This window comes from Microcoleus sp. CAWBG27 (genome assembly GCF_020883145.1).
Lineage (GTDB): Bacteria > Cyanobacteriota > Cyanobacteriia > Cyanobacteriales > Microcoleaceae > Microcoleus.
In genome coordinates this window covers 1-40,698 of record NZ_JAHREU010000067.1, presented here as the reverse complement: position 1 = coordinate 40,698, position 40,698 = coordinate 1, and the positions used below count along the sequence as shown (strand labels likewise).

Here is a 40,698-nt window from a genome sequence, read left to right as displayed (position 1 = left end):
AACAGATTTAATTGCTTCAATTAAATTCATGGTTAATTCATTTCAGAAGGGATAGTCTACCCGGACAGGGCAGACTTGATTACCTGTTCTATCATACATTCCCCCCTGACAATTAATCCACCCTGCTTCTTAAGGGGGGTTAGGGGGGATCAAAGCCTTGAAAATCCACCCGAAATCTCTCACTTACCTCCAAATCTAGATCCCCCTAAATCCTCGACTACCTCCTGGGCTCCTACCCCCCCCAACCCCCCCCTTGCTAAGGGGGGGGCTAAAGAGAATACTCCAGTTTCTCCCTCACAAACCGAGACTTTGAACACTCCTGTCCCCCCCTTAGCAAGGGGGGTTAGGGGGGTTCTTTCCATCCTCAGCATCGAAAATCCCCACAGCGTAATTACCGATAAAAACGGCCAACCAAAAAGACTCGCCCCTCTTCCCGCCGCCGAAATCGAATCGGAAATTATTTGCCGAATGTTCGACAATTCCACCCGACTCGAAGAAGACGCAGCCACTCTCGAAGAAGTCGAAAGATTGTTGCAACAACCGCACAATATTTTTCACTTCACAGGCCACGGCAGCTATAATTTTGATACGCCCCTAGAATCGACTTTATACTTAAGCAACATCCACCGATTAACAGTCAGAGAAATTATCAAACATGACCTCAGCAACTACCAATTAATCTGCCTTCCCGCCTGCGAAACCGCATTGACAGACAAACAAACAATTATCGCCGAATATGTAGGATTAACTAGCGGTTTTATGCGCGCGGGAGTTGGCTGTGTCGTCAGTACCCTGTGGCCCATAGAATCCGGTGCGAGTACGTTATTAATGATTTATTTTTACCAACGGTGGCGAGAAGCCGGCGATTCTCTACCCGTCGCTTTAGCAAATGCTCAAAAATGGCTGCGAGAAGCCACCCGCGAGGATTTAGCCGTCTGGTATCAAGGGGAAATTGACAAGATTTCCGAAAACAGCGCCGAACTTTCTGAAGATGAATTTATGCTAAGCCGATTCTTTAAGAGGAATCGCCAAGCATTAGCTACAATGGAATTAGACCCACCCTATCAGCATCCCTATTACTGGGCTGCTTTCACCATCACCGGATTATGAAAGACTCGCAAGACGAAATTTTCAAAGCTTTTATTGTCGCCCTAGTCCAACAGACTGAACCTTTGCCCGCAGCCGTCCAATCAGAGTTCAATAAAATAGGTGAAACTCTAACAATTAGAGACATCGAGAGACTTGCTGAATTGCATCCACCTCTGCTAGTAGCATATGAAGAAGCTGACACTTGGTTAGCGAATCATAGTGGCCAACGCAACAAAGGATTAGATGTTCTACCGAATGCTGAATCTGAAATAAACAACACTACTAATATTGAAACTGATAACAGCGCTAGCGACATCAGCGATTTGACAAATTTACCAGAAATTATCGATCGCATCGAGGCAAAAGTCCAGCCGCGCGGCTTTAAAGCATTCCTCGGAAAAATTTTGCAAGCTGCGGACTCCGTGCAAGCAAGTCGAGATACAATCTTATTGTCGATCGCAGATGGTTTAGTTCATGAGTAACGAGAATTGGCTAATCTACCCGACTGTCGATTTGTTTGTCTACGATTTAGCAGACGGCATCGGGCAAAATGAGGACAAGATTAGCCAAAATCGCGCACAGTTTGGCAAAAAGATTCATGGCGACAAAATCTCTACGTCACAATTAGAAAGTCTCAAGCAAGCTGAAACAGAAACTGCTGAGTATATCGAATTACTGGGCGACAAAAAATTCGCAGCCTTTGAATCTCCCCTCGATGGCTACGCTTATCCCGTGAAAATCGGCGATACCTATGCGGCACAATTTGACTTGTCTGGAAAAATAGAACCCGACGCAGACAAGAAATTTGCACCGAAAGAAATCGACTGTTTGGAATGGCTGCAAAAACAGGTAATTTCCCGTGTCAATCCACCTGCGACAATTGGTCAAAGTTGGCTGGTTTGGGGACAATTAACTGCTGATGACCAAGATGCTTTAACAACTGCTAAAAATTGCTATACTAAATTGAATTTATTCCCCAATCCTAAATGGGAAAGAGACTTAAAAGCCGAGGGTAAATTTTTAGATGCAAATTTTTATGAGTTGTGGCTACCACCGGGAGACAGAGGTAATATTAGCCAAAATTATCATGTCTTAATTTGCTTGTTTCCTTACAATAACGGTCAAGCAATTGCCGAGATTAGCAAGACTATCGCTAAACTTTATGTAAATTTAATGCGATTGTTTGCCTACCGCAATAAGGTAATCTGGGCTTATACTCAAAGCCGCCAACTTAAGGCTGATTTGAAAGATGCTGCGCGGACGATTCAACAAATTGTTACTCAACTCCCGAATCAGGTGAATGCGCCGAAAGTTGATTTGAAGGAATTGCAGCAAAGTCTGGTTAATTCCTTGACAATTTTCTCGGTTTATGCTAATTATATCAGCAGATTGGAAGAGCAAGAAAATACAATCAAAACTAATCTGAAAAATTATCAGCGACGGTTGGAAACTATCGGTAAGGACATGGGAAATGATGCCGAAGCTTTTAAGTTTCTGTCCAGTTTCAGCGATTTTGCTGAGGAGAAGTATGTTTGGCAAGTGGAAGCTGATAATCGGAGTTTGAGTGCGGGTTTGAGGTTGTTGGAAAATGCCATTGAGACGATTGAAGGGATTATTGAGATTGAGAGGGCGAAGATCGATCGCACTTTGAATCTTACCATCGGCACTGTAGGCGTAGGAATTGCGACTAGCGGCGTAGCAGCCAGCGTCTATGCAGGCCAAATTAAACCTCCGCAAAATCCGATGGATGCGAATGCGGTTTTTGGGTTGAGTCTTGGTTTGGGAGTTGTAGCAGGTGCGTTGGGTGCGATCGCCCTAATCGCGATCGGCAAGAAACGGCGTTAAAATAGTTGTAGGATTTACGCATTTCTAATCAGGGAACCGATCCCCCCTAACCCCCCTTAGTAAGGGGGGGACAAGAGTTGTTCAAAGTCCCCCTTATTAAGGGGGATTTAGGGGGATCGAGACTTGGCTAGAAGCGATTGGAAACGGCGATTGAAATCGCTTCTACACAAACGAAGTCCGCCTGCGCGGACTGAAGAGAGAAGGGAGGGAATAAAATGACAACAGTTACTTTAAACTTAGATACTGTCGAATTAAGCGACGAACAGTTTTACCGTTTGTGCCAGATGAATCGAGATTGGCAATTTGAACGGACTGCTAAAGGAGAAATTATCATTATGTCACCAGTAGGCGGAGTCAGCGGCAATCGAGAAGCGGATTTAATTACAGATTTGGGATTGTGGAACCGTCAAACGCAGTTAGGGAGAGTCTTTAGTTCCTCAACAATTTTTCGACTGCCAAATAGTGGAGATAGATCTCCCGATGCTGCTTGGGTTAGTCTGGAAAGATGGGCTGCTTTAACTGATGAACAAAGAGAGAAGTTTCCGCCGATTTGTCCAGATTTTGTCATAGAATTGCGATCGCGAACAGACCCGCTAAAGCCGATTCAGGAGAAAATGCAGGAATATCTCAACAGCGGTTTGCGTTTGGGTTGGTTGATTAATCCTCAAGACGAACAAGTGGAAATTTATCGCGCTAATCGCGAGGTGGAGATTGTAGAATTTCCGGTTAGTTTGTCTGGCGAAGATGTGTTACCGGGATTTGTGTTGAATTGGCCGATGATTTGAATGAAAATTAGAAGAATCAGCGATTGGAGTCGGCGATTTCAATCGCCGACGCATCTTCAACCCACGGAGGTGGGTTTTGTCTGTGTAGCCGCGGTTTCCAACCGCCGGGGCTGTGTCGCCGCAATTTGTAACCGCCCAGGCGGTTTAAGCGCAATTTGCAACCGCCCAGGCTTCTGAAATTACCGAACTTAAGTCGTATACTCCGCATTAATCTTCACGTAGTCATAACTCAAATCGCATCCCCAAGCCTTCGCAAAACCGCTGCCATTCCCGACAGCAACCTGAATTAAAACCGTGTCTTCTTTTAGATATTCACCAGCAGCAGCAGCCTTCATATAATTACTCGCAGCAGATTTATCGAACTCCTTCGGCTGTCCGTTTTCCATCATCAAAAAATCTCCCAATTGAATCCGCAAATTCTCTTGTTCAAAAGCAACGCCCGCACGCCCCGCCGCCGCCGCAATTCTTCCCCAATTCGGATCGCGTCCAAAAATAGCAGCTTTCACCAAAGAAGAACCGACAATTGTTTTGGCAATTTTACTCGCAGAAACTTCGTCGGCGGCGCCGCTAACTTGCACTTCCACCAAACAAGTTGCACCTTCGCCGTCACGGGCGATCGCCTTTGCCAAATGCACGCATACTTCTGTTAGCATCGCTTCTAATTTTTCAGCATCCGCGCCCTTTTCTGTAATCGCCGGCGTGCGGGATTGGCCGTTAGTCAAAGCAATTAACGAATCGTTGGTACTGGTATCGCCGTCAACAGTAATTTGATTGAAACTTCTGTTTGCCGCCCGAGTCAGCATTTCTTGCCACAAATGTGACGACACTGCTGCATCACAAGTTACAAATGCGAGCATTGTTGCCATATTCGGGTGAATCATTCCCGAACCTTTGCAAATGCCGCCGATACGCACGGGACGATCGCCAAACATGGTTTCCAGGGCGATCGTTTTCGGCACTAAATCAGTCGTACAAATCGCCTTAGCAGCCGCATCAGAACCAGTTTCCGAGGCTTCAGCAACCAATCGCGGAATTCCCGCCCTCAGCGGTTCCATTTTAATCCGCTGCCCGATGACGCCAGTGGATGCCAAAAGAATGGATTCTGAAGGAATATTCAGCGCTTCGCCCAACAATTTCGCGCTTTCGAGGGCATCTGCTAAACCTAATTCGCCAGTAGCAGCATTTGCTTGTCCCGCATTGCACAAAATAGCTTTGGCGCTGGGTTTAGCTTGCAAGCGCTGGCGGCAGTAGTCCACGCAAGCAGCCCTGACTGTCGATGTAGTGAAGACTCCGGCGGCGATCGCATCCACCTCTGACAAAATTAAACTTAAATCCGGCAAGCCAGAAGGCTTCAAACCTGCTGTAATTCCCGAGGCTCGATATCCTCTCGGTGCTGTAACTCCGCCGCCAATTTCCTTCCAGTCCGACATGATGACCTCCCTAGAGCGTTCTATTCTATTGAGAGGGGATTATATCATTTTAGATTTTAGATTTTAAATTTTAGATTTTAGATTGCCAACAAATGACGAATCAATGAGTGTTTTTTTTCTTTTCATCATGCTCTGCCCGATGCGCGATCTCAAATTCCGTAGCATTATAATTATTAATCTCTATCTTCTCTCTCTGTGTCCTCTGTGGCCTCTGTGGTTAAATCATTCCGATTCAAAGAGAATGGGCTGAAACCTTAATTTATTGTCTCAGCTAAGCCCAATCAGAAGGGCTAAATTATACCTTCCCGGACTTTTAAAATATCCTCTAAGAGGGCTAAAGCCCAACAACGTACCCGATCTTTCTGAGAAAGCCTATATTTCAGTGTTTCTGTTTAATTAATTCCGTAAAATTAATCGCGACTTATTCTGTAGATATCTAACTCAAGAACAAGTCGCGACGGTTTTGTAACTGTCATTATTAATTTTTAGCTGGCAAACAACAGACTCGATTCAACTGTCTCGCTGTTGAAAAAACGAGTTATTTGCGCTCGACACTCGCCGCAGAACCAATATCTAAACCAACTTCAGCAGCCGCGCGGCTCAGCATAGATTCCTGACGGTTTTTGATGAGGTGTTGGTGGCGCATCATCAGGCTGCGCGCTTGTTGTTGAGTAGACATAACTGGTTTTCTCCAAATGTAGGAAATAGGTTTGCGGGCAATTGGGGAAATTGAGCTTTGCCTTAGCTCATGGTGGCGTTGCTGCGATCGTAACTGGCTTGAAGGCTGGGCTGCGGTTTGCCTTGAATGTGGCCCCAGTAGTGAGTATTTTCCATTCCGACTTCGCTGGCGCTGCGGTTGAGCATGGATTGCTGCCGGTTTTTCACCATTTGGTGGTGGCGCATCATCAGAGAGCGGGCTTGATTTTCGGTAGACATATCGGGTTCCTCCGTTTTGCTCGATCGATCTTGGGTTGTTTTTCTGTTCTTATTTATAACTATATCAGATAATTCTGTATCTAAAGCTACAAAATCAAGATTGTAATAAAACTTTACAATAAGGCGATAAGTGCGATCGAGAATGCGGGGAGTGCAGGAAAGCCGCGAAGTGCGATCGGCGCAGCTATCTCCTACAATCGACTGCTTGCAAAATAGGACGCTGCTCAAAGCCATCCCACAATTGTTTTTCTTGTGGGATGGCTTTGAGCAGCGTCCCAAAATTTGATTAAAAAGATTGAGCCAAGAAGTCTAATTGATGGCTGATATGGTGTCCGCTGATTAACTGCACTACGAACTGTTCGTAGTGCGGACTTCAGTCCGCAGCATTTTACGGACTGAAGTCCGCACTACAAACAATTTTTGTTATGGTAATCGACCGGACATGATATGACTACCCGCGAGGCTTAAAAAATATTAGAAAGTAACTTATAAAGTAAGCGAAAAATAGCTGTTGCCGCGATCGCCCCCAAAGCAGCCAACCATCCCACAAACAACACGCCCGTGATCGGAGAATTCGGATAAATCGTAACAGCGGCGCGCAAAGCCGGGAACAACCACAGTACAGCCAGAGTACCTGTGCTAATAATCAGCATCTCTGTTTGTTCGATCGCCCTGCGGTACTGGCCGAAAATTAGCCCCCCCACAATCATCCCCAACAATCCGATACTCACGCCTGGATTCGGTAGCAAACTCGTCAGGGCGATCGCCAGCAACCCCCCTTCAAAACCCGTAAACGCAGCCCCACCCAAAATATCCCAAATCGAAAAAGCCCTTCGCGGCGCCGATTGCAGGTTTCCCGGAGGAGTCGCCACCACAGGAGGCACAGGAGGCTGCTGAGTTGGTGGTAGCGGCTGAGTTGGTTGTTGGGGGGTCGGAGTGGGTAGGGGAGGCGGCTGCACGACCATCGTAGGCTGTTGAGAATTGTATTTCAGAGCAGCTTCCACCTCGATCGCCGATTGATAGCGCTGGCTGGGAGCGGGTAATAACATTCGATCGAGAACTTCAGCCAAACGCGGGCTTACCTGTACGTGCGATCGCCAATTCCACTCATTTTCATAACTATCAAACAATTCCGTCGGCTGCAAACCGCTGAGCAAAGTAATGCAAGTCACAGCCAAAGCATAAAAATCCGTTGCGGGATAAACCTCTTGTCCGTTCATCTGTTCGGGCGGAGCATAACCCAAAGAATAAATACCAGTCGAAGCCTTAGAAGCACCCGCAGTTTGCGTCACCTGTTTGACAGCCCCAAAATCTAATAAATAAAGCCGACCACTTTTAGCCCGCATAATATTAGCAGGCTTAATATCCCGGTGAATCGAACCGCGCGAGTGTACAAAATCGAGAACCTTCAAAATTTCCCGCAGCACCTCCATCGTTTCCGCTTCCGAAAACTTGCCTTTAACAACAAGTTCTTCCTCCAAATTGTGACCGTCAATAAATTCTTGAACCAGATAGAAAAACTGATCGTTTTTCCCAGGCTGCAAACTCGGAACAGTCAGCTCAAAAAACGCCAGCAAACTCGGAATTTGCGAATGTTCGTTTCCCAGTTCTTCCAGCACCGCCGCTTCCCGTTCAAACAGAGTTTGAGCGATTTTTAGCTGTGCCGGACTCAGATTTACCGACGGCTGCAAAAGTTTAGCAACGCACTGCCGCATCGCCGGAGTATAGCGGTCTCTGGCCAAAAATGCCGCCCCAAAACCGCCTTGACCTAACAACCTGACTGGCAAATAGCGACCGCTCAAAATTAGGGGCATTCCACAGGCCTTGCAATACCTTTGCTGCACCGTTTTCAGCAGGGAACTGTCATCGAGGTCGGAAAAATTGTTTTGAGGGCGCGGGCAGCCCGGGCGGGTGCAGTAAACTTCCATTTTGGTTTGCTAATTGGTCATAGGGCATCGGGCATTGGTCATTGGGCATTGGGCATTGGGCATTGGGCATTGGGCATTGGTAATTGGAAATTGGGCATTGGTCATCGGGCATTGGGAATTAGGAATTTGTCATCGGGTATTGGTAATTGGTTTAATTCCTAATTCTAGGTCGTTAAACTTTTTAATACTAATCCCAGTTTATTTTCCCCACTTTATCTAGTTTTGCTATTAGGTTTTGGTATCAAAAAAGCCAGTTACCGATTTGCGATTTCCGCTTCCCGATTCTCGATTCCCAATTTATCAATTTTACCAGGGATTATCAAACCAGATTTTAATCTCTCAACTAATCGCAAACTGGTAACTACCAGCGGCCTAAGAAATCAACTTCCCCCTGAGTTGGGAGTTCCTATTTCTATCAGTCCCAAATCCATGGTCGGAGGTTCTTTCTTTTCCTGGGTAGTCGAATAAGTAGCAAAAGAAGGCAAAATTTCATTGCTGAAAGCCTCTGCTGCTTTAGAACGGTAGCGGTTGGGGTTGTAAATCAGCGACAAAATTCGAGTTACCAAAACTTCATCCATTTTAGATTTGTGCAAGACGCCCATCATCAACTCTTTTTCGATCGCCGAAACCGACACAAAAGCAGCGCCCAACCCGGACTGAACAGCATTTTTAATGGCTTCGATGGAGTTTAGCTCCATCTCGATTTTCAGGCGGCGCGTGTCAATGCCGCAGCGAGTCAGTACCTGATCGATGACTTTGCGAATAGTAGACTGCGAATCGAGGGAAATAAACTGCAATTTATAAAGGTCTTCTTTTTGGATGCTTTCTTGTTGTACCATCGGGTGAGATGGAGGGAGAATTAGAGCCAGTTCGTCCTCAGCGTAAGGAACAATTTCTAAAGCTTCTACAAGTTCGGTAGGGATTTCTCCGCCCACAATTGCCAAATCGATTTGCCCGTTGGCGACACTCCACGCCGTGCGGCGGGTCGAATGCACGTGAAGCTGTACCGCTACATCGGGGTACTTTTGCCGAAACATCCCAATCATTCGGGGTAGCAAGTATGTACCCGTGGTTTGAGAAGCGCCGACAATCAAAGTACCGCCTTGGAGATTTTGCAAGTCTTCGAGAGCTCGACAAGTTTCTTGACAAAGCGATAAAATTTTCTCGCCGTAACTCAGCAGCAGGTGTCCGGCTTCGGTCAGTTGAGCCCGCCGCCCTCCCCTGTCAAACAGTGGCACGTCCAACTGTCTCTCTAGGTTCTGCACTTGCAAGCTAACTGCTGGCTGGGATACGTAGAGGCTGTCGGCGGCGCGTTTGAAGCTTCCTTCAGAGGCGATCGCCTTGAGAATGCGTAACTGGTCTAAAGTGAAAGGAAGGTCAGACATATATCTAAATTGTCAGTTGTCATTTGTCAGTTAACTGTTGACGGTTGACGGTTGACGGTTGACGGCAAACAGCAAACAGCGATCGATCGGCAAACAGTGAACAGTCAACAGCGAACAGCGAACAGTCAACAGTCAACAGCGAACAGCGAACAGCGAACAGTTAACTGACTGATAACCGCTGAATGCTCCTATAGATACTTTGTGACACAATTTGGCCACGAATCAATAACTTTTCTTAATATTTGCAATGACGATCGACTTAGCGCTTGACTCCCACTTAGTTATTCTCGGACTTTTATTTGGTTTTGCGATCGCCCACAGCGGTTTAGCAGCCCTGCGCCCGAAAGGTGAAAAGCTGATCGGGCCGAGACTTTACCGCGTTTTGTTTGCCCTTGTCAGTTTGCCGCTGGCGGTGATTTTGGTTGTCTACTTTTTCAACCACCGCTACGACGGCGTGCAGCTTTGGCAAGTACAGGGCGTGCCCGGAGTTAAACCAGTGGTTTGGATACTGTCGGCAATTTCCTTTCTGTTTCTGTACCCAGCAACCTTCAACCTTCTAGAAATTGCCGCCATCCAAAAGCCGGAAGTTCACCTCTACCAAGCCGGGATCATCCGCGTCACCCGTCACCCGCAAATGGTGGGACAGGTGATTTGGTGCGTGGCCCACACCCTCTGGATTGGCACTAGCTTTACCCTCGTCACTTCCATCGGTTTGATACTTCACCACCTATTCGGAGTGTGGCACGGCGACAGCCGGCTGCGGGCTCGTTTTGGCGAATCCTTTGAAACCATCAAATCTCAAACCTCAATTATTCCATTTTTGGCAATCCTGCAAAAGCGTCAAACCCTTGATTTGCTTGAGTTCCTGCGCCCTTCCTACCTAGGCGTAGTCATTTTTACAGGCCTGCTGTGGAAAATTCATCCTTTTCTGATGCGTGTCACTGCGAACATATACTGGTAGCATGATCCCTAGGATAGAAAAAAAATTATTAAATTTTGAGGGATCATGGTGTTGTCGGTTAGCGAACGCACTTTTGCACAAGAGGTATTTCAAGCCTCTACCCCCGTTTTAGTTCACTTTTGGGCGCCTTGGTGCGGTTTGTGCCGTGCGATCGACCCCACGCTTACAAGTTTTGAGACACAGTGGGCAGGAAAAGTCAAGCTCCTAGGGGTGAATGCCGATCAAAGTTTCAAATTGGCAAATACTTATCGGCTGACCAGTCTGCCCACACTGATTTTGTTTGAGGGCGATCGAGTTCTATTTAGATTTGAAAATTATCAAGGTCGCGAGGAACTGCGACGCACTCTGGATTCCTGGATGCTCGCCACTCAGAATGCTCCCCAAAGTCAACGCCTGCAACCGCAGCAAGTAGCCAACCGGTAACGGTTAAAAGGCATTCGGTTCCTATCTATCGAGAATTGGGGAATTACCCATTCGATCGGCAACCAGACATTTAAAGGTCGGCAAAAACCGGGTTTTTTTACGAAAATACCGCATCGAGCGCGAGGGTATTGTGTGGAAAAACCCGGTTTATTTATTCCTGGCCTGCCCCCAAAAATTGGAAATTTGTCAATCTATCTTTTGGCATAGATTTAAGGCGAACTAGATCGATCGCCAACACCAGCAGCAATTCTTAAGGATTGTCGATCGGCAATACTTAAGAATTGTAGAGAGTCTTTCTGCCCAGTCGCGCAAGCGTGTGTCACAATTATTAACAGTTTTGGCAATATCTAGTAGAAACTTTAAACTACCTATCAGTCATGGAACCGCTTTATCAATACGCCTGGCTGATTCCAGTCCTGCCACTGGCAGGCGCAATGCTAGTAGGTTTAGGCTTAATCACCTTTAACCAGGCAACCAACAAACTCCGACAAGCGAATGCGATTTTAATCCTTTCCACCCTCGGAGGGTCAGCGGTAATGTCTTTTGCATTGCTGTGGAGTCAACTACAGGGCCACGCACCCTACACCCGAACCATTCAGTGGGCCTCTGCTGGGGACTTCTCGCTGAACATGGGCTATATCATTGACCCCCTCACGTCGGTAATGCTGGCGATCGTCACCACGGTCGCCTTTTTGGTGATGATTTACACCGACGGCTACATGGCACACGATGACGGGTACGTGCGATTTTACGCCTACCTGAGCATCTTCAGCGCCTCAATGCTAGGTCTAGTAGTCAGCCCGAACATCGTTCAGATTTACATTTTCTGGGAACTGGTAGGTATGTGTTCGTACCTGCTAGTCGGATTTTGGTACGATCGCAAACCAGCAGCAGACGCCTGCCAAAAAGCCTTCGTCACCAACCGCGTCGGCGACTTCGGCTTGCTGCTGGGCATCCTCGGCATTTACTGGGCCACCGGCAGCTTTGAATTTGACGTGATGGGCGAACGGCTGCACTCCCTAGTCGAATCCGGTGCTTTGAGCGCAACTCTCGCAACCATCTTCGGAGTCCTGATATTTTTGGGCCCAGCAGCCAAATCAGCTCAATTCCCCCTCCACGTCTGGCTTCCAGACGCAATGGAAGGCCCGACACCAATTTCGGCCCTCATCCACGCCGCGACGATGGTAGCAGCCGGCGTCTTCCTGATCGCTCGGATGTACCCAGTATTTGAAGGACTGCCCGCAGTCATGAATTTGATCGCCTGCACCGGCTGTTTTACAGCATTCATGGGTGCCTCGATCGCAATTACCCAAAATGACATCAAAAAAGGCTTAGCCTACTCCACAATCTCCCAATTGGGCTACATGGTGATGGCAATGGGAGTCGGCGCATACAGTGCCGGACTCTTCCACCTAATGACCCACGCTTACTTCAAAGCAATGCTGTTCCTGTGCTCGGGTTCAGTCATTCACGGCATGGAAGATGTTGTCGGGCACAACCCCGCCCTCGCTCAAGACATGAGAGTCATGGGCGGCTTGCGGAAATATATGCCGATTACCGCTACTTGCTTTTTAATCGGAAACTTAGCAATCTGTGGCATTCCGCCCTTTGCTGGTTTTTGGTCAAAAGACGAAATCCTCGCCCAAGCTTTCCATGCAAATCCCGCTCTGTGGGCTGTGAGTTGGGTGACTGCCGGGATGACCGCGTTTTATATGTTTCGGATGTATTTCAGCACCTTTGAGGGCGAATTCCGGGGCAATGACAGCGCCATCAAGCAACAACTCCTGCAACCAGGGTTGGTCTTCGGCCCTGGAGCGATGAATATTAAGGAATTGGCCACTACTGGCGAAAGTCACGACGAGCATGACCATTTTCCTCACGAGTCTCCTCTGACAATGGCTCTGCCGTTAGTGTTGTTGGCTGTACCTTCTGTGTTTATCGGTTTTCTCGGTACGCCGTTTGCCAATTATTTCGAGCAGTTTGTGCGCGCTCCTGGCGAGTCTCTCGAAGAAGTTTTGGCACACGCCGCGAAGTTCGATTTGACGGAATTTCTAATCATGGGCGGCAGTTCTGTAGGTATTGCTTTGCTGGGCATTACTTTGGCTTCTCTGATGTATTTGAGCCGGAAAATCGACCCAAGTGCGATCGCCCAAAAAATCAAACCACTTTACGAGTTCTCCCTCAACAAGTGGTATCTCGACGATATCAACGAAGTTCTCTTCGTCAAAGGCAGCCGTCGTTTAGCGCGGCAAGTCATGGAAGTCGATTTGCGAGTTGTCGATGGTATCGTCAACTTGACAGGGTTTCTCACCCTAGTTAGCGGCGAAGGTTTGAAATACTTTGAAAACGGTCGCGCTCAATTTTATGCCCTGATTGTGTTTGTTGCAGTTCTGGGTTTTGCGATCGTTTCTGGAGTTGGTTAGATATGTAGGGAAACGGTATTGCCTGTTAGTTTCAACTTAAGGCAAAACCTACCGTATCTTTTGTTTGCCTCGAAGTCTAGATCCCCCCTAGCCCCCCTTAATAAGGGGGGAACAAGAGTACAGGGAAACGGTATTGCCTGTTAGTTTCAACTTAAGACAAAACCTACCGTATCTTTTGTTTGCCTCGAAGTCTAGATCCCCCCTAGCCCCCCTTAATAAGGGGGGAACAAGAGTATTCTGTCAAAGTCCCCCTTCTTAAGGGGGATTTAGGGGGATCGGATCTCGGCGATAAACAATAGATCCAAAGGTTTTTAGGGTTAATTTGATACGATGAAAGGCGTTGTCATGTCCCACTAGAAGATATTTTAAGGATTGCTCTTAGCTCAATAACTCAAAATTGACAATTAGCAAATAGAAATAAATCTTTAATTAAACTCAACTTTTGCGATCGCACAAATCGTCGCAAACATTACAAAAAGAATTGTTTCGTATAAAGAAAGTATAAAGTTTAGACCAAAATCGCCAAAATGTGTTTAAACCTAATAATTGATGGATAATTTTAAAACGCAATGGATACAGCTAACTTTCCCTGGTTAACAACAACAATTCTGTTTCCCATTGCTGCGTCCCTGCTAATTCCTTTGATTCCCGATAAGGATGGCAAGACGGTGCGGTGGTATGCACTAATTGTGGGTTTGATCGATTTTGCCCTACTTGTTTACGCTTTTTGCACTCAGTACGACTTCAGCAATCCCAACTTGCAACTCGTAGAAAGTTATGCTTGGTTGCCCCAACTCGATTTAAATTGGTCGGTGGGTGCTGACGGTTTGTCAATGCCGTTGATTTTGCTGACAGGTTTTATTACTACCCTGGCTACTTTAGCAGCTTGGCCAGTCACACTTAAACCAAAGCTATTTTACTTTTTGATGCTGACAATGTACGGCGGCCAAATCGCAGTTTTTGCCGTACAGGATATGTTGCTGTTTTTCCTGGTTTGGGAACTGGAATTAGTTCCGATTTACCTGATTTTGTCCATCTGGGGCGGCAAAAAGCGCCTCTACGCAGCAACTAAGTTTATCCTGTACACCGCAGGCGGTTCGCTGTTTATTTTGGTGGGCGCGCTGACGATGGCGTTTTACGGCGATACGGTGACTTTCGATATGCGGGCGATCGCAGCCAAAGAATTCGCCCCCAATGTAGAATTGCTCCTGTACACAGGATTTTTAATAGCCTACGGCGTCAAACTGCCAATTTTTCCCCTGCACACTTGGCTCCCCGACGCCCACGGCGAAGCAACCGCACCCGCCCATATGTTGCTAGCAGGAATTCTGCTAAAAATGGGCGGCTACGCCTTGCTGCGGATGAATGCCGGAATGCTCCCGGATGCTCACGCTGTATTCGCACCCATCTTAGTAATTTTGGGTGTAGTTAACATTGTTTACGCCGCCTTAACCTCCTTTGCTCAGCGCAATTTGAAGCGCAAAATTGCTTATTCTTCAATTTCCCACATGGGGTTTGTGCTGATTGGGATAGCTTCGTTTACCGATTTGGGAACGAGCGGCGCCATGCTGCAAATGGTTTCCCACGGTTTGATCGGGGCGAGTTTGTTCTTCATGGTAGGCTGCACTTACGATCGCACTCACACCCTCATGCTCGACGAAATGGGCGGAGTCGGCAAGAAAATGCGGAAAGTTTTCGCCATGTGGACAGCTTGTTCTATGGCTTCTTTGGCTTTGCCGGGAATGAGCGGTTTTGTAGCAGAATTGATGGTGTTTGTAGGTTTTGCAACCAGCGACGCTTACAATCCGGTGTTTAAGGTTTGCGTGGTATTTTTAGCGGCTGTCGGCGTAATTTTAACTCCGATTTATCTGCTGTCAATGCTGCGCGAAATCTTCTACGGCCCGGAAAACAAGGAATTGGCGGAACATGAAGAGTTGGTGGATGCGGAACCGCGAGAAGTGTTTATTATTGCGGCTTTGTTAGTGCCGATTATTGGCATTGGTTTGTATCCGAAGATGCTGACTCAGGTTTACGATGCGACTACTGCACAGTTGACTGCAAAGTTGCGGGATTCTGTGCCATCGCTAGTGGCTAAGGCTGCTGCGGATAAAACGGTGTCTTTGCGCGCACCTGCGATCGAGCCTAGCAAGTTGTGATTTAAACTGGATTTAGGAAGAAAACCCCCAAACCATATTTTTAAGAGGGTTTGGGGGTTTTCTATTTTGCTTTGGGCGATCGAGCTTATAGGATTTTTATGAGGGCTATAGTTAGGTGTACAATTATATGAAACTTGAAAGCCTAAAATGCTAAGATTAATCTCTTATAATAGGAGACAACTTTATGACTGAGGCAGTTAATGGATCAGAGCAATTTGTGTACAATATATGCACAAAGTCTTTCTTGTCACTATGGAGTTACATTAACCCCCAAGGAAAAAATTCAAGTAAGGAGTTGTGTGATGTATTAGTAATATGTGACCCTCATGTAATTGTAATAAGTGTTAAAGATATTCAACTTAAGAGTACAGAGAATCCAAGCGTTCATTGGAAGCGCTGGGAACGAAAAGCTATTGAAGAATCGATCAAGCAGATTAAGGGCGCTATCAAATGGCTTGATGGCTCAGAGTATGTTGTTAAGAAAGATGGCTCTCAAGGTTTAAAACTTCCGGCAAAATCTGAAAGGATTTACTACCGTGTAGCAGTGGCTTTTGGGGGTAAAAGAGAAGTTCCTATCACTTCTTCTGATGATAGCGATGATGAATTTTACCACGTCTTAGACGAACAATCATTCTTCTTACTTCTTCGTCACTTAGATACCATAAGTGACTTCGTTGATTATTTGAGTGAGAAAGAAAAATTCTTATCGAACACATCAGTTATTATCAATGGTGGCGAGGAAAACTTACTTGCAATTTACTTGCATAACGATCGCCAGTTTCCCTATGAAGTAGACGCGATCTTCCTTGAAGATGATCTCTGGGAGGGGGTGAGCAATCAACCTGAGTTCAAAGCAAAATTGCAAAAAGATGCGGAAAGCTATGTCTGGGATAAATTAATCGAAGTCTGGTGTGATGGCGGATTGGATAGGAAGAATTGGTTGGGACCAGATATGTCTGAGTCCGAACTCGAACTAGCCATTCGTGTCCTTGTTCGGGAAAACCGATTTTCAAGGAGGATTCTTGGTAGTGCTTTCAAAGATTTTCTTGAACTTAGTAAGGCGGGGCGTCTAGCCTCTCGATGTGTTCAATCATCATTAAGTAGGGTAGTATATGTCTTTTTTGCTTATGACAGTGACAGTACACTTGAAGATCGCAGAAATGAACTTCTCGGCAGATGTTGGGCTTCGCTTTGTCGATTTATCGAAAATTCTACGGTGATTGGTATCGGTTTAAATGTTCCAGGGGAGATACCTAGAAATGGGTATTCAAGCGATATAGTAATGTTGCAGCCACTAAACAATGAATGGTCGGAGGAAGATATGAAATGGGCACATTACTGTAGAGATGAACTAGGCTTTTTTAAGAGTTTTAATGAAATGCACATTCATGAAGCTGAGTATCCTACATCGGAGTAGTTTAAGCAGAAGCTTTGTAAGCCATTCTTGCATTATGTAATGCTTATCTTGCATCTACGCGTGATACCTAACAATTCAAATGCAGCAGACGATTGTAATCCCCTTGTGCTGAGTTTGATGTTGTCTGCCGCCGCTCATTTGAGGCGTTAGCTCGCGATCCCGATCGCAAAACCCAATACTTCAAAATTACCATTTGGTCGATCGTCCTCTTAGTTTCTAGCGTTTTCTGCGGAGAGTGCGATCTTTGGAAAGGGCGATCGAAGCGAATAAGTTGTCATTAGTCTTTACCCTTAATTATTCTTCCTTCTATACTTGCTAGAATAGAAGCGAATACTAACCGGACTGCAACTCATGCTAAAAACCATCGAAGGCATTTATCAGAATGGGCAGATTCAGCTAGCGGAGCTACCGCAAGATGTTAGCGATCGCTCTCAAGTTCTCGTCACCTTTCTCGATCCAAACAAAATAGATCCAATTAAACTGCGCCAACTGATCGATCAATTGGAAACAATTGCAGGTATTCAGCAAGGTTTCGAGGAACTCAACGCCGGACTTACTCGCCCCATCGAAAATTTTCTCCAAGAAATGCAGCATAAATATGACATTTAAGGTTAAAATTACCCCGATCGCCCTTCAATTCAATTTCATGAGAACATTCACTTGCCAAACAATCCCATGATAGTTCATCATGAGATTGATGATTGTTTCATTCTGATAACTCAGCTAATATGCGATCGCTCTTCTTGACTCTAGCTCTCATGTGTTTGGCCACCCCCGCTGTTGCCGCAACCTGCGAGGAAAGCTTTCAAAAAAAGGGAGACTTTCTCAATGGTGCCGCCTTTTCGGCGCGCGTTCAGGTTGAGGGGTTATCGGTAGAGAAAGCATTTTCCCAATTGCGACCCATTTTGGCGCGCGAGAGCATCAGAACTATCAGCACCGATGTCAGTACAGGTGTCATGAAAGCCGAAAATCCCGCAACAGCATTTCAGCGTGCTTTGCCGATCGATGTTTTTGCATCAGCCGACGGAAATCTATTAACTGTCGAGATGATTTTTACTCTTCCCAGTGGCGTGACTGCAAGTAGGGACACCGTGAAGGGATACTTGTGTGGTGCGCTAAATCAATTGTTACCAAAAAATAAGTAATTTCTAGTCCGATCGTGATTTTTGTGCAGCCCCAAGAAATTGTTCGCATCTTAGAAAATCTTGGGGTTTTAGAGGTTCGTCTTTGATACTCAAATCCCACAATCTCAAACCCACGGATCGAGCTTAAATTCTGCCTCTAAAAAATCAATAAAACAAGTTATTTTTCCCGGATAAAAACGGCTGCGACGATATACCCCATTAATTGGCAACGGAGTCGGCTGATAATCCTCCAACACCACCTTGAGATCGCCCCGGTAAATCTCATCACCAAACATCCAGACTGGCGCGACAGCAATGCCCAAACCCGATAACACTGCTGCTCGAATCGCCACAGAACTATTAGTTTGAAAACAACCCCCAACTTGCACCTTGATAGTGCCATCTGTTCCTTGAAAATGCCATTCATTGCCTGTTGACAGATGCGTATAGACAATACAATCACGATCCACTAAATCATCCGGTGTTTGAGGTTCTCCTGCTTGCTCAAAATAGCCTCTTGTTGCTACTGTGACGCGGCGAGTCGTGCCGATGTGATGGCTAATCAGGGAACTATCGGGACGATTACCAATGCGGATCAACAGGTCTAATCCATTCTCTACAATATCCACAAAACTATCGGCCATCATCAGATCGATCTTGACATCGGGATAGCGTTTCATAAAGGCTTTTAAACGGGGGACAATCTGCATTTCCCCAAACAGCACGGGACAGCCCAATCGCAAAATACCTGTTGCTCGTTCTTTTCCTGTTAAACTGGCCTCCGCTTCGGCGACGGTTTCCAAAATTTGCTGACAGTATTGATAGTATCTTTTCCCCTCCTCAGTCAAACTCAAATTGGTAGTTGAACGAGTGATTAGTTGTACCCCCAGATATTTTTCCAGAGCGGCGATTTGCTTGCTAATTGTCGGTTGCGTCGTCTTTTGTTCCCGCGCTACGGCAGAAAAACTGTTCATTTCGATCGCCCGAACGAAAGTCTGCATACAGGCAATTCGATCCATACAGTACCTATTCCAAAATGGCATATAACATATTCTATTATGCCTCCTTCTCAAAAAAATCGAAATAGATGATGATATTCGCATCAACCATTCTCACCAAAAAACGAAAATGTTAAAACTCAAATCCCTCAGTCCTCTGTTCGCCACCCTTGCTATTGCTAGCGCTATCAGTGCGGGAGATATAGCTGTAAATAGCTTTTTGCCAAAATTCCAAAATACGGCAATAGCAGCCCCGGAAATAACGGTTCAGGAAAAGATCCAGATTATTACTAAAAGTAAAGGACAAGTTGGTAGTGGCGACCAATTGCGACGATTTTTCTATGGTGATTTATTACCATTAGGAGTACAACCCGGTGGAGCAGGCATGGTGGTCAATCTCTACAACAAGGCCAACAATGTTACCTTCTCTTACTGTGCAACCTATGATGTCGTTGTCGCTGTGAAACAAGGGAGAGTAGCGAGTTTTCCTGCCGCTGAAGTGAAGTAATTTGCCTGTTCCCTTGCTGAGTGTAAGTAAGGGAAAATTCCCGATATATATAATTGAATGGATATTTAACATGGAACTTCAAGACTTCTTTGCATTGTTACATCCGGCGATCGCCATTATTGTGGTTTTTCCCTTAATCGGCATTGTGGTGAATCGCGCCCTACTCACCCGCCAACGTCGCCTGCAAGTTGTCGGTGGCGAAAAAAGTAAAATTCCGCCAGTAGTAGGTTCCGAGCACGTAGCAATCGGTAGTTGGTTGAGCGGCTCAGTTGTAGGGGTTGCCCTACTGGGAATGGCCTATCCCATTTTTTCAAAAATGCTCAGTAACGACACCCTGAACAAAGAACCCTTTCGAGTCTTTTTTGTCATCGCCATTTTCCTGTTAAGCATTGCTTCTTTCACGCTACTATTTAAGGCAAAAGTTAAACTATGGCGAGGTATTTTTGCCACTTTAACTGGCATGGGATTGATTGTTTTAGGATTTCAACCCGAAATTTATCGTCGGGATAATGAATGGTTTATTTCCCATTATTATTACGGTATGACAGCGGCTTTATTGATGATTTTTTCAGTGGCTATCGTCCAAGATATTTATCAGGACAAACAAAATCGCTGGCGCACCGTTCATATCATTCTCAATTGTTTTGCTCTACTGCTTTTTATCGGTCAGGGAATGACTGGTGCAAGGGATTTACTAGAGATTCCCCTCCATTGGCAAGAACACTATATTTATCAATGTGATTTTACCAATAAAACCTGTCCTCAACCCAAATAAAACGGTGATTTGAAAATGATGAAATCAAGAGTTTTCCCCCTGGAAGCTGATGTGCGTTTCTCCGATGAATCTGCTATGGTGACTGAAATTATTAAGACTAAAAATGCTAGTATCGCTATTTGGGGAGTCAAGCCTGGGCAAATGGTAGAAGCTCATTGTCACCCGGATGGACAAGATACCTGGGTGATGCTACGGGGCACTTTGACGTATTATTTAGGCAATGGTCAAAGCCAAAGCTTGAATGCTGGTGAAGTTGCCATCGCAGAAAAAAATCAGATTCATGGGGCAGTGAATGACAATAGTGAAGATGCTGTGTTTATCTCCATTTATTCTGCTCCCCAAATTGGCTATGAAAAGGCATCACCTTAAACTAATTTAATGTAAAGTTGTATACTGTTTAAATGAGTCGTGAAACTCTCTTGTCTTTCGGTTCTTCGCGTTCTACCCTACGGGAACGGCTTCGCCGAACGCGTCTTCGCGGTTCGTTTAAAACTTTTGAATTATTGCCTGAATTCATGTTATAAAATCAACATCAATAAAGAGCATGAAAGTTGCCAACAAAGTGCATCTAATTTTAATGAGAGTTCCTGCCCCGATGTATCTTGGCATAGCTGTTTTGATTTTTGCAACTTCTAATTCTGTTACTAAAAGAATAGTTGAGATTGGTCAAAATCATGCGATCGATGGCAGAAATCCCATCTCACTGTGCAATGTTTTATTTGTGGGTAATATCTGTGCTTTGGGGTTAATGACTCTAATTTTTCATCAAGATTGGCAACCGCAGACTCTAAAAGCTCTGACTCGTAAAGATTGGATTAGTTTAACCATTACAGGTATTTTATCGGGGGCGATCGCTCCAGCGTTAATTTTTCAAGCCCTGGGACAGACAAATATTACTAATATCGTGTTAATTGGGCGTATCGAACCAATTTTAACCCTGGTGTTGGGTGTTTGGTTGTTGGGTTCGCGGGTCAATTCGTGGTCAATTGCAGGGTCTCTGATTTCCTTGGCTGGGGTGATAGTGACTGCTTTTTTAGGTACTTCAGGGCCGATGATGACGATGGCTGGATTTCAAATTGGCACCGGAGAATTTTTTGTGGCGATCGCCGCGATCATTGGTTCCATTGCTACCGTCGTTGGTAAACTGCAATTACAATCGATTCCCTTGGGAATTTTTACGATTTATCGCAATATTCTGGGGACGGTGATTTTTTTCCTATTGGCTAATCTTCTTTACGGGCCAAACCACTTTGCCGAAGTGTTATCTCCTTTTCTGTGGCAATGGATGATAGTTTATGCGGCAGTTATTGTCGTCATGGGTCAATTATGTTGGTTGGCGGGTTTAAAAAATGCGACTTCCACGGAACTGAATTTAGCCAGTTTATTGAACCCAATTGCAGCTATAATTATGGGATATTTAGTTTTAGGGGAAGCTCCTACTTTAGCTCAATATGTAGGGGGAAGTTTGTTGTTTGTGGGGATTGTCTTGGGTTTTGTTGGCAACCTATATGAGGCTCAAATAAATCGAGAATTAGTTAACCTCAATCCTCGCGATGCTATGGAAACTGCGATCGGTTTCCGGGGAGTTTAATGTTTTAAGGAAGAAGATTTTTATGAAACGCCGCTATTTCAACTTTGCTAGTATTACCTTTGTGTCAACAATTGCGATCGGCTGCATCAAAACCGCTGGCGATCGAACTGCTATTGCGTCATCCGGTACTTCTGAAACAATGCCAACGCCTGTGGCAGCTTCCCCTCCAACTGGGCCAGCGACATCACCCACAACGGCTAAAGCGACAAAAGTTCTAACTTCTGGCACTTTTGTCGATGGCGAACACCCCACCAAAGGCACTGCCCGCATTGTCCAGAAAGGGGATGAGCGCATTCTGGAACTCGATCGAGCATTTCAAACCTCAACGTCTGGTCCTGATTTGGTCGTGATTTTGCACAAATCGCCCGATGTCATTGGCTCGACAGTTCCCCCAGCCTATCCCATCAAGAAAGGGGACTATGTGTTCATCGCGCCACTCAAGTCATACAGCGGTGCTCAAAGCTATGTGATTCCTGCCAGCATCAACTCAGAAGATTTTGCTTCGGCGGCAATTTGGTGCCGTAAGTTCAATGCCACCTTTGGTGCTGCAAGACTTCAGCGATCGAGTTCCGCAAGGCTCTGACGGCTGTCGGGAAATAAGCCTAGGTATTGTAGTTTCCAAAACTCGATCGCAATACCCAATATTTCAAAATTACCATCCCACGGAGTTTGATATGATTCGCCCGATCGCGCCCGATGACACAACTGCATTAATCGCCTTAGCTGAGGCAACTGGACTGTTCGGGCCGCACGAAACCGAAGAACTCGCGCTAATGCTGGCAGACCACTTTGGCGGCGAAAATAGCCAAGACATCTGGCTCACCGACGATGACGGCGGGCTGGTGGGGGTCGCCTATGTTGCGCCGGAACGAATGACCGATGGGACGTGGAATCTATATCTGATCGCCGTCCACCCCGATCGTCAGCGGCAAGGACGCGGTGCAGCATTGCTAGCCCACGTCGAACAGATGTTATCGCAGCGTGGCGATCGCGTGCTACTTGTGGAAACGTCGGGACTGGAGAGCTTCGAGTACGTTCGAGCCTTCTATCGCAAGAGCGGTTACGACGAGGAAGCACGAATCCGCGAGTTCTACAAGGCGGGCGAGGACAAGATCGTTTTTCGTAAGGCTCTGGGGAAATAAGCCTGGGTATTGTAGTTTCCAAAACTCGATCGCAATACCCAATACTTCAAAATTACCATCCCACGGAGTTTGATATGATTCGCCCGATCGCGCCCGATGACACAACTGCATTAATCGCCTTAGCTGAGGCAACTGGACTGTTCGGGCCGCACGAAACCGAAGAACTCGCGCTAATGCTGGCAGACCACTTTGGCGGCGAAAATAGCCAAGACATCTGGCTCACCGACGATGACGACGGGCTGGTGGGGGTCGCCTATGTTGCGCCGGAACGAATGACCGATGGGACGCTGTAGTTGCGTCCCCTGTTCAGAAACCTGGCATCCCCGTTCAATCTCCTGAAAGCATTCGACTAAGACTCGTCCTGCGATCGCCATCTTCCTACAAAAAAGGCGATCGCACTCCTGTAAATTAACAGCGATCGCACTTTCTAAGTAAAGATAAGCGATGTCTACGACGGGCTTCGCCTACGCTCTCCCGTAAATAAATCAAACAAAAAGCGATCGCACTCAACGTGAGATTTCAGCATCAGTTTGCTTGCGGAGCCTTCTGGCGTACCTTGCTAATACATTTCCTTATCGCCGAGGTAATATATCTCAATAGAAGTTGTTCCATGTTCAATTTGCTTTACAAGAGAGTTAAATTTGTTTCCAGCGGACCAAGCTTCTGCTGCTTCACTCGCTAATGCTACAATCCCAAAACCAGGATCTCTTGGGCGAACTAGATCATTGATCCAGTAACAAGTTCGTAAATAATTGAGTTGGGCAGGAGTTGGTTTTCCACCAGGAATCAGCAAATAACGATGAGGCGGTAGCTTATCTCGGTTTTGAAGCTTACTGTCGCCATTTCTAACTTGGTTGATCAGTTTTCTAGAGTCATCCGTCCAACCTGGAAACTCTCCTTTATCTCCATTCAGGGTACCCTTCTTATGGGCAAGTTCAGACCATACAGATCCTTTATAGTTCTCTTTCTTTAAAAATTCGTTTTTGTCTTCAAGAGCAATTCTCCAAAGCACAAATTTACCAGCCATGTTTTTCCTCACTTAGTTTTCAGGAGTTTTTTCTTCCCACATCTATTAGACATCTCCAAAAAAGAATCTGAAACCCTTATCCCGTCTAAACAAAAACCTAATTTCTGGAGATGTCTCTTAGACGATTCCCAACCCCAATTCCGTAATTTTTCGACTTACACTCAAATTTTCTCCCCCAAAATCCACCCTCAACTCCCACAACCCTTCCGCCCCTTACCTTTGAGCAGCCGCAAAAAATTCTCAACTTCCCCACGATTCGGATACAACAACTGCTGGCTCAAAGCACTTTCATAAGCCTCGATCGCTCCCAACGTCAAATGGTCAACTAAGGGATGAAAATTGATGAGCGATCGCTCTCTGGCTCATGGCATTGTGGACATCGCATCGACAATTGAGAAGGTGCGTTACGCTTTGGCTAACGCACCCTACAAGATCAAGCGATCGCACTATTGAGTTAATTGGAACGCCCCAATATCAGCACTACCATCGACAGCACGACGAGGTTTACCTCGTTGGTCAGTTTCGGGGTCTGTGGGCAGTTTCTTTGGGTCACCAGCACGAATAGCTGGGCTATTAGGGAGAAGACGCATTGTTTGGGTGGGGCCACTGTTGTCACTCAATGAACTCAGAAGGGGGTCAATCGGGTTGTTAATTGTACCAACGATGTCTCCTTTAGTGCCAAATCCTGTACTATCCCCGCTGTTGCCAATCAGGTTGTAGCCGTTACTGGCAAATGAACCTGATACATCGGTACTCGGAGCAAATTGAGTTTGACCACCACTGATAATAGTATTCCGCACCGTGAATGAGCTAGATCCATTATGAATCACGCTGGAGCTAAATTTACTCGAATTATTGCTAATGGTACTGTAGATTACTGTGCTGGTGCCCAAGTTTGTGATGCCGCCGCTAAACCCACCCGAATTATCGCTGATCGTACTGTTAATTACTGTATTGGTGCCCAAGTTATTGATGCCGCCACCAAAAGTGCCAGCCGAATTACGGCTAATGGTACTGTTAATTACTGTAATGGTGCTATTGCTGTTATTAAAGATGCCGCCACCATCAGCGCCAGCTAAATTACGGCTAATGGTACTGTTATTTACTATGATGTTGCCTCCGTCATTATAGATGCCGCCGCCGCCACCAGAAGAGTTAGCCGAATTACTACTTATCGTACTTTTGTCTACCCTCATGGTGCCTCTGTCATTATAGATGCCGCCGCCAAAGCCAATTCCCGAATTATCGCTAATGGTACTGTTGTTTACCGTAAGGGTGCCAGTTGTATGATAAATACCGCCACCAAACCAAGTTCCTGAATTATCGCTGATGGTACTGTTGTTTACCATTAAGTTGCCATGGCTATAAATACCAGAGCCAGAGTGTGCTGAATTACCTGTAATGCTACTGTTATTTACCGTTAAGTCACCAGTGCTATCAATACCACCTCCCTCAGTATTATGAAGCGATCCAGAACTATTCAATGCAGAATTATTGCGAACAATACTGCTATCTAAGGTAAGTTTACCCAAGTTCTCGATTCCCCCTCCGTTTTTGCTTGTGACACGACCGGACTCTACAATCAATCCAGCAAGCGTCACCGCTGCTCCCGACTGAATCTTAAAAACCCGCGACGCATTATTTCCACTCACCGTTACCAAAGGCCTACCCGTCAGTGTATCTTGTGGAGCAATGATATCTAAACTATGAATAATATCCAGCTCTCCTAACTGCAAGGTAATAATCTGTGGTGTGGAGAATAAAGAACGGTCAAACTCAATCAAGTCTTTTTCAGAGTCAGCGTTGGCTTTATTGATCGCATCTCGCAAGGTGGTAACGCTAGGGTCATTCACTGCATCTTTAAGGCTATTCACCACAATTGTGGCTCTGGTAGGTGCTGGTTGTGCTAATATTTGACTCACGCTAGGATTAATAGCAGCAGGTTGTCCAGTGTTGGCATGAGCGGTATTAACAAACCCAAAAAGGCTGGTAGTAAAAGCTAATACTGTTGCCAGTACAATTAGAGCAATTCGTTTCATGGTTTTTTCCTTGGTCTCCTAAGAATTTAGGTCATTACACTATAAAGACTTTTCCCCACCTCAATTTGGGAATTTTTCGAGTTACAGCCAAATTTTCTCCCCCAAAATCCCCCCTAAACCCCCCAAACCCTTTCTCTCCTTACGTTTCATCCCCTTCAAAATCTTCTCAACTTCCCCACGAGTCGGATGCAACAACTCCTGACGCAAAGCACTCTCATAAGCCTCTATCGCTCCCAACGTCAAGTGGTCAACTAATGGATAAAAATTGATGAGCGATCACACTTCCAATACCGTATTGATCGCACTCCCGATAAATACATCAAACAAAAAGCGATGTCTACGACGGGCTACGCCTACGCATTATAAGATCCGTAATCGCATTAAATTGGGTGGGTTAAGCTGTCGCTGACCCACCCAATTTAATGATAATGATACCGATGGTGCGTTACACTTCGTTAACGCACCCTACAAGATTGGGCGATCGCACTACAAGATCAGGCGATCGCACCCAGTAGCAGGAGCATTAGGCACCTTCGCCACCACCTTCGCCACCACCTTCGCCACCACCTTCGCCACCACCTTCGCCACCACCTTCGCCACCACCTTCGCCACCACCTGGTCGATAAGGCTCTAATATGTATTGGACGGAAGATTCGTTGTAGGATATATTCCTCAAAATGAGTTGAGAGAATTGCCTTGTCTCTATTTGATATTCATCCGTACCTGTTGGACCCATCTCCGTAATTCTCTCAGTGGTTAGTTCACCTGTTCGAGTGTTTTGTAGTTGGGCACTTACTCTAGATGGAAAATTTAAGTCGCCTATCCATTTCAGCGTGTAAGATGAAAGAATTAATACTTCATGTGTTACTCTTTCATTTCTGCTTATAGATCCATTAGTCATAGTTCACTTTCTCCACGAATCTCGTTACCACCTAAATTCAGATCATGTGCAGCATCTGCATTACCATCCTAGGCACAGGCTGTTAATGTAACAATATTTAGCATTACCATCGCTACAATTAGTTTCATTGCTCTCAATTATTTTCATTGCTCTCAATATGTCCTTAATAACAAGTTCATGGGGTGAACACCAAATAATTCTTCATTTGTGGCTCACCCCCTCAAAGATATTTCAGTTAGTAAGGAAGCAGTGCTATTTTGTGATATGGGGTGTTATTCTCAACTGAGGTGGCTAGAAAAACCTTTCTAGAAAAACCTTTGAAACAAAGACTCAGCCGCAACACGATTTGCTATTTATCATGATGGTTGAGTAGCGTTCAACAATTATAAAGGTCACTTAGACTACCTGTCCTCGACACCTAACAAAATCGCACTGATCCGGTCAGTAATCAGAGTTAATTAGCCAAACAAAATCTCATCTAGGATTCTTGCATTTTGTTCATCCCAATGGTGGTCTTGGTCGTCTTGTTACTGTGTAGGTTACGGTAGCGTTGGCGCTGGACTTATTCCTCAAAATTAATTCATCGTGATTACCTGTATTTATGATATAAGTATCCTCTCCTCTTGGTATTATCCTCGACTCCTTCTCATCGGTTAAGGCAGTTGTTCTCGTATTTCGTAGTTGGGAAGTTACTATCGCTTGAAAATCGTAGTCTCCTTTCCATCTCATATCGTATGAGGTATCGGTCATTACTTCAAGTGTTTTCACGTCACCCCTGTCTAGAAACCCACGATACTCAGTCATTCTTCCTTGACGAGTCTCGTTAACACCTGAATCCAGCTCCTGTGGAGTCTGTGCATCCTGTGCATACGATGGTAATGCTACGGTTGTTACTGTAACAATAGTTACTATTACTATCGCTACAATTAGTTTCATTGCTCTCAACATAGTATGTCCTTGTTTACGAGGGTTTGAGTTGTAATTTCCTGAGTTGTTTGAGAAAGATAGGGGATAGTTAATCACTTAACTTTTGTGTTCCCTTTTCTCTTCCCACATCTCTTAGACGTTTCCCACCCCCAATTTCGGAATTTTTCGACTTACACTCAAATTTTCTCCCCAAAATCCACCCTCAACCCCCAGAACCCTTCCGCCCCTTACCTTTCAACCTCTTCAAACTCTTCTCGACCTCCCCACGATTCGGATACAACAACTGCTGACTCAAAGCACTTTCATAAGCCTGTATCGCCCCCAACCTATCCCCTAACCCCGCCAAGGCTCTCCCCAGCCAGTAATCAGCCATAGTCGGATTAAACTCCCTCAATTCCTGACATCCCTCACAAGCCACTTCCCACCATCGCTTACTAGCCGCAACATCCCCCAGCACTTGGTAACTCTCCCCCAACCAAACCGCAGCAGGTACTGATTGCAGATAACCCGCTGCTGGTAAAATATGCCATCCTTTCTCCAACGCCTCCACCGCTTCCCGATGTTTAAGAGCCAAAGCCAACACCCTTCCATGACAAAACCAAGCATCAGCTAACTGAGGCTGTAGTTGCGTCCCTTTTTCCGAAACCTGACACCCCCTTTCAACCTCTTTAAAGCATTCCACCAACACCCGCCCCGCGATCGCCCAAACACTCCAGCGTTGAGGAAAACGCTCAAGCATTTCTTCCACTATGGAAGCAAGGGTTATGTTATTCCCCTCTTTTGTTTGGAGAGTACCCTCGACCCCCTTTTTAAAGGGGAAAGTTAGAGGAAGAGAGGTCATTTTCACAAGAGGCAAAATCTCACACAAAGCCCGATAAATTTCACACTCATCAGGATACAGATGATAAGCTTTTAGCATCATTTCCGCCGCCCTCTGATATTCCCCCGTCTCAAACAAGCAGCGCCCATAGTAATACCAACCATGAGGATGATTCGGGTGTTGTGCGGTAAACTCTGCTAACACCTCCACACCTTCCTTCCAATCTCCTCGGAAAATGTGATAATATGCCAGAGATTTGTGAGCCTCTGCTCCATGAGGATACTGTCGCAGAGCAGAGGTAATCATCTTTTTCGTCTCCTTCCCCTCCTTCCCAGATACCAATCTCATCGCGCAACGCTCATTCAACTGTCGTTGAAGTACCCGGAAATCATCGGTAGCTAAGACTGTCAATTTATGCAACCGTCGCTGTGCTTCCTGAAGATTCCCCACTTTCATTAGGGCATCATAGCTATGAATTAAGGCGACAATATCATCGGGGTTGAGTGACAAAATCATCTCAAAGGCTGATAAAGCCCCAACAGGATTCTCTCTCCCCATCTGCAATTGTCCCAAAACCAGCCAGTTAGCTGCGTTATCTGGTTGTAGGTTAGCCGCAGTTTCCAACGCAGTGATGGCTTTTTTACTGTCACCTCGACAAATTGCGATCGCGCCGTTGATATATTGTTCTATCCCTTCATTGTCGCATAATGGTAAGGCACTCTGATAAACTGCGATCGCCTCAGCTTCCCTTCCCATTAGCTGCAAGACTTTCCCCAATTTCAACCACACATCTATTAATTGAGGTTGCCGCTCAATGACTTGGCGATACTCCTCAACCGCCCGCTCCCAGTTACCCATTACTGACAAGAGATTAGCTAATTCCAAGCGTTTCTTCCAGCCATAGGGATACTGCTCCACATACTGACTTAATGCGTTCAGCTTCTGCTCTTGTCTCGTTACCTTTTCTTCTAAGATTAGGTGAACATTCAACTCCACCCCAGAGGAGTGGGTGACTGGTACCAAGCAGGAAAAATTGTTTCCAGACATATTGCGCTTACTTGATAATTAAGAGAACAATCAAAGCGCCCCTTTTGTTGGGGGAATGGAGCTATTTTTTGGTAAATCGCGATTATTTCATCGGAGTGAAAACTTTCCACCCCGGGAGAGCCTTTTTTGTCCGGTGACTCGGAGGAATTTAACAGAGAATTGTCCAACCCTGACAAATATCTTGTCAAACGCTTTTGCAGAATTTTTCGCGCTTGTGAAATACGTTTGCAAAGGTTTTCGTAGGATAAACCTAGCTTTTGTACTATTTCAAGATAGGATTTTTCCGCAATGAAGTGTAGGATAAAAGGTTCGCTCAGTTTGGGGGGCAAATCCTCAATAGCGCGTTGGATTATCATTGCTAATTCGCGGCGTAAAGCGACAGTTTCAGGACTATGGGAGAGAGAAACCAGTCCCTCCTCCCCTTTTTCAATTATTACTTCCAAACTCTCAACCCTATCGCCCAACCTCTTATTTTCTCGATGTATATCCATACAGAGGTTATAAGTCAGTCGGGTCAACCAAGCTTTAAAGTTAGTGATGACACAAGTAGAATCTTGACTTTTCTCGAAGGCTTTGAGCATCGCTCGACTGAGTACCTCTTCGGCATTAGTCGCGTTTCCGTCCATCCACTTCAAACAGCAACGGTAAAGATAATCTCGGTGCTGGTTCCATTGTTGCCAAAAATTTGTGCTTGTATCTGACGAGCGATCCGACTGCTTTGAAATGCTAGATAATTGAGAACCTAATTTCATTTCTAATACCTAAACTCTGGCTGTAAGTTTCAAGTAATCTTGGAATTGTTCCGTCGAAGCTGCTTAGCACCTGGATCTAGCGAAATACCTTCAATATTCGTAAAACTCGCACAACTCTTTTACTCAAACCGACTTGCAACCAGTCTCGGATAAACTGTTGCGTGAAACCCAATGTAAAATCACCCAAAACCTTGGGGTTGTTTCTTTTTCTGCACTTTCCCAAAGCCATAACTATAGAACCAATTTAATATTTTGCGGGCGTTCGCTCGGCGCATTAGCATGGAATTTAATCCTAGCGGAAGTTTAACTTTAGTCGAAAAATTTTCCCCGTGTCAATCTGGCCGCAAAAACCAAAAGTTCGGTAGTTGGGTCAGTGCGACTCGATTTAGCCGCTTTTACGGTATTGAAATACTTGTATAATAGTATAAATAAATTTTACATTTGTCAAGTTAAAATTTGAATACGAACATCATATGTAAGCTGTCAAACATCTAAACTGCATTAACAATACTCCGGACAGTTTTTTGAGCAGCGACCCAAAGCCTCATTCTACCGTTAATATTTCACAGAGCCTGGAACCCAGAACCCCCATTCTACCGTTGGTCATTGAAAACTGTCCGGACTATTGCATTAACTAACCTTCCGACAGCATTGCTCCCATGTCCGGACAGGCGTTGGGCAAGGCATGGATGCTTTCGGCAGCAAGCATCTTTCCACATCACATAGTCCTTGCCATACAAGGAAATTTTGCGAGGTTTGTTTGCTGTCAGCATTGACTTATAGCCTTTCTCAAAAAGATGAGGTATGACAGACAGCTTACATAACCTCCCAGACAAAGAGGGCTCGCATCCGAACAACGTCCGCGAATATGAGAGCTAGATCCGCTATATGTGCCAACAACCAAGGCGCACCGGGAGGCATAATTACCTGTGGCGCGACTAATTATGGCAGATAATTATAGAGTGTTTAATTTGATACTTGATGCTGCGGAAGTCGATCGGCTAAACACTGTTTTTGAGAAATCCAGGGATTTAGATAAGTCGATCGGGCAATGCGACGATGAATACCACCAGTGAGTGGGTTGCGAAAATTAATTGATATGACGAGGCAGAAACACATAAAAGGTATATCATAACCTTAAACCGGATCATTTCTTCCCCAAGGATATGTTCTACTGCTCGAATCCAAGGTGCTCTAATCCTTTCAATCCCGACAAATCTAAATTTTGTCAAAGTTGCGGCCAGGCCGACCTCACGCCTCTATTCAGGAACCGCTACCGCGTGATTCGACTGTTGGGGGAGGGGGGATTTGGCAGAACTTATGAAGCGGTAGATATCGATCGCATGGACGATCCCTGCGTCATCAAGCAGTTTATGCCCCAAGTTCAGGGAACATCAGCACTTGAAAAGGCTACAGAACTGTTTAAGCAAGAAGCGAAACGACTTTACGAACTCGGCGAACATCCCCAAATTCCTCGATTAATTGCTTATTTTGAACAAGACAAGCGACTTTATTTAGTACAAGAATTGATTGAGGGGCAAAACTTACTGGCTGAATTAACTCAGCAGGGAGTTTTTAGTGAAGAAAAAATTTGGCAGTTGCTGGCAGATATTTTGCCGATTCTGAAATTTGTGCACGATCGCAATGTCATTCACCGAGACATCAAACTTGAGAATATCATCCGCCGCCGCACCTCCCCCAATCCATCTCTAAATGCGGCAAATTTTAGCAATTCCGCTTTTCGCAGGGGAGCACGGCGAGAGTTAGTTTTAATTGATTTCGGCGTTTCAAAACAAGTGACTGGCTCGCTGATGAGCCAAGTAGGTACGACGGTAGGAACCCCCGGATATTCGCCGGTGGAACAAATGCGAGGTCAAGTTTTCCCCGGAAGCGATTTGTACAGTTTGGGGATAACTTGCCTGAGGCTGCTAACTCAATGTTTGCCAAAAGCTGACGGTTCCGATGACCTTTACGATCCGATAAATGGCGGCTGGATTTGGAGAGAAAGGTTGCCCGCAGGTACAAAAATCAGCAGCGAGTTGACAACAATTTTAGATAAATTAATTCAAGATTATCTCAAAAATAGATATCAATCTGCTGATGAAGTTATTAAAGCTTTAAATCTCTATTCTTTACCTCCGCAACCCCATTTTGTCAAGGCGGGACAACTTGCTTTAAATTCTTCTCAGACCAAGGCAGCCCTACCTCCCCTCAATGCTTATCTAACCGAGGGAGGAAAACTTGCTATCAATACCCCGCTCAATCACAGCCCGCAAGTCAATAGCAATATCTCTGTGAATTCAAGGGTAAAATCTCACACAAATCCGCCTCACAACCAGGGAACACCAAAGATTTCTGCTGTCAAAAGCAGTTTTGAATTTCAGGTGGTGACAGTAGACAATCGCGGGCAGAAAACTGATGTTAAAAGTGGCAAAACACATTTTTTTGAAGAACATCTCGGCCGCAGTACAGTCATGGAAATGGTATCTGTTCCTGGCGGTACTTTTCTGATGGGTACCCCAAAAGATCGGGGTGACAGCGACGAAAAACCGCAGCACTCAGTAACTTTAGCACCTTTTTATATTGGCAAATTTCCAGTCACTCAGGCACAGTGGGCAGCGGTTGCAGCGCTACCGGAAATAAAAATATATCTCAATCCCGATGCTGCCCGTTTTAAAGGTGTAAATCGACCGATAGAAAATATATCTTGGTATGAAGCGATGGAGTTTTGTGCTAGACTTTCTCGCAAAACTGGTAAGCATTATCGCTTGCCTAGCGAGGCCCAATGGGAATATGCTTGTCGGGGGGAAACTTCGGGGCCGTTTCACTTTGGGGAAACGATTACTAGCGAGTTAGCAAATTACAACGGAAATTCTAATTACGCTGACGCGCCGAAGGGAGTTTATCGCTTTCAAACTACAGATGTTGGTAGTTTTAAACCCAATGCTTTCGGATTGTATGATTTGCACGGAAATGTGTGGGAATGGTGCGCGGATGCTTGGCACAATAATTACAACGGTGCGCCTGTTGATGGCAGTGTTTGGGAGTCGGGCGGCGACTTTTCGCTGAGGTTGTTGCGGGGGGGTTCTTGGAACGATCATCCTCCGAATTGTCGCAGCGCGTGCCGCCTCAGATATCAGCCTGATTGTAAGGCTAGTATTGTGGGTTTTCGAGTGGTTGTTCCTGTGGTTTGATTTGTAGTCAGTTGTTAGTTGTTATATCAATTTTTTATCAGGCTGCTCCCGAATCTGATCCCCCTAACCCCCCCTTAATAAGCAGGGCGGTTTTATTGTCGTCAGACAAATTAGGTACGTAGTTGCGCTTCAGCGCTCTTTATAATATTAGGTTCTTCCTTACTTGGTATGTTAAACTAACAGTTAAAATGCCCCGTCAAGCAAACATCTATTCATCTATTGGGAGCATCCCGGTTTTGAAAAAGCCTCAAATAGCCAAGAGATCGTGTAGTCCAGCACAACGAAGTTTTAGCATCTTGTTATGACATTTTTTTTCAACCATTGAGCTCCGGAGATTTTCAACCTTCTATCTATTTGTTTGACAGCCGATTCCACCGCTCCCGAGCCAATGGAACAGATCTTGTCTGATGATAATTGCTCATAATTAACCATTGGAGAGCGATGCTTTTCTAGATACTTACAAAAGTTTTTGGCGGTTTTTCTGCGACAATTTTTAAATAAATTTAGGGTAGGTTCTACCCTTCCGGCCCACAAAAATTCCTTGGCTTTGGCTAAAGATTTTAATGACCCTCCCACTTTATATAAATTTTCCATTAAATGATACCAGTCTAAAATTTCACGTCGGGTTTTACCAGGATTTAACTCAATACGGTTTACTTAAGGTCGAACAAGTAGTATACTAGGTATGAGGTACAAAAAAGTAAATCAAGTATAATGCCGTACAAAAAATTATTATTAGAATCTCCCAAACTCAAAAGTAGCGAGATATTCAAAGCAATAGAGATAGCGATTCCATCAACAGAAATAGAAAAGGCTATCCTAAAAACAAAATCAAGAGAAAAACGGCATCGTGCTCTACCATCACAACTGGTAGTATGTTTGATCGTAGCAATGAGCTTATGGTCAAAAGACTCAATGCGCGATGTACTAAAAAATCTGATCGATGGACTTAATGAACTCTGGTTGAAAACAGGTAAATATTGGAAAATTCCCTGTAAAGCAGCTATTACTAAAGCCAGAAAAAGATTAGGATGTGTTGTAATGAGCCAGCTATTTCATCAGTTGGTACGACCAATGGCGACAACTGAAACAGTGGGAGCTTTTCTAAATGGATTAAGAGTTGTAGCAATAGATGGAACCTGTCTAGACCTCCCAGACAGTGATGAAAATGCCAGAGTTTTTGGTCGGGAAAGGCAGCCGTCCAGGTACAAGAGCTGCCTTTCCTCAAGCTAGATTAGTTATTTTAGTAGAAGCAGGAACACATTTAATATTTGATGCTTTGATATGCCCATATAAGATGGGAGAAAGAGTCAGAGCGTTAAGATTATTGCGGTCAGTTACTAAAGAAATGTTGTTAATGTGGGATAGAGGTTTACATTCGTATGCAATGGTGTCAGCCACGCTCAGCAAGGGTTGTGGCTATTTAGGAAGAATTCCATCAAATGTTAAATTCCTCAATGAAACACAACTAGAAGATGGTTATTACTTAAGTTTTATTAATCCCCCGGCAAATTCAGAAAAAAAGGATTTAAACCAATCCAAATTAGAGTAATCGAGTACACAATTGAGAACTTAAACGACCCAACAGCAGAAATTAAATATCGTTTAATCACAAGTTTATTAGACTGTAAAAAATTTCCGGCAAAGTTATTGGCTGCCGAATATCATCAACCTTGGGAAGTCGAAAATACAATTGATGAATTCAAAGTACATCTTCTAGAACGAAAAACTCATATTCGCTCTCAAAGACCAAGAGAAGTAGTACAAGAAAATTATGGTCTATTATTAGGACCGAAAAGCTGTGCGATCATTCATTTGTCAAACAGCGCAGAGTGCAGAAATTTCGCCATTAAGTATTTCTTTCACCGGTACATTACGAGTTATTCGTCGTGTTCCAAATTTCAGCGTTTAGAAGCACAAGAAATCCCCTTTTTTTAACTTGGTTGAACTTGGAGATTCTTGATGCGACTTTGCCACAAAGAGTTGAGAGAAATAACCCAAGAGTTGTGAAAAAAACTGTTTCAAAATTTAAATCCAAAAAAGTGAAACACAGAGGTACTGGAATAAAAATGAATCCTCGTGTTTTCAATATTTTAAAGCCTCCCAACCCTTAAGTAAACCGTATTGCCTTATCTGGTAAGCTTTCTACTTTTATTCAGCAAGCCCTAACTAATAACTAATAACTAATGACGAATGACTAATAACTAATAACTACTGATACCAATTTCCTAAAGTCCTGCTACAGATAGAGCATCTAAAATAAATTCCCACCCCGTCAAAGAAGTAATCACTTGGGAGGTCAACTTTGTTAATTCTTTTTGCACCGCTTCTCTCAACTCTTCTATGCAATCGAATCTCAACCATTTCAATTGTTCTTTGACATATCCCCACAGTCTTTCTATTGGGTTTACTTCCGGACTGTATGCGGGCTGAAACAGTAAAATAACATTTTCTGGTATGCTGAGATTTAAAGAGTTATGGAATCCTCCATTATCTAGTTGAACTATATGTAAATCCTCGGGGTACTCACTAGCAAATAGTTCTAAGAATTTCTGAAAACACACTGTATCTAAATGCGTAAACTCATAAAAAAAACTGCATCCAGTTAGCGGTTCTACGGCGCCATACAGCCACAAATAAGTAAAGTCCCACTGCACTTTTCCTAGGGGCTTTATTCCTTTACCTGTTAACTTTCTTCTCGCTCATCGTATGCAACCCCATCCGACTTTCATCTTGACTCCAATATCGCACTTTTTTCCATTGTTTTAAAAAGCTCTCACTCTGACTTAGACTGGCTTTTATTGAGGATGGCAGTTTTTTTTTAAACTCTTCTACTGCACCTGGTTTCTGCTTTTCGCTAACCGGACGTGGAAATGCGTAACTTTCCTTTAAGACGATATCTTACCCATTGATGTACTGTTCGATATGCTACCTCTACATCACAGCATAGTGTCAACCATTGATGTGCTTCTTTGTAGCTACTGAATCCTTCATGTTGGCTCAATTCCTCCGATAATTTTTTTACTGTTTCTGGAGTCATTATTCTGGGTCGTCCCGAACGAGGTTTCTGGCATAATAGTTCTTCTATTCCTCCTGAACGGTAGCTAGACAACCATCTTTGTATGGTGGTACGATGTTTACCGACGCGCACAGCAGCAGACAACACACTGTCTGCTGTCTTGGTTTTAAGCCAATAAAGAACTTGCAGTTTTTGATGCCGTACAGCATCTTTCTCTTGGCACAGCAGAGTTTTGAGTTATGCTGCCGTCTCCATAATATCGAGCTTGAAAACTCCTGACATTTTTCTGACCTCTATTTGGGTACTCAATTATAAAACTGACTTCTATTAACTGTAGTACTACTTTATGAAATTGGTATGACAACTGTCAACTGTCAACTGTCAACTGTCAACTGACAACTAACTTCTTAAATCAAGCAAAAGGCGAGCCGATTTCCCAGCGCGCCTGCACATCCTATTTTTTTTGTCAAACGTAATTGAACAGATCGTTCCGTTTCAAAAAATTATCAAACTGTCTTGCTAGCGCGGCGGCGGCGGGCTGCAACCAAGCCACCCAAACCAAGAGCCAAACCAGTCATTGTAATCGGTTCGGGAACTGCTTCTGCGCTGACGGTGAAGTCTTGGAAGTCTGTGTCGTTAGCGTTACCGCGATCGTCAAAGGAGATCAGGGTGCCTCCGTTAGACAGAGAAGCTGTTCCATTTGTATAGCTTCCGGCAGCTTGGAAAGTGTTGGTTGTTTCTCTGCTGAGCGCTGTCCACAAGGAGGATCCGCCAAACACGGCTTGTTGGGTGCCAGCGTTCAAGGTCGAGGTCGAGTAGACAGTGCCGCCATCGCCGCTGTTGAGTCCCAAAGTGTAAACTTGATTTGCTAGGAATGTGAATACTGCTGTTCCCGAACCCAAGACTGTATTGCCCAGAGATCCTTTCCATTCGTTCTCGCCGCCATTGTCAGAGGATTTAGTTTCCGAAAACAGCGTGCTAACTAGAGATGTCACCGAGTCCTTCACGCTGTAAATTCCCAAAGAGGAAGTGTAGCCACCGTGAGACTCTTTGAAGTTAAACATGACATCTGTATTGTTGGCGAAGGTGATACCGTTGGTACCAAAGGAGAAGGCTTGGGCTGGAGATCCTGCCCCTAATAAAGCGGTGGCGGCTGCGGTAGCTGTTAGGGCAGATAAGAGTTTGGTATTCATGACCTGATTCCTTGTTGTTGCAAGATATTAATAATTTCATTATGTGATAGTTCGTGTTTTTTTTCTCACTTTCTGTGAATTTTGACCAACTCTTTATGAAGCCTTTACAAGATCTTTATAAATGCTGTCGAGCCGATCGGTAAACGGGCGATCGCTCTCTAAAAATACACACCAAAAATTATAAAAATTAGGGCTGTAAACCTTGCAATCGCGGTCATGCGAGCGCTAACCCGCAACATAGATTTCGGTGGGTTTATCCTAATTTTAAATTTTATTGCAATTCTAAATCCTTAACAGCAAACACTTAGGTACAAACACTGTCAGTCTATTTTAGATTTTAGATTTTAGATTTAGTTGCAGGATTGCATCTGGGAGCTTGAGCTAGGGTAGAAAATTTTGGCTTCTACCCTGACGCTCGTGCACGTGGGACGGTACCTGTTTTTGGGCAGGGTAACTGTGTGGGAATCTAACAGTTTTGACACTCCCGGGCCTTCAGGCGTGGGGATTCTTAATTCATCGACTGACCTTTAAGCGCTATGTCCTTACGGCAATTCTTAAACCTTTCAACCGTACAAAAGTACCAATTGACGAGCTTAACTCACAACCACCCCAGAGGGTCTATAGCCTTTCTCAAAAAGATGAGGTATAACTGACAGCTTACATAACCATTAAACTAAGAGGGCTCGCATCCCAACAACGTCCGCGAATCTTTCTAATAACCGCTATATCTCCAAAAGCGTACTAGGATATGAACCTAGAGTTTGGGTATGCCCTACCCTACTTAACAAATGAACTAAATTATTTGTTTTCTGGTAAAGAGAACGCATTGATTCTCTAGCTGTATAGCGAGTTTTCGCTGCTCTGTGTCCAACAATTTATGCCGAAAAGTGTCTCTTAACTGTTTCACTCTTAGCATTGCGAGTTTAAACCTGACTGTTCTACCATAGTACAAATACAAACAAGGTTGGGATTTTTAGGAATGGATTTAAGAACTTAAAGCCCTCCTAAAAGGACAGGGTTTTAAACCCAATTTCCCGATAAAAGTTTTCTATTAATCCAGAAACTAGGAATATTTGTTGTTTGGGACTTGCGTATGGGAATTAAAGTAGTCGATCGCTCGGGTAAATTACTGACAAAGTGCCATCGTTGGGCTTAGGTCTTGTGGTTGAACTACAGAGAACCCGCACCGTGACAGATCCCAAAGATGCGATCGAGAGGGGCTTTCTGCTTTGAAAATTGCCAAAAAGCAGATTTCCATCAGAAAATACCATATATAGATGCGCTTGGCAAGCCATATTCGCGATCGATCGTCAGATCGCATCAAAAAAGACCGCTGTAGCGTTCCTCAGCCCAAGGTTCGCCCCTCCGGTGGTAGCCGTTGCGTTCCCAAAAACCGAGTTGTTCGGTTTCTGTAAACTCCAAGCCGTTAATCCATTTCGCGCTTTTCCAGGCGTAGAGGTGCGGAACTACCAGCCGCATCGGGCCGCCGCGATCGGGGGATAGCGGTTCGCCGAAGACGGTGTGGGCGAAAAAGTTTTCTTCTCGGAGGAAGTCGGCGATCGCAATATTAGTAGTGTAGTCGCCGTAGCAGTGTTCCAGGACGTGGAGGGCTTTAGGATCGATTTCTATGCTGTTCATAAAATCCGTGACTTTGACTCCCGTCCACTGCACGTCTAGTTTTGACCAGCGGGTGACGCAGTGAAAATCCGCAGTAAAGTTACTTTGGGGCATGGCCTGGAAGTCTGACCAAGTGAAGGTTTTTGGTTTTGCCAATCCCCAGACTTTAAATTCCCAAGTCTCAATGCTGACGGAGGGTGTATCGCCGTAAGTCAAAACGGGAAAGCCGTTGGCGAGGTATTGACCCGGGGGGACGCGATCGCTGTTATCTGATTCTGGCTTGCGAAAAAATTTGCCCTGCATTTATTCAAGCTCTACAGTAAATGACTGCAATCCTCAGTATAACTTAGATAGAACTACAAACAACAGCTTTATCGGTGGATAATTTACCGCCTTTGACTGAAATTTCAACGCTTGACTTTGGCGCGTTTTCGCCACCGAAATGATGCTGGGGAATCTTGGCGAATTATTAAAATATTGCTGAAGCAAGTCGAGTTTGCGAGATTGTTTGAGGATAGCAGGCTCAGCGACTGGAAAAACTTTTTCACGTGTAGATTGCCCGAGGATGTGCAGAAAAAATATATTAGAACCGGGAGTGTCGATCGCCTATGCTGAAAAGAGAAAATTAACACCACACTAAAACTCAAAAGGCTAGTTCCAGCAGTTAATATTGATTGATGTAGCACAATGATATATCCTACACCAACTACCACGATTCGGCTTTCGCCGGCGCTAAGCGATGTCTACCGAAACATTAGTTAACTGGATCGAAGAGAACACGGAATTAGGCATATTATCCCGCGATATTTTACAGGCGATCGCGCTTGAAATGGAAATCTCAACTTTTCCCCCGGGATTTCGAGTTGTAATCGAAGATACACCAGTCACCAATCTCTACATCCTAGAAAAAGGACAAGCCGATCGCTACCGCCGCAAACAACCGGGTTTAATGTGGGGGAGTAGTTTGTTACCGGGGGCGATCGTCAATTTATCGGCACTTCAGCGATCGCAACCGGCAGATAGTAGAATTATTACTCGTACAGAATGTCAATTTTGGGTCATTAGTGCCGATCGCTGGCGCAGTTTGCTAGAAAGATATCCACGCATCACCGAAGCCTACGCGGCTCTTCTGGAGTCAAGGTGATAAGCAAACCTAATCAGAAAAGCAAGCTAATAGCCTTGCTCGAAAGTTATCAAAGTTCATAAAGCCATAGGCTTGTCGCTTAATCAACTTAATTCGATTGTT

General features: G+C 44.9%; 36 protein-coding genes and 4 pseudogenes. 22 read left to right on the top strand and 18 right to left on the bottom strand.

Annotation, left to right across the window (positions count from 1 at the left end; genetic code table 11):
- Positions 1 to 309: 309 nt before the first annotated feature.
- From QZ938_RS27020 to QZ938_RS27005, 4 genes are all read left to right on the top strand, one after another.
- Positions 310 to 1,110, top strand: coding sequence for a CHAT domain-containing protein (locus QZ938_RS27020; RefSeq protein ID WP_293354604.1), 801 nt, complete (start codon positions 310 to 312; stop codon positions 1,108 to 1,110).
- Entirely contained in the window at positions 1,107 to 1,571 is a 465-nt protein-coding gene (locus tag QZ938_RS27015; RefSeq protein ID WP_293143273.1) for a hypothetical protein, read from the top strand. The genes QZ938_RS27020 and QZ938_RS27015 overlap by 4 nt, the downstream gene beginning before the upstream one ends.
- A complete protein-coding gene (locus tag QZ938_RS27010; RefSeq protein WP_293354601.1) occupies positions 1,564 to 2,934 on the top strand; it encodes a hypothetical protein in 1,371 nt (456 codons plus the stop codon). The genes QZ938_RS27015 and QZ938_RS27010 overlap by 8 nt, the downstream gene beginning before the upstream one ends.
- A gap of 215 nt (positions 2,935 to 3,149) precedes the next feature.
- Positions 3,150 to 3,719 carry a Uma2 family endonuclease gene (locus tag QZ938_RS27005; protein ID WP_293354598.1) on the top strand — a complete coding sequence of 190 codons (570 nt, stop codon included), beginning with the start codon at positions 3,150 to 3,152 and terminating at the stop codon, positions 3,717 to 3,719.
- A 188-nt stretch (positions 3,720 to 3,907) separates the two neighbouring features.
- Here QZ938_RS27005 and argJ read toward each other — a convergent pair whose 3' ends face one another.
- From argJ to QZ938_RS26980, 5 genes are all read right to left on the bottom strand, one after another.
- The gene (gene argJ, locus QZ938_RS27000; protein WP_293354595.1) at positions 3,908 to 5,149 is read right to left on the bottom strand and encodes a bifunctional ornithine acetyltransferase/N-acetylglutamate synthase; all 1,242 of its coding nucleotides are present in this window, start codon (positions 5,147 to 5,149) and stop codon (positions 3,908 to 3,910) included.
- Between the two features lie 538 nt (positions 5,150 to 5,687).
- Complete coding sequence (locus QZ938_RS26995; RefSeq protein WP_293354607.1) at positions 5,688 to 5,828, bottom strand: hypothetical protein; 141 nt, start codon at positions 5,826 to 5,828, stop codon at positions 5,688 to 5,690.
- Between the two features lie 62 nt (positions 5,829 to 5,890).
- Positions 5,891 to 6,085, bottom strand: a complete 195-nt coding sequence (locus tag QZ938_RS26990; RefSeq protein ID WP_293157918.1) for a hypothetical protein — start codon at positions 6,083 to 6,085, stop codon at positions 5,891 to 5,893.
- 464 nt (positions 6,086 to 6,549) lie between these two features.
- Positions 6,550 to 8,013: a serine/threonine-protein kinase gene (locus QZ938_RS26985; RefSeq protein ID WP_293354592.1), complete on the bottom strand. Its 1,464-nt coding sequence runs from the start codon at positions 8,011 to 8,013 to the stop codon at positions 6,550 to 6,552.
- Between the two features lie 380 nt (positions 8,014 to 8,393).
- Complete coding sequence (locus QZ938_RS26980; RefSeq protein ID WP_293157906.1) at positions 8,394 to 9,398, bottom strand: LysR family transcriptional regulator; 1,005 nt, start codon at positions 9,396 to 9,398, stop codon at positions 8,394 to 8,396.
- Between the two features lie 247 nt (positions 9,399 to 9,645).
- Here QZ938_RS26980 and QZ938_RS26975 point away from each other — a divergent pair, with 247 nt between their 5' ends.
- The 7 genes and pseudogenes from QZ938_RS26975 (at position 9,646) to QZ938_RS26945 (ending at position 17,923) form a co-directional block, all read left to right on the top strand.
- A complete protein-coding gene (locus tag QZ938_RS26975) occupies positions 9,646 to 10,359 on the top strand; it encodes an NnrU family protein (RefSeq protein WP_293128179.1) in 714 nt (237 codons plus the stop codon).
- A gap of 45 nt (positions 10,360 to 10,404) precedes the next feature.
- Positions 10,405 to 10,782 carry a co-chaperone YbbN gene (locus QZ938_RS26970; protein WP_293157903.1) on the top strand — a complete coding sequence of 126 codons (378 nt, stop codon included), beginning with the start codon at positions 10,405 to 10,407 and terminating at the stop codon, positions 10,780 to 10,782.
- Between the two features lie 377 nt (positions 10,783 to 11,159).
- Positions 11,160 to 13,205: an NAD(P)H-quinone oxidoreductase subunit 5 gene (locus tag QZ938_RS26965; RefSeq protein WP_293354589.1), complete on the top strand. Its 2,046-nt coding sequence runs from the start codon at positions 11,160 to 11,162 to the stop codon at positions 13,203 to 13,205.
- 569 nt (positions 13,206 to 13,774) lie between these two features.
- Positions 13,775 to 15,307: pseudogene (locus QZ938_RS26960) on the top strand (NAD(P)H-quinone oxidoreductase subunit 4); the annotation flags it as partial.
- 238 nt (positions 15,308 to 15,545) lie between these two features.
- Positions 15,546 to 16,778 carry an NERD domain-containing protein gene (locus QZ938_RS26955; protein ID WP_293354586.1) on the top strand — a complete coding sequence of 411 codons (1,233 nt, stop codon included), beginning with the start codon at positions 15,546 to 15,548 and terminating at the stop codon, positions 16,776 to 16,778.
- A 351-nt stretch (positions 16,779 to 17,129) separates the two neighbouring features.
- Positions 17,130 to 17,387, top strand: coding sequence for a hypothetical protein (locus QZ938_RS26950; RefSeq protein WP_293354583.1), 258 nt, complete (start codon positions 17,130 to 17,132; stop codon positions 17,385 to 17,387).
- A 92-nt stretch (positions 17,388 to 17,479) separates the two neighbouring features.
- Positions 17,480 to 17,923 (top strand): hypothetical protein, encoded by a 444-nt coding sequence (locus QZ938_RS26945; protein ID WP_293354580.1) that lies wholly within the window; start codon positions 17,480 to 17,482, stop codon positions 17,921 to 17,923.
- Between the two features lie 104 nt (positions 17,924 to 18,027).
- Here the strand turns inward: QZ938_RS26945 and QZ938_RS26940 are convergent, their stop codons facing one another.
- The gene (locus QZ938_RS26940) at positions 18,028 to 18,903 is read right to left on the bottom strand and encodes a LysR family transcriptional regulator (RefSeq protein WP_293354577.1); all 876 of its coding nucleotides are present in this window, start codon (positions 18,901 to 18,903) and stop codon (positions 18,028 to 18,030) included.
- A 127-nt stretch (positions 18,904 to 19,030) separates the two neighbouring features.
- Between QZ938_RS26940 and QZ938_RS26935 the strand changes: the two genes are divergently transcribed.
- The 7 genes from QZ938_RS26935 (at position 19,031) to QZ938_RS26905 (ending at position 23,209) form a co-directional block, all read left to right on the top strand.
- Positions 19,031 to 19,408, top strand: a complete 378-nt coding sequence (locus tag QZ938_RS26935; protein WP_293354574.1) for a hypothetical protein — start codon at positions 19,031 to 19,033, stop codon at positions 19,406 to 19,408.
- A 70-nt stretch (positions 19,409 to 19,478) separates the two neighbouring features.
- The gene (locus QZ938_RS26930; RefSeq protein WP_293354571.1) at positions 19,479 to 20,183 is read left to right on the top strand and encodes a DUF4079 domain-containing protein; all 705 of its coding nucleotides are present in this window, start codon (positions 19,479 to 19,481) and stop codon (positions 20,181 to 20,183) included.
- Positions 20,184 to 20,198: 15 nt separating this feature from the next.
- Positions 20,199 to 20,552 carry a cupin domain-containing protein gene (locus tag QZ938_RS26925; RefSeq protein ID WP_293354569.1) on the top strand — a complete coding sequence of 118 codons (354 nt, stop codon included), beginning with the start codon at positions 20,199 to 20,201 and terminating at the stop codon, positions 20,550 to 20,552.
- A 175-nt stretch (positions 20,553 to 20,727) separates the two neighbouring features.
- The gene (locus tag QZ938_RS26920) at positions 20,728 to 21,774 is read left to right on the top strand and encodes a DMT family transporter (RefSeq protein WP_293354567.1); all 1,047 of its coding nucleotides are present in this window, start codon (positions 20,728 to 20,730) and stop codon (positions 21,772 to 21,774) included.
- Positions 21,775 to 21,796: 22 nt separating this feature from the next.
- Positions 21,797 to 22,357, top strand: a complete 561-nt coding sequence (locus QZ938_RS26915) for a DM13 domain-containing protein (RefSeq protein WP_293151630.1) — start codon at positions 21,797 to 21,799, stop codon at positions 22,355 to 22,357.
- Positions 22,272 to 22,916 carry a GNAT family N-acetyltransferase gene (locus QZ938_RS26910; protein WP_293354565.1) on the top strand — a complete coding sequence of 215 codons (645 nt, stop codon included), beginning with the start codon at positions 22,272 to 22,274 and terminating at the stop codon, positions 22,914 to 22,916. Before QZ938_RS26915 ends, QZ938_RS26910 begins: the two co-directional genes overlap by 86 nt.
- Positions 22,917 to 22,990: 74 nt before the next feature.
- Entirely contained in the window at positions 22,991 to 23,209 is a 219-nt protein-coding gene (locus tag QZ938_RS26905; RefSeq protein WP_293354563.1) for a hypothetical protein, read from the top strand.
- Between the two features lie 266 nt (positions 23,210 to 23,475).
- Here QZ938_RS26905 and QZ938_RS26900 read toward each other — a convergent pair whose 3' ends face one another.
- The 6 genes from QZ938_RS26900 to QZ938_RS26875 all read right to left on the bottom strand — a co-directional run bounded on the left by QZ938_RS26900 (position 23,476) and on the right by QZ938_RS26875 (position 30,429).
- Positions 23,476 to 23,943 carry a hypothetical protein gene (locus QZ938_RS26900; protein ID WP_293354561.1) on the bottom strand — a complete coding sequence of 156 codons (468 nt, stop codon included), beginning with the start codon at positions 23,941 to 23,943 and terminating at the stop codon, positions 23,476 to 23,478.
- A gap of 446 nt (positions 23,944 to 24,389) precedes the next feature.
- On the bottom strand, positions 24,390 to 25,982 hold the full coding sequence (locus QZ938_RS26895; RefSeq protein WP_293354559.1) for a right-handed parallel beta-helix repeat-containing protein: 1,593 nt from the start codon (positions 25,980 to 25,982) through the stop codon (positions 24,390 to 24,392).
- Positions 25,983 to 26,505: 523 nt separating this feature from the next.
- On the bottom strand, positions 26,506 to 26,718 hold the full coding sequence (locus QZ938_RS26890) for a hypothetical protein (protein WP_293365658.1): 213 nt from the start codon (positions 26,716 to 26,718) through the stop codon (positions 26,506 to 26,508).
- A gap of 663 nt (positions 26,719 to 27,381) precedes the next feature.
- Positions 27,382 to 27,819, bottom strand: a complete 438-nt coding sequence (locus tag QZ938_RS26885) for a hypothetical protein (RefSeq protein WP_293354555.1) — start codon at positions 27,817 to 27,819, stop codon at positions 27,382 to 27,384.
- Positions 27,820 to 28,012: 193 nt separating this feature from the next.
- Complete coding sequence (locus QZ938_RS26880) at positions 28,013 to 29,677, bottom strand: tetratricopeptide repeat protein (protein WP_293354553.1); 1,665 nt, start codon at positions 29,675 to 29,677, stop codon at positions 28,013 to 28,015.
- The gene (locus QZ938_RS26875; protein WP_293151612.1) at positions 29,617 to 30,429 is read right to left on the bottom strand and encodes a sigma-70 family RNA polymerase sigma factor; all 813 of its coding nucleotides are present in this window, start codon (positions 30,427 to 30,429) and stop codon (positions 29,617 to 29,619) included. The genes QZ938_RS26880 and QZ938_RS26875 overlap by 61 nt, the downstream gene beginning before the upstream one ends.
- Positions 30,430 to 31,373: 944 nt before the next feature.
- On the opposite strand from QZ938_RS26875, the gene QZ938_RS26870 reads away from it, so the two are divergent.
- Positions 31,374 to 31,505 (top strand): hypothetical protein, encoded by a 132-nt coding sequence (locus QZ938_RS26870; protein WP_293354551.1) that lies wholly within the window; start codon positions 31,374 to 31,376, stop codon positions 31,503 to 31,505.
- Positions 31,506 to 31,595: 90 nt separating this feature from the next.
- Positions 31,596 to 33,623 carry a bifunctional serine/threonine-protein kinase/formylglycine-generating enzyme family protein gene (locus QZ938_RS26865; protein WP_293354549.1) on the top strand — a complete coding sequence of 676 codons (2,028 nt, stop codon included), beginning with the start codon at positions 31,596 to 31,598 and terminating at the stop codon, positions 33,621 to 33,623.
- Positions 33,624 to 33,870: 247 nt separating this feature from the next.
- On the opposite strand, the pseudogene QZ938_RS26860 reads toward QZ938_RS26865, so the two are convergent.
- Positions 33,871 to 34,247 (bottom strand): annotated as a pseudogene (locus tag QZ938_RS26860) (ISKra4 family transposase); the annotation flags it as partial.
- Positions 34,248 to 34,337: 90 nt separating this feature from the next.
- Between QZ938_RS26860 and QZ938_RS26855 the strand changes: the two are divergent.
- A pseudogene (locus QZ938_RS26855) lies at positions 34,338 to 35,561 on the top strand (IS4 family transposase).
- Positions 35,562 to 35,851: 290 nt separating this feature from the next.
- Here QZ938_RS26855 and QZ938_RS26850 read toward each other — a convergent pair.
- The 4 genes and pseudogenes from QZ938_RS26850 to QZ938_RS26840 form a co-directional block, all read right to left on the bottom strand.
- Positions 35,852 to 36,307, bottom strand: a pseudogene (locus QZ938_RS26850) (IS630 family transposase); the annotation flags it as partial.
- A gap of 173 nt (positions 36,308 to 36,480) precedes the next feature.
- The gene (locus QZ938_RS33165) at positions 36,481 to 36,831 is read right to left on the bottom strand and encodes a helix-turn-helix domain-containing protein (protein WP_363318904.1); all 351 of its coding nucleotides are present in this window, start codon (positions 36,829 to 36,831) and stop codon (positions 36,481 to 36,483) included.
- Positions 36,832 to 37,148: 317 nt separating this feature from the next.
- A complete protein-coding gene (locus QZ938_RS26845; protein ID WP_293354547.1) occupies positions 37,149 to 37,835 on the bottom strand; it encodes a PEP-CTERM sorting domain-containing protein in 687 nt (228 codons plus the stop codon).
- Between the two features lie 1,320 nt (positions 37,836 to 39,155).
- Positions 39,156 to 39,755, bottom strand: coding sequence for a sulfite oxidase-like oxidoreductase (locus QZ938_RS26840; RefSeq protein WP_293354545.1), 600 nt, complete (start codon positions 39,753 to 39,755; stop codon positions 39,156 to 39,158).
- Between the two features lie 436 nt (positions 39,756 to 40,191).
- Here QZ938_RS26840 and QZ938_RS26835 point away from each other — a divergent pair, with 436 nt between their 5' ends.
- Complete coding sequence (locus QZ938_RS26835; RefSeq protein ID WP_293354543.1) at positions 40,192 to 40,596, top strand: cyclic nucleotide-binding domain-containing protein; 405 nt, start codon at positions 40,192 to 40,194, stop codon at positions 40,594 to 40,596.
- Between the two features lie 9 nt (positions 40,597 to 40,605).
- On the opposite strand, the gene QZ938_RS26830 is transcribed toward QZ938_RS26835, so the two are convergent.
- A complete protein-coding gene (locus tag QZ938_RS26830; RefSeq protein WP_293158237.1) occupies positions 40,606 to 40,689 on the bottom strand; it encodes a transposase in 84 nt (27 codons plus the stop codon).
- Between the last annotated feature and the right edge of the window lie 9 nt (positions 40,690 to 40,698).

Excerpts from the sequence above, each read along its gene's own strand:
- QZ938_RS26995 (WP_293354607.1), bottom strand. The coding sequence starts at position 5,828 with ATGTCTACTCAACAACAAGCGCGCAGCCTGATGATGCGCCACCAACAC.
- QZ938_RS26970 (WP_293157903.1), top strand. The coding sequence starts at position 10,405 with ATGGTGTTGTCGGTTAGCGAACGCACTTTTGCACAAGAGGTATTTCAA.
- QZ938_RS26920 (WP_293354567.1), top strand. The coding sequence starts at position 20,728 with ATGAAAGTTGCCAACAAAGTGCATCTAATTTTAATGAGAGTTCCTGCC.
- QZ938_RS26890 (WP_293365658.1), bottom strand. The coding sequence starts at position 26,718 with ATGGGTCCAACAGGTACGGATGAATATCAAATAGAGACAAGGCAATTC.
- QZ938_RS26870 (WP_293354551.1), top strand. The coding sequence starts at position 31,374 with ATGGCAGATAATTATAGAGTGTTTAATTTGATACTTGATGCTGCGGAA.
- QZ938_RS26940 (WP_293354577.1), bottom strand. The coding sequence starts at position 18,903 with ATGCAGACTTTCGTTCGGGCGATCGAAATGAACAGTTTTTCTGCCGTA.
- QZ938_RS26845 (WP_293354547.1), bottom strand. The coding sequence starts at position 37,835 with ATGAATACCAAACTCTTATCTGCCCTAACAGCTACCGCAGCCGCCACC.
- QZ938_RS27015 (WP_293143273.1), top strand. The coding sequence starts at position 1,107 with ATGAAAGACTCGCAAGACGAAATTTTCAAAGCTTTTATTGTCGCCCTA.
- QZ938_RS26925 (WP_293354569.1), top strand. The coding sequence starts at position 20,199 with ATGATGAAATCAAGAGTTTTCCCCCTGGAAGCTGATGTGCGTTTCTCC.
- QZ938_RS26895 (WP_293354559.1), bottom strand. The coding sequence starts at position 25,982 with ATGAAACGAATTGCTCTAATTGTACTGGCAACAGTATTAGCTTTTACT.
- QZ938_RS27005 (WP_293354598.1), top strand. The coding sequence starts at position 3,150 with ATGACAACAGTTACTTTAAACTTAGATACTGTCGAATTAAGCGACGAA.
- QZ938_RS26930 (WP_293354571.1), top strand. The coding sequence starts at position 19,479 with ATGGAACTTCAAGACTTCTTTGCATTGTTACATCCGGCGATCGCCATT.
- QZ938_RS26975 (WP_293128179.1), top strand. The coding sequence starts at position 9,646 with ATGACGATCGACTTAGCGCTTGACTCCCACTTAGTTATTCTCGGACTT.
- QZ938_RS26950 (WP_293354583.1), top strand. The coding sequence starts at position 17,130 with ATGCTAAAAACCATCGAAGGCATTTATCAGAATGGGCAGATTCAGCTA.
- QZ938_RS27010 (WP_293354601.1), top strand. The coding sequence starts at position 1,564 with ATGAGTAACGAGAATTGGCTAATCTACCCGACTGTCGATTTGTTTGTC.
- QZ938_RS26880 (WP_293354553.1), bottom strand. The coding sequence starts at position 29,677 with ATGTCTGGAAACAATTTTTCCTGCTTGGTACCAGTCACCCACTCCTCT.
- QZ938_RS26955 (WP_293354586.1), top strand. The coding sequence starts at position 15,546 with ATGACTGAGGCAGTTAATGGATCAGAGCAATTTGTGTACAATATATGC.
- QZ938_RS26985 (WP_293354592.1), bottom strand. The coding sequence starts at position 8,013 with ATGGAAGTTTACTGCACCCGCCCGGGCTGCCCGCGCCCTCAAAACAAT.
- QZ938_RS26875 (WP_293151612.1), bottom strand. The coding sequence starts at position 30,429 with ATGAAATTAGGTTCTCAATTATCTAGCATTTCAAAGCAGTCGGATCGC.
- QZ938_RS26835 (WP_293354543.1), top strand. The coding sequence starts at position 40,192 with ATGTCTACCGAAACATTAGTTAACTGGATCGAAGAGAACACGGAATTA.
- QZ938_RS26980 (WP_293157906.1), bottom strand. The coding sequence starts at position 9,398 with ATGTCTGACCTTCCTTTCACTTTAGACCAGTTACGCATTCTCAAGGCG.
- QZ938_RS26905 (WP_293354563.1), top strand. The coding sequence starts at position 22,991 with ATGATTCGCCCGATCGCGCCCGATGACACAACTGCATTAATCGCCTTA.
- QZ938_RS26865 (WP_293354549.1), top strand. The coding sequence starts at position 31,596 with ATGTTCTACTGCTCGAATCCAAGGTGCTCTAATCCTTTCAATCCCGAC.
- QZ938_RS26990 (WP_293157918.1), bottom strand. The coding sequence starts at position 6,085 with ATGTCTACCGAAAATCAAGCCCGCTCTCTGATGATGCGCCACCACCAA.
- QZ938_RS26900 (WP_293354561.1), bottom strand. The coding sequence starts at position 23,943 with ATGGCTGGTAAATTTGTGCTTTGGAGAATTGCTCTTGAAGACAAAAAC.
- QZ938_RS26915 (WP_293151630.1), top strand. The coding sequence starts at position 21,797 with ATGAAACGCCGCTATTTCAACTTTGCTAGTATTACCTTTGTGTCAACA.
- QZ938_RS26965 (WP_293354589.1), top strand. The coding sequence starts at position 11,160 with ATGGAACCGCTTTATCAATACGCCTGGCTGATTCCAGTCCTGCCACTG.
- QZ938_RS26840 (WP_293354545.1), bottom strand. The coding sequence starts at position 39,755 with ATGCAGGGCAAATTTTTTCGCAAGCCAGAATCAGATAACAGCGATCGC.
- QZ938_RS26885 (WP_293354555.1), bottom strand. The coding sequence starts at position 27,819 with ATGAAACTAATTGTAGCGATAGTAATAGTAACTATTGTTACAGTAACA.
- QZ938_RS26935 (WP_293354574.1), top strand. The coding sequence starts at position 19,031 with ATGTTAAAACTCAAATCCCTCAGTCCTCTGTTCGCCACCCTTGCTATT.
- argJ (WP_293354595.1), bottom strand. The coding sequence starts at position 5,149 with ATGTCGGACTGGAAGGAAATTGGCGGCGGAGTTACAGCACCGAGAGGA.